54 protein-coding genes and 1 other RNA gene (2 of these 55 cut by a window edge) are annotated in these 57,671 nt (G+C 37.7%); 27 read left to right on the forward strand and 28 right to left on the reverse strand.

Annotated elements, in window-relative coordinates:
- Both mutL and H710_RS00215 read left to right on the forward strand, forming a co-directional pair.
- On the forward strand, positions 1-1,694 hold the 3' portion of the coding sequence (mutL, locus tag H710_RS00210) for a DNA mismatch repair endonuclease MutL (protein WP_041848854.1). 145 nt of this gene lie to the left of the window's left edge; only the last 1,694 of its 1,839 coding nucleotides appear in the window; its start codon lies off the left edge, out of view; its stop codon occupies positions 1,692-1,694.
- Between the two features lie 121 nt (positions 1,695-1,815).
- Positions 1,816-2,049, forward strand: coding sequence for a DUF2093 domain-containing protein (locus tag H710_RS00215; RefSeq protein ID WP_041848855.1), 234 nt, complete (start codon positions 1,816-1,818; stop codon positions 2,047-2,049).
- A 41-nt stretch (positions 2,050-2,090) separates the two neighbouring features.
- On the opposite strand, the gene lpxK is transcribed toward H710_RS00215, so the two are convergent.
- The 8 genes from lpxK to H710_RS00255 form a co-directional block, all read right to left on the reverse strand.
- Positions 2,091-3,110 carry a tetraacyldisaccharide 4'-kinase gene (lpxK, locus tag H710_RS00220; RefSeq protein WP_041848856.1) on the reverse strand — a complete coding sequence of 340 codons (1,020 nt, stop codon included), beginning with the start codon at positions 3,108-3,110 and terminating at the stop codon, positions 2,091-2,093.
- A 3-nt stretch (positions 3,111-3,113) separates the two neighbouring features.
- Positions 3,114-4,424: a lipid IV(A) 3-deoxy-D-manno-octulosonic acid transferase gene (waaA, locus tag H710_RS00225; RefSeq protein ID WP_041848857.1), complete on the reverse strand. Its 1,311-nt coding sequence runs from the start codon at positions 4,422-4,424 to the stop codon at positions 3,114-3,116.
- Between the two features lie 13 nt (positions 4,425-4,437).
- Positions 4,438-5,193 carry a lysophospholipid acyltransferase family protein gene (locus H710_RS00230; protein ID WP_041848858.1) on the reverse strand — a complete coding sequence of 252 codons (756 nt, stop codon included), beginning with the start codon at positions 5,191-5,193 and terminating at the stop codon, positions 4,438-4,440.
- Positions 5,194-5,275: 82 nt separating this feature from the next.
- Positions 5,276-5,509, reverse strand: coding sequence for a DUF4170 domain-containing protein (locus H710_RS00235; RefSeq protein ID WP_041848859.1), 234 nt, complete (start codon positions 5,507-5,509; stop codon positions 5,276-5,278).
- A gap of 46 nt (positions 5,510-5,555) precedes the next feature.
- On the reverse strand, positions 5,556-6,359 hold the full coding sequence (locus H710_RS00240) for a 3'(2'),5'-bisphosphate nucleotidase CysQ (protein ID WP_041848860.1): 804 nt from the start codon (positions 6,357-6,359) through the stop codon (positions 5,556-5,558).
- Positions 6,346-7,677 (reverse strand): TldD/PmbA family protein, encoded by a 1,332-nt coding sequence (locus H710_RS00245; protein WP_041848861.1) that lies wholly within the window; start codon positions 7,675-7,677, stop codon positions 6,346-6,348. Before H710_RS00245 ends, H710_RS00240 begins: the two co-directional genes overlap by 14 nt.
- Before the next feature lie 452 nt (positions 7,678-8,129).
- Entirely contained in the window at positions 8,130-8,687 is a 558-nt protein-coding gene (rsmD, locus tag H710_RS00250) for a 16S rRNA (guanine(966)-N(2))-methyltransferase RsmD (protein WP_041848862.1), read from the reverse strand.
- Entirely contained in the window at positions 8,668-10,167 is a 1,500-nt protein-coding gene (locus H710_RS00255; protein ID WP_041848863.1) for a pseudouridine synthase, read from the reverse strand. The genes rsmD and H710_RS00255 overlap by 20 nt, the downstream gene beginning before the upstream one ends.
- A gap of 162 nt (positions 10,168-10,329) precedes the next feature.
- On the opposite strand from H710_RS00255, the gene H710_RS00260 reads away from it, so the two are divergent.
- A complete protein-coding gene (locus H710_RS00260) occupies positions 10,330-10,779 on the forward strand; it encodes a nucleoside deaminase (protein ID WP_041848864.1) in 450 nt (149 codons plus the stop codon).
- Positions 10,780-11,110: 331 nt separating this feature from the next.
- Here H710_RS00260 and ileS read toward each other — a convergent pair whose 3' ends face one another.
- From ileS to H710_RS00285, 5 genes are all read right to left on the reverse strand, one after another.
- Positions 11,111-14,026 (reverse strand): isoleucine--tRNA ligase, encoded by a 2,916-nt coding sequence (gene ileS / locus H710_RS00265; RefSeq protein WP_041848865.1) that lies wholly within the window; start codon positions 14,024-14,026, stop codon positions 11,111-11,113.
- A 229-nt stretch (positions 14,027-14,255) separates the two neighbouring features.
- Positions 14,256-15,086 (reverse strand): outer membrane protein, encoded by an 831-nt coding sequence (locus H710_RS00270; RefSeq protein WP_041848866.1) that lies wholly within the window; start codon positions 15,084-15,086, stop codon positions 14,256-14,258.
- Positions 15,087-15,230: 144 nt separating this feature from the next.
- Positions 15,231-16,109, reverse strand: coding sequence for an outer membrane protein (locus H710_RS00275; protein ID WP_041848867.1), 879 nt, complete (start codon positions 16,107-16,109; stop codon positions 15,231-15,233).
- 138 nt (positions 16,110-16,247) lie between these two features.
- On the reverse strand, positions 16,248-17,078 hold the full coding sequence (locus H710_RS00280) for an outer membrane protein (RefSeq protein ID WP_041848868.1): 831 nt from the start codon (positions 17,076-17,078) through the stop codon (positions 16,248-16,250).
- 438 nt (positions 17,079-17,516) lie between these two features.
- The gene (locus H710_RS00285; RefSeq protein WP_041848869.1) at positions 17,517-17,834 is read right to left on the reverse strand and encodes a hypothetical protein; all 318 of its coding nucleotides are present in this window, start codon (positions 17,832-17,834) and stop codon (positions 17,517-17,519) included.
- Between the two features lie 480 nt (positions 17,835-18,314).
- On the opposite strand from H710_RS00285, the gene H710_RS06310 reads away from it, so the two are divergent.
- Complete coding sequence (locus H710_RS06310; protein ID WP_244875578.1) at positions 18,315-18,428, forward strand: DUF1561 family protein; 114 nt, start codon at positions 18,315-18,317, stop codon at positions 18,426-18,428.
- 354 nt (positions 18,429-18,782) lie between these two features.
- Entirely contained in the window at positions 18,783-19,010 is a 228-nt protein-coding gene (locus H710_RS06315; protein WP_244875579.1) for a hypothetical protein, read from the forward strand.
- A gap of 202 nt (positions 19,011-19,212) precedes the next feature.
- On the opposite strand, the gene H710_RS00295 is transcribed toward H710_RS06315, so the two are convergent.
- The 11 genes from H710_RS00295 to gshB all read right to left on the reverse strand — a co-directional run bounded on the left by H710_RS00295 (position 19,213) and on the right by gshB (position 31,130).
- Positions 19,213-19,830 carry a ribonuclease D gene (locus H710_RS00295; RefSeq protein ID WP_196295840.1) on the reverse strand — a complete coding sequence of 206 codons (618 nt, stop codon included), beginning with the start codon at positions 19,828-19,830 and terminating at the stop codon, positions 19,213-19,215.
- A complete protein-coding gene (locus tag H710_RS00300) occupies positions 19,805-21,220 on the reverse strand; it encodes a dipeptidase (protein WP_041848871.1) in 1,416 nt (471 codons plus the stop codon). The genes H710_RS00295 and H710_RS00300 overlap by 26 nt, the downstream gene beginning before the upstream one ends.
- A gap of 75 nt (positions 21,221-21,295) precedes the next feature.
- A complete protein-coding gene (mutM, locus tag H710_RS00305) occupies positions 21,296-22,174 on the reverse strand; it encodes a bifunctional DNA-formamidopyrimidine glycosylase/DNA-(apurinic or apyrimidinic site) lyase (protein ID WP_041848872.1) in 879 nt (292 codons plus the stop codon).
- A gap of 48 nt (positions 22,175-22,222) precedes the next feature.
- On the reverse strand, positions 22,223-23,473 hold the full coding sequence (locus H710_RS00310) for an aminopeptidase (RefSeq protein WP_041848873.1): 1,251 nt from the start codon (positions 23,471-23,473) through the stop codon (positions 22,223-22,225).
- Between the two features lie 24 nt (positions 23,474-23,497).
- Complete coding sequence (locus tag H710_RS00315) at positions 23,498-24,352, reverse strand: cell wall hydrolase (RefSeq protein WP_041848874.1); 855 nt, start codon at positions 24,350-24,352, stop codon at positions 23,498-23,500.
- Positions 24,353-24,641: 289 nt separating this feature from the next.
- Positions 24,642-25,364, reverse strand: coding sequence for a phosphate signaling complex protein PhoU (gene phoU, locus H710_RS00320; RefSeq protein ID WP_041848875.1), 723 nt, complete (start codon positions 25,362-25,364; stop codon positions 24,642-24,644).
- A gap of 22 nt (positions 25,365-25,386) precedes the next feature.
- A complete protein-coding gene (gene pstB / locus H710_RS00325) occupies positions 25,387-26,145 on the reverse strand; it encodes a phosphate ABC transporter ATP-binding protein PstB (protein ID WP_041848876.1) in 759 nt (252 codons plus the stop codon).
- A gap of 41 nt (positions 26,146-26,186) precedes the next feature.
- Complete coding sequence (gene pstA, locus H710_RS00330; protein ID WP_041848877.1) at positions 26,187-27,479, reverse strand: phosphate ABC transporter permease PstA; 1,293 nt, start codon at positions 27,477-27,479, stop codon at positions 26,187-26,189.
- Positions 27,476-28,936, reverse strand: a complete 1,461-nt coding sequence (gene pstC / locus H710_RS00335) for a phosphate ABC transporter permease subunit PstC (RefSeq protein ID WP_041848878.1) — start codon at positions 28,934-28,936, stop codon at positions 27,476-27,478. The genes pstA and pstC overlap by 4 nt, the downstream gene beginning before the upstream one ends.
- A gap of 62 nt (positions 28,937-28,998) precedes the next feature.
- The gene (locus H710_RS00340) at positions 28,999-30,045 is read right to left on the reverse strand and encodes a PstS family phosphate ABC transporter substrate-binding protein (RefSeq protein WP_041848879.1); all 1,047 of its coding nucleotides are present in this window, start codon (positions 30,043-30,045) and stop codon (positions 28,999-29,001) included.
- Between the two features lie 146 nt (positions 30,046-30,191).
- Positions 30,192-31,130 (reverse strand): glutathione synthase, encoded by a 939-nt coding sequence (gene gshB / locus H710_RS00345; protein WP_041848880.1) that lies wholly within the window; start codon positions 31,128-31,130, stop codon positions 30,192-30,194.
- An 89-nt stretch (positions 31,131-31,219) separates the two neighbouring features.
- On the opposite strand from gshB, the gene H710_RS00350 reads away from it, so the two are divergent.
- Positions 31,220-32,008, forward strand: coding sequence for a molybdopterin-synthase adenylyltransferase MoeB (locus tag H710_RS00350; protein WP_041848881.1), 789 nt, complete (start codon positions 31,220-31,222; stop codon positions 32,006-32,008).
- Here H710_RS00350 and H710_RS00355 read toward each other — a convergent pair.
- The 4 genes from H710_RS00355 to H710_RS00370 all read right to left on the reverse strand — a co-directional run bounded on the left by H710_RS00355 (position 31,972) and on the right by H710_RS00370 (position 36,538).
- On the reverse strand, positions 31,972-33,564 hold the full coding sequence (locus tag H710_RS00355) for an ABC transporter ATP-binding protein (RefSeq protein WP_041848882.1): 1,593 nt from the start codon (positions 33,562-33,564) through the stop codon (positions 31,972-31,974). The two genes, H710_RS00350 and H710_RS00355, sit on opposite strands and share 37 nt — an antisense overlap.
- Positions 33,561-34,712: an ABC transporter permease gene (locus H710_RS00360; RefSeq protein WP_432416213.1), complete on the reverse strand. Its 1,152-nt coding sequence runs from the start codon at positions 34,710-34,712 to the stop codon at positions 33,561-33,563. The genes H710_RS00355 and H710_RS00360 overlap by 4 nt, the downstream gene beginning before the upstream one ends.
- Positions 34,712-35,833: a microcin C ABC transporter permease YejB gene (locus tag H710_RS00365; protein WP_041848883.1), complete on the reverse strand. Its 1,122-nt coding sequence runs from the start codon at positions 35,831-35,833 to the stop codon at positions 34,712-34,714. Before H710_RS00365 ends, H710_RS00360 begins: the two co-directional genes overlap by 1 nt.
- 147 nt (positions 35,834-35,980) lie before the next feature.
- Positions 35,981-36,538 (reverse strand): c-type cytochrome, encoded by a 558-nt coding sequence (locus tag H710_RS00370; RefSeq protein WP_041848884.1) that lies wholly within the window; start codon positions 36,536-36,538, stop codon positions 35,981-35,983.
- Between the two features lie 103 nt (positions 36,539-36,641).
- Here H710_RS00370 and H710_RS00375 point away from each other — a divergent pair, with 103 nt between their 5' ends.
- The 21 genes from H710_RS00375 to truB all read left to right on the forward strand — a co-directional run.
- Positions 36,642-37,373: a 3-deoxy-manno-octulosonate cytidylyltransferase gene (locus tag H710_RS00375; RefSeq protein ID WP_041848885.1), complete on the forward strand. Its 732-nt coding sequence runs from the start codon at positions 36,642-36,644 to the stop codon at positions 37,371-37,373.
- A 389-nt stretch (positions 37,374-37,762) separates the two neighbouring features.
- An RNA gene (ffs, locus tag H710_RS06010) (signal recognition particle sRNA small type) lies at positions 37,763-37,860 on the forward strand.
- 235 nt (positions 37,861-38,095) lie between these two features.
- Positions 38,096-39,985: a DNA polymerase III subunit gamma/tau gene (locus H710_RS00380; protein ID WP_041848886.1), complete on the forward strand. Its 1,890-nt coding sequence runs from the start codon at positions 38,096-38,098 to the stop codon at positions 39,983-39,985.
- 15 nt (positions 39,986-40,000) lie between these two features.
- Positions 40,001-40,327 (forward strand): YbaB/EbfC family nucleoid-associated protein, encoded by a 327-nt coding sequence (locus tag H710_RS00385; protein ID WP_041848887.1) that lies wholly within the window; start codon positions 40,001-40,003, stop codon positions 40,325-40,327.
- A gap of 37 nt (positions 40,328-40,364) precedes the next feature.
- Positions 40,365-40,970: a recombination mediator RecR gene (gene recR, locus H710_RS00390; protein ID WP_041848888.1), complete on the forward strand. Its 606-nt coding sequence runs from the start codon at positions 40,365-40,367 to the stop codon at positions 40,968-40,970.
- Positions 40,971-41,205: 235 nt separating this feature from the next.
- A complete protein-coding gene (gene tsaB, locus H710_RS00395; RefSeq protein ID WP_041848889.1) occupies positions 41,206-41,907 on the forward strand; it encodes a tRNA (adenosine(37)-N6)-threonylcarbamoyltransferase complex dimerization subunit type 1 TsaB in 702 nt (233 codons plus the stop codon).
- A complete protein-coding gene (rimI, locus tag H710_RS00400; protein WP_041848890.1) occupies positions 41,900-42,391 on the forward strand; it encodes a ribosomal protein S18-alanine N-acetyltransferase in 492 nt (163 codons plus the stop codon). The genes tsaB and rimI overlap by 8 nt, the downstream gene beginning before the upstream one ends.
- 31 nt (positions 42,392-42,422) lie before the next feature.
- Positions 42,423-43,799 carry a tRNA (N6-isopentenyl adenosine(37)-C2)-methylthiotransferase MiaB gene (gene miaB / locus H710_RS00405; RefSeq protein ID WP_041848891.1) on the forward strand — a complete coding sequence of 459 codons (1,377 nt, stop codon included), beginning with the start codon at positions 42,423-42,425 and terminating at the stop codon, positions 43,797-43,799.
- Positions 43,800-43,956: 157 nt separating this feature from the next.
- Positions 43,957-45,069, forward strand: a complete 1,113-nt coding sequence (locus H710_RS00410; RefSeq protein ID WP_041848892.1) for a PhoH family protein — start codon at positions 43,957-43,959, stop codon at positions 45,067-45,069.
- Between the two features lie 7 nt (positions 45,070-45,076).
- Positions 45,077-45,553, forward strand: a complete 477-nt coding sequence (gene ybeY / locus H710_RS00415) for an rRNA maturation RNase YbeY (RefSeq protein ID WP_041848893.1) — start codon at positions 45,077-45,079, stop codon at positions 45,551-45,553.
- Positions 45,554-45,618: 65 nt separating this feature from the next.
- A complete protein-coding gene (locus H710_RS00420; protein ID WP_041848894.1) occupies positions 45,619-46,641 on the forward strand; it encodes a hemolysin family protein in 1,023 nt (340 codons plus the stop codon).
- The gene (gene lnt, locus H710_RS00425) at positions 46,622-48,229 is read left to right on the forward strand and encodes an apolipoprotein N-acyltransferase (RefSeq protein ID WP_080772740.1); all 1,608 of its coding nucleotides are present in this window, start codon (positions 46,622-46,624) and stop codon (positions 48,227-48,229) included. Before H710_RS00420 ends, lnt begins: the two co-directional genes overlap by 20 nt.
- 150 nt (positions 48,230-48,379) lie before the next feature.
- Positions 48,380-48,793 (forward strand): helix-turn-helix domain-containing protein, encoded by a 414-nt coding sequence (locus H710_RS00430; protein ID WP_005767971.1) that lies wholly within the window; start codon positions 48,380-48,382, stop codon positions 48,791-48,793.
- A 123-nt stretch (positions 48,794-48,916) separates the two neighbouring features.
- Entirely contained in the window at positions 48,917-50,197 is a 1,281-nt protein-coding gene (gene metK / locus H710_RS00435) for a methionine adenosyltransferase (protein ID WP_041848896.1), read from the forward strand.
- Positions 50,184-50,888, forward strand: a complete 705-nt coding sequence (gene trmB / locus H710_RS00440) for a tRNA (guanine(46)-N(7))-methyltransferase TrmB (protein WP_041848897.1) — start codon at positions 50,184-50,186, stop codon at positions 50,886-50,888. The genes metK and trmB overlap by 14 nt, the downstream gene beginning before the upstream one ends.
- Before the next feature lie 143 nt (positions 50,889-51,031).
- Entirely contained in the window at positions 51,032-51,661 is a 630-nt protein-coding gene (rimP, locus tag H710_RS00445; RefSeq protein WP_196295834.1) for a ribosome maturation factor RimP, read from the forward strand.
- A 48-nt stretch (positions 51,662-51,709) separates the two neighbouring features.
- Positions 51,710-53,323: a transcription termination factor NusA gene (gene nusA / locus H710_RS00450; protein ID WP_041848898.1), complete on the forward strand. Its 1,614-nt coding sequence runs from the start codon at positions 51,710-51,712 to the stop codon at positions 53,321-53,323.
- Position 53,324: 1 nt separating this feature from the next.
- Positions 53,325-53,960 (forward strand): RNA-binding protein, encoded by a 636-nt coding sequence (locus H710_RS00455; protein ID WP_041848899.1) that lies wholly within the window; start codon positions 53,325-53,327, stop codon positions 53,958-53,960.
- Positions 53,957-56,473 carry a translation initiation factor IF-2 gene (gene infB, locus H710_RS00460; protein WP_041848900.1) on the forward strand — a complete coding sequence of 839 codons (2,517 nt, stop codon included), beginning with the start codon at positions 53,957-53,959 and terminating at the stop codon, positions 56,471-56,473. The genes H710_RS00455 and infB overlap by 4 nt, the downstream gene beginning before the upstream one ends.
- Before the next feature lie 123 nt (positions 56,474-56,596).
- Positions 56,597-57,001: a 30S ribosome-binding factor RbfA gene (gene rbfA / locus H710_RS00465; RefSeq protein ID WP_041849187.1), complete on the forward strand. Its 405-nt coding sequence runs from the start codon at positions 56,597-56,599 to the stop codon at positions 56,999-57,001.
- A 4-nt stretch (positions 57,002-57,005) separates the two neighbouring features.
- Positions 57,006-57,671, forward strand: partial view of a tRNA pseudouridine(55) synthase TruB gene (gene truB / locus H710_RS00470; RefSeq protein WP_041848901.1) — the 5' portion only. 297 nt of this gene lie beyond the right edge of the window; 666 of the gene's 963 nt are visible here — the first part of the coding sequence; its start codon is at positions 57,006-57,008; its stop codon lies off the right edge, out of view.

Raw genomic sequence — 57,671 nt, forward strand, 5'->3', positions numbered from 1 at the left:
GTGGAAAAAATTTTATAAGAGTCAGTGATAATGGCTGTGGCATTCCAGAAGATCAATTGATTTTAGCCGTTTCTCGCCATTGTACATCTAAAATTGTCGATGACATAAGCAATATCTGCTTTCTTGGTTTTCGAGGAGAAGCTCTCCCCTCTATTGGTTCTGTTGCCAAACTTAAGCTAACCTCACGAACGCAAGATGCTGATAATGCTAGTGAAATTAGCATTATAGCAGGAAAAATTAAAAGACCAAAACCCGCTGCTGCTAATCCTGGAACTATTGTTGAAGTTCGTGATCTTTTTTTTGTTACACCAGCACGATTAAAGTTTATGAAAACAGATCGTGCTGAAACAAATGCGATCACGGATATGATTAAACGAATTGCTATCGCATTTCCACATATTCGCTTTTCTCTTTCTAGCACAGATCGAATGCTCATGGAATTTCCTGCTACAGAAAACAACACTCAAGGGCAATTGCAACGTATTACACAGATCATGGGAAAAGAATTTGCACCCAATAGTATAGCACTTAATGCTGAACGCGAATCCGTTCGTTTAACTGGTTTTACCTGCTTACCATCTTTCAATCGCAGCAATAGTCTGCACCAATTTGCTTATGTTAACGGACGCCCAGTACGTGATAAATTGCTATGGGGAGCAATTCGAGGAGCCTATGCTGATTCTATCGCCCGGGATCGTCATGCTGTCTCTATTCTTTTTATTGATTTGCCGCCTGCCGATGTAGATGTCAATGTGCACCCAACGAAAGCTGATGTGCGATTTCGTGATCCAGGTTTAATTCGCGGCTTAATTATTGGAGCAATCCATGAGGCTTTGCATCAAGCTGGTGTTCGTCATACCTCAACACACTCTGAATCAGCGCTGACAGCATTTCAAATACATCCATTAGAAAATTTAAAGAGTACTCAAAGGCCTTTTTCTTATACCTCACAACCATATCATAATAGGCTATCAACAACCACATCAATGCTTCAAAACCCCTTAAATGACTCTATTGATTTAAGAGAAGATACTGTTCCTATGATGGAATGCTTAAGCGCACCAAGTGGTGATACACGGGCAACAACCCACACTTCTCCAACAGAAGAATTACACTATCCACTAGGTGCTGCAAAAGCACAAATTCATAAAAACTACATTATTGCTCAAACCCAAGATAGCCTAATCATTGTTGATCAGCATGCAGCACATGAAAGATTGATCTATGAAGCACTTAAAAACGCGCTTTATTCCAAACCACTCTCTTCACAATTATTGCTTATTCCTGAAATTGTGGAACTTTCTGAAGAAGATGCAGCATGTCTTTTAACACACAAAGATTCTTTGCAAAAATTTGGTCTAGGAATTGAACCATTTGGGCCTGGTGCAATCCTTGTGCGTGAAACACCTGCTATATTAGGAGAAATAAACGCACAAGCTCTTATTAAAGACCTTGCTGACGAAGCAGCTGAATATGATACAATAAGTAATTTAAAGGCAATGCTTGATTATGTTGCAGCAACTATGGCTTGCCATAGCTCAATACGTTCAGGGCGCCTCCTGCGTCCTGAAGATATGAACGCACTTTTACGACAAATAGAAGCAACACCCCATTCAAGTACATGCAATCATGGCCGCCCTACTTATATTGAACTTAAACTTGCTGATATAGAGCGCCTTTTTGGTAGAACATAAAACTTGATTAACTATTGTAACTGGGAAAAAATATTTTTAAATTCACTCTCAATTATATAAAGCGCCTTACGATACCTCTTAACATGATCTCTTTATAAAAAACAGAAAGGACATATAAAGGATGTTTTCTAGTGATGAACGTGAAGCAATAATTCATTATTCAAGTGGTGGATATGAAATTGTAAAATATGGAACGTACACTCTTTGTGCTGTCAGTGGACAAAAAATCCCTATAGATGATCTAAAATACTGGAACCATGAGCGACAAGAAGCATATGCCTGTTGTGAATTTTCTTATCAGCGTGAACTGGAATGCAATTCATATCTTCGCCAATTGTTAAATATGAAAAAATAACCCTTTGATCCTCCATAACACTAAGAAGAATTTTTAACAGATTACAAAAAATGTTTTCGTTTCTTAAAACGAGCAATAACTTCTTCAAGCAACATATAACAAAAATCTGCTTGAGCAAAATCAAGTGTGACATCAAATACGATCAAATTTTCTATATCTTTTTGCAAAGCTTTTACTCGTATACGTGTGTAATCCTTCGCAGTTGTAGCTAACCATAGATTTTGAATCTTAGCCTTTTGTTTAAGATTTTTTAGATCCGTATCAGTAAAAAAATAATGGTCAGGATAAGAGCAAGCTTCTATAACATGGCCAGACATTTCTTTAATGGATTTAAAAAACTTATCTGGGTTGCCAATACCCGCAAACGCTAAAAAAGATTTTCCAGAAACCTCATCAGAGGCCAAAGGTTTAAGATAAGCATGATGCAAAGACTTGCCAGTACCCGTTATAAAAGCATCCACATGATTATAAGCCTTCAAACGGCCAATGCATAAAACACTATCCATCAAAGAAAGCTGCGTTTCTAAAGGTGCACGCAAAGGCCCTGCCGGAAAAACAGCCCCATTCCCTAAACCGCGCATGGCGTCTACAACGAGCAATGCATAGTCCATATAAAGGCGACGACTCTGAAACCCATCATCCATCAAAATAAGATCACAGCCTTCTTCTTTAAGTCGTTGTGCTGCTGCATAACGATCAGGTGATATTGCAACCAAAGCATGGCGTGCTAGTAAAAGTGGTTCATCTCCCACATGATACGCATCATCACATTCCACATCGACAAGATGTACCCCTTTAACTGTTCTGCCATAACCACGTGATACGACTCCGGGCTTTAAACCAAGCTTCTTAGCAGCTTGAGACAAAGCAATAACAACAGGCGTTTTACCTGCCCCTCCTAGTGTGAAATTACCAACACATAAAACTGGCAAGTCAATAACAGGAGGCTTCCTTTCCATACCACGACATGCAAAATAGCCATAAACTTTAGAAAATGGCGTCAGTAAAAAACGTAGAAAACTTTTATTTTTCCACCAAAAATGGGGAGCGCTAATATACATTACCTACTCTGAACACTGGCTTAGAGTTTTTTGAATGATAAGTGGCTGCAAAAACGGATATAAAACCTTTAACGTACATTCAAAAGCGCCCGCCATATTTGTTGCCACCTCATAAGCTTTATCGACCATTTTCTGCCTCAACGCTTCATTTTTTAAAAGCTCATTCACTTGAAGGGTAAGTTGTATCGTATCTTTAACCATATAAGCTGCATCATGAGACAAAAATTTCTCAAATATATCCTGGAAATTTGAGACATGCGGCCCTGTGACAATAGCTGCACCAAGAAAAGCAGACTCTAATGGATTATGACCACCACGACTACATAAAGACTTACCAATAAAAGCAACTTGTGATAAACGTAGGAAAAGTCCCATCTCTCCAATCGTATCTCCCAACAAAATATCCGTCTCAACATCTAGAACAGCATTATTGCTTCTACGAACAAAATGCATGCTTTGATCATTACACATCTTAATAATATCACCTGCACGCTCAGGATGACGTGGAACGATAATAGTCAATAAATTGGGCCAATGTTTCTTAAGAGTCTTATGAACCTCAAGAGCAATTTGTTCTTCTCCTTTATGAGTGGAAACAGCTGCCCAAACTGGACGATTTCCAACAGCATGGCGATAACGCATGAGTAATTCCTGATCTTCAACTGGAATAATATCAGCCTTGAGATTTCCAGAAAGCACAACAGATTTCACTCCAAGCGTTTGATAACAAGCTACATCTCTTTCATTCTGGCCAACAGCCACATCAATATGCCTAAAAACATATTGAGCGAGAGCTGGCCATCTTTCCCAAGCTTGAAAAGAACGTTCAGATATATGAGCATTCACCCAAATCTGCGGAATACGCATTTTAGAAAGCTCTATAATACGTAAAGGCCAAATTTCTGATTCACACGTCAATACCAAATCAGGCTTCCAATGGCCAAGAAAACGGCGCACAACCAACTCTAAATCCAATGGAGCATATTGATGAATTAACCGATTACCAAAATATTTCTGTACAAAGATAGAAGATGTTACCGTACCTGTTGTTAATAATACATTGATTTTCAAAGATAAGATATGATTAATGAGTGGTACAAGAGCCTGTGTTTCTCCAACACTAACCGCATGAAACCAAATTAACGGACCAGAGGGACGCACTCTAAAACTTTTACCTAAACGTTCTTTTTGGCGCCTTAGTTTTTCTTGATCACGTACAGAAAGAAAAAATAAATAAAAGAAAATCAGAGGATACAAACAAAAGCCAATTATTCGATAGAGAAAAAAAACCGTACATGCCTTTAATTCCATCATTTTTCATTAAACCTCATTGATCATTTCTGAGGCGGCTATAAGCTTCATCTGTCAAGCGATTCATCATATCTGTTAATTCCATACGTTTCTCCTCCAACAGAATGTCATCTGCATCATTAGGAACGAAAAGTGCTTCCCCCATAAGAAAGATTGAACGACCAAAAGGAAGCGGAATTGCAGTTTTATCCCATGTATTTTCAAGAATTTTCTCTCGTGAAAATGCGTATATGTAAGGAACAATGGGACGACCAGATATTTTAGCTAATAAAATAATTCCTTTTCCAACTTCCCGTGCTTTTCCATTTGCAATATCCGCAATCATAGCCACTGTCTTGCCGGATTTGAGGGAATTTTTAAGCGTCAACAACGCTTGTGCCCCTCCTTTATTAACATAATGTGCTTTACTGCGCCCCCCCGAACCACGTACAATCTCAAGCCCTAATTTTTTTGCTAATTGTGCGTTGATCTCTGCGTCTGCAGAGCGAGAAAACATCCCCATAATTACCTCATCCGAAGGACGAAGAAAAGGCCCCATAATGTGGCGTCCATGCCAAAAAGTAATAATAAACGGGTTATAGGTATTATGTGCCTGCCGTGCATCATCTGAACTTTTCAGCCGCGGATTTGTCCAATAAACAAAACGCAAATAGTTTGCCAATACCCAAACAAAAAAAACCTGTACAAACCAATTTTTTAACAATAAATTGCGATTTTTTCTCCAAAATCGCCCTAAAATCCCCCCTTTCTCCTTTTGAATTATTTTACTCATGTAATATTAAATCCAGCTCATTAAATATCGTTGTCCAGCTTAAGCTTAAAAAAATGATTAAATGTTTAAACTTTATTATGCATCACTTAATTTCAGAGTGAAGAGATTGATGCAAGTCAACAATATAATAACGTTGTAATGCGTTGTCTACAGTACTTTGTGCTTTCGCTCGCCATGCATCTTGCGCTGATTGATAGTCCATGAAAATACCAACAATATCCAAATCATCTGGATTTTTGAATTCATTACTATTAAGATTTTTTAGTTCCCCACCAAATACAAAATACAGCAACTGTTTTTTGTTGTCTTCAGTCATATTCACCTACGTATTCATGAAAAAATTTCAATATGCTGTTATTTGATTAAACTAACTTTGCTCGACGAACAATATCTATCATATTTTGACAGCATTTTTTTTCACCAGCAATTAAAAATCCATACTGATAAACTTCACCCCCATAAGGAATAAATGGTGCATCAAGCGACATAAAATGCCCTCCACATTCTTGAAGAATCAGATCAGCAGCAGCAATATCCCAATCATGGCAATTTGGTCGAACTACCATAATATCAATTTCACCTTGAGCAACAAGAACTATACGGTAAGCAAGAGAAGGAATATCAGAAAAAGAACTAGCTTGATTACAAAAATCATGTGGTAATTTTTGAGCAATCGATTTATCAAGAAAAACCCTATATTTTTGATTGATCTGAGATTTAATAAGAGGCAATCTTACGCCATTTAGTGTCGCTCCTTCACCAATAACAGCTGCATAAACGTCACCCTTAGCAGGACACTGCAAAACAGCTACAACAGGACGCCCATTTTCAATAATAGCAACTGAAATACACCAATAAATACTGCCAGCAAGAAAACCGCGAGTTCCATCAATGGGATCAACTACAAAACAGCGCCCATGAGTCTGTAATTTTCTCTCATCTTCCATTTCTTCTGAAATCCAACCATAATCAGGCCGTGCTCCAATAAGTCTTTCCTTTAAAAAGTGATTAATTGCAGAATCTGCTTCACTAACTGGTGAATTGCCATCTTTCATCCATACTTTCAGCTCACATCCAAAATATCTCATCGCTAAATCTCCTGCTTCCTGACAAACATCAAGCAAAAGATTGAGATCAAAGGAATAGTGCGCGTTATTTTCCTGCAAGTGTCATCCCTTCAATTAATAATGTTGGAGCAGCTGTACTATAATGCCAATCAATATCGTTTGCAGGTGTTAAATGTGCTAACATATGAAGTAAATTAGAACCTAACGTTACTTCACTCACGGGATAAGCAATCTCACCATTCTCAATCCAAAAACCGGAAGCGCCACGACTATATTGACCTGTTACAAAATCAACACCATGCCCAAATAATTCTGTAACATAAAAGCCCTTTCGCAGAGCTTTTATCATATCATGAGGCGATACTAAACCCGGCTCAATAGCAAAGTTAGTACTTGCTGGTTGAACAAACGACCCAGAACGTACACCACGCCCATTCGTTTCAAGCCCTAATTCACGCGCCGAAGATGATGCAAGAAGCCAATTTTTTAAAACACCATTTTCAATGATATTCAGTGCTTTCCCTTCTACTCCTTCACCATCAAAAGGGCGAGAAGCATTTCCACGCAATCTTAAAGGTTGATCTGTCACATTGATATTAGACTTCATCACTCTTTGCCCCTTTAAATTTTGTAAGAGGCTGGTTTTGCGCGCAACTGATGCTCCATTAACCATAGATGCAATATGCCCAGCAATGCCACGAGCTGTACGTGGATTAAAAATAACATCAATATCCCCCGTAGCCACACGAACTGCTCCTAAACGTCTAACCGCACCTATTCCTGCATTTCTACCTACAATTTCTGCTTCTTTCAAATCAGAAAAATGCAAAGCCATTGTATAATCATAATCCCGTTCCATCATCGTGCCTTCACCAGCAAGTGCACTACAAGAACGTGAAAAACTACTAGAACGATAAGAACCACAAAAACCATTGCTCGTAACAAGAATAACTCCGTTATTACCATAGGCTGTTGCAGCACCACCAGAATTGCTAACCCCTTTAACATCAAGAGCTGCAGCTTCCACTTTCAACGCATCCTCTGTCAAAAAATCACTTTGTGGAACAAAATTATCAAAAAGATCAAGATCCTGGGGATGTGTAACTAAGTATTTTTTATCAACCAGACCTTCAAAAATACTGTCAGGTGAAGCTTTAGCCATAGCAATAGCACGTTCTGCTAGTTCTCGCGAATGAGTTGCTAAATTAGCAGAAACACTTGCCACTTTCTTTCCAACAAAAACCCTCAATGTAAAATCATCACTCTCTGAAGCCTCTGTCGACTCAACTTTACCAAGGCGAACTGATACAGAAACAGAACGTGAGCGGATAACAACAGCATCAGCAGCATCAGCCCCAAAATGCTTAGCTGCTTCAACCAAAGAAACAGTTTTATCAATCTGGTCTTCAATAAGCATCATAGACTCCTATAAATATCTATCATTCAGTTTGGCAAGCAATCTGGAGAATTTATAAAATGTAATTTCTGTATACTGATAGCTTTTAAATTATACACCGTAAATGCACTCTTTTTCTTTTAATAAATCGAATGATTGTTTCCTCTAATTTTTTACAAATCTGCATCCACAATCGAATCAATAAGAGATCTCATAAATAACGCTTGAGCTTTCAACCCAAATCCCCAAGCACTCCCCCAAAAGCGGATTTTTCTAAGTTTACACTGCTTGCTTTTCCGCTATCAAGTGCTCAATCAATTTTATCTTATTCTCCCTTTATCATTCTTGAGAAAATATAAGGAAATTCCTTCTCTCCACAGCAATTAATTTGCACATGTATTGTGCTATCCCATTAATTAACAAGCAAGAATATTAAATTCGGATTAGAATAAAACTTTCCTCACATGTGCAAATTATGGCTGAAGTTTATAGATACGTATTGCTGTATCACCATAAAAACGCTCATCATCCAAACAAAATATATCAGGCAAATTAACTATCGCTTCTTTTGCTTCTTCAAGTATGAAGAGTGCGTCAGCTTTTGCCCATCCCCCTTTTAAGACTTCTATAAAAGCCAATTCACCTAAACGATACCCATAAGGAGGATCTGCAAAGATGACATCAAAGGGCAGCATTGTCCCAATATTACCCAGTTTGGTTGCATCACGGCGCAAAATCCGTCCAATGCCTTGCAACCCAAAAGATTCAATATTTTTTTGAATTAAGCTGCGCCCTTCAATTGAATTTTCAACAAAAACAGCAGTTTTTGCACCACGCGAAAGTGCTTCAATCCCTAAAGCACCCGTGCCAGAAAAAAGATCAAGAATACGCTTACCGATCCAAAATTGTTCTTTTCGACTGGAAAAAATATTAAAAATGCTTTCACGTGTACGATCACTTGTCGGGCGAATAGACTGACCTCTAGGCGAAAATAAAACACGCCCCGCAAATTTACCACTTACGACTCGCACGCTCCCCTCCAAATGACTTAGACATTTTTACATCCGTGTGATACGATTTAGATTTCCTCGTACTATCATAAGATACTTTAGATCTTCGTTTGCTATTTGAAAAATTCTGATTACTATCTCCCTTAACAATTTTTTCTTCTTTCTTAGAAAACCGAAGATTCTGACTAGAAATACGTGCTTCAGAATGCAGTATTTTTCTGTGTTTTTTATTTAAACTAGTAGACTTTTCTTTCTGGAAACGACCTTCTGGTTGCTTTTCCTTGTTTTTATATAAGAATTTTTCATCAGAAAAAACTTTCGAACGATCTTGATTATCCTCTTCACCATAATAAGGTCTTTTGTGTGTAATCTGCGGGCGTGCACCAGAAGCCATCCAAACATTAGAACAACGTGAACGCGATGAAAAAAACTCTGTTTTCCTTTGTTTTATAGGCTGCTCATTAGGCTTTGTACTTAATCGAGTACGATTATGTTCAATAAAGCTATCTTTTTTGCTACGCTGTTTATGATTACCGCTAGAAAAAATCCATTCATTATTTGCTTGAGATAATTTTTTACTGCTTTTTTGTTTCACAAAAACCGCAGAATTTGAAAATGGCTTTAAAATAGGAGCATCAAAATTTGCATTCGCCTGCATAATTAAACGCTCACCCAATTGATCACGTAATGTCCGACCTTTTAATTCACGGACTGCTCCTTCTTCCAGATCAGACAACTGAAACGGACCGTAGGACACACGTATCAAACGATTAACTGATAACCCTAAAGCACTCAAGAAATTCTTAATTTCACGATTCTTTCCTTCACGTAAAGCTACAGATAGCCATACATTCGATCCCTGCTCACGATCAATTGATGCTTCAATCGAACCATAAAAAACACCATCAATTGCAATACCGTTTTTAAGCTTATCAAGCTCACTCTGTTTAATCTTTCCGTGAGCACGAACCCGATATTTACGTACCCATCCCGTTAAAGGAAGCTCCAATACGCGTGCTAAACCACCATCATTGGTCAACAACAATAACCCTTCTGTATTAATATCAAGCCTACCTACAGAAACAACACGAGGCATTTCTTTCGGCAAATTATCAAATACTGTCGACCTTCCTTCAGGGTCACGGTTGGTAGTCACTAATCCTGAAGGCTTATGATAAAGCCATAACCGCGTGCGTTCTATAGGAGGAATAGGTCTCTCATCCACTGTAATGAGATCAGAAGGAATAACATTCAAAACAGGAGTTGTCACAACTGTACCATTTACAGCAATACGACCTGCGATAATCATCATTTCTGCATCACGACGTGATGCTATACCGGCACGCGCTAACCTTTTAGCAATCCGCTCACTGTCACAGTCGGTATATACGTCCTCTTCATTTTGGTTTTTTCCAAACTGTTCAGATAATGCATCACCTGTCCTATGTCGTTTCTTATGTTGTTTATTCTGAAAAGTAGGGGTAGCGCAATCATTTATCATTTTCTATCCTTCGGTAGCCATAATGTACCTGTTTACTTCTAAATCAGCTTTAGATCCTTTTAAAAAGGAATAAAATCCTTGTATTATAAAAAAGCTTACTTACTTCACAGCAAACCTTTATATAACTTTTGATGATTTCCTCTTCAAATAAGAAAGCAAAATATGACACTAACTCCTATGGAAATAGCCCTTTTAGAAGCGCAATTAGCAGCAGAAAAAGGTGAAGTCCCTGTAGGCGCTGTCATTACACGCGGAAAAACAATCATTGCCCGCGCTGGCAACTCTATAAAAAAACCGTATTACGATCCTACAGGACATGCAGAAATACGTGTCATTCGTATGGCTTGTAAAGCACTCAAAAGCGAAAGGCTGCCCGATTGCAATCTTTACGTAACACTTGAACCCTGTGCGATGTGTGCTGCAGCTATTTCATTCACACGCATACAGCATCTCTATTATTCAGCAAGTGATTCAAAGGGTGGAGCTATCGAACATGGTCCGCGCTTTTACCAACAACCAACCTGTCACCACAAACCTGATGTATATTCTGGTTTTAAGGAAAGAGAGGCTATTCAATTACTTAAAGATTTCTTTGCACAAAAGCGGAAATAAAAAATTTCTTCTTTCACCTGAAAAACTTACCCCTTGAACAATAAAGCCTCTCTTTTGAAAAAGATGGTTAATTCTTTTATTAAAACCCAATTACAAAACAATTTTCTTTTTGTTTTTTTATCCTACTTATTAATCAATGGATCAGTATTAACTGATTAATACTCCATCAAAAGAAAATCACTCAGACACCGACGATCTACCTCTCTTTGATTTGCCTCTTATTGATATAAATTTTCTACTATTAAACAGCCTTCTCTTATCAATAGCAGAAATTAAATGACTACAAAGCTTTTAACTCCTCTCATTGAGATCATCCTTGATCTAAGAGCTTTTAAACTTTACCAAGAGCCCGTAATTCACGCAAAGCAGCTGCATCACGAGCAGATACATCAGGATACTCTGGGTCACTTCCAATATCCTGAGTATAACGCCATGATCGAGCACATTTTTTACCATCAGCTTTTCCTGAAAACACACCAACACCTTCAACATCATTTAAAATAAAAGCATCTGATGGAGGCATTTCCTGAATAACTGTCAAAGCGCTAGTGATACAGATTTCCGCCATATCTATATTTTCTAATGCTTCCAATAAGACTGAGTTAGAAATAAACACAATAGGTGCAGCTTCCAAAGACGATCCAATACGCTTATCTGCTCGTTCAATCTCTAAAGCACCCGTAACAACTTTGCGAACTTTTCTAATTTTTTTCCAACGTTCAGCTAAAAGTTCATTTTTCCACTCCGCTAAAGCAGGATGAAACTGCTCCAAATGCACTGAACGACTCTCTGGATAACGCTCTAACCAAGCTTCTTCCATTGTAAAAGGCAACATCGGCGCAAGCCATGTTACTATCCGCTCAAAAATCTCACGAACAACTTGCAAAGAAGCCTTACGTTTTAATGACGAAGGCGCATCACAATAGAGAGAATCTTTGCGAATATCAAAATAAAATGCAGATAAATCAGTAATTGCAAAATCTAACAATGCACGCATAATTTTCTTAAAATCAAATGCATCATAAGAGCGATGAATTAATTGATCGAGTTCATAAAGCTGATGTAATATAAATTTTTCAAGATCTGGCATAGAGCTATAGGGAATTTTTTCACCTTGATCATGTGATAAAGTGCCAAGCATCCATCGAATAGCATTCCGCAATTTACGATATGAATCCACACTCGTCTGAAGAATCGTTTTACCTAAACGCTGATCTTCCCAATAATCAGTTGTCATCACCCAAAGACGAAAAATATCAGCACCAAATGTCTTCAAGAGATCTTGTGGAACAACTGTATTTCCCAAAGACTTAGACATTTTCTTGCCATGTTCATCTAAAGTAAAACCGTGTGTAACCACTGTTTTGTAAGGTGAATGCGCACGCGTACCACAACTTTCCAAAAGAGAAGACTGAAACCAACCACGATGTTGATCAGATCCCTCAAAATAAACATCAGCAGGCCATTGCAAATCAGGACGATCCTCTAACACAAAACTATGTGTTGTCCCTGAATCAAACCAAACATCTAAAATATCACGCACCTGATACCAAGATTCATGTGAACGAGAACCTAAAAAACGTTCACGTGCACCTTCTGCAAACCATGCATCTGCTCCTTCTTCTTCAAAAGCTTGCAAAATACGCTTATTTACTTCTTGATCTTTCAAAATGAGACCATCCTCATTTGCAAAAATACAAATAGGAACACCCCAAGCACGCTGACGAGACAACACCCAATCAGGACGATCTGCTATCATAGAAGCTAAACGATTTTGACCAGAAGCAGGAACAAAACGTGTTGTTGAAACAGCTTTTAAAGCTCGACTTCGTAATGTTGAACCATCACCAAGATCTTTATCCATTGCAATAAACCATTGCGGTGTATTGCGAAAAATGATTGGTTTTTTCGAACGCCAACTATGAGGATATGAATGTTTCAAACGACCACGTGCAAATAATCGATGTGCTTTAATCAAAGCGTTAATAACCTCTTTATTTGCATCACCCATTTTTCCATTTTCATCGATAACACGAGCAGCTCCCTTTTGACGATCTGGCCCAAAACCAGGAGCATCTTTTGTATAAAAACCAGCATCATCAACAGGAAAAGGAATAGACGAATCAATACCTGCCTGTTCCAAAATAAGTTTATATGCATTCCAAATTTCAAAATCCTCACGCCCATGGCTAGGTGCTGTATGGACAAAACCTGTACCAGTACTATCCGTCACATGCGAACCATCAAGCATCGCAATTTTATAGCTGTAACCTCCAGAAAAACCTTTAAGTGGATGAAAAAGAACAAGTGTTTTCAATTCCTCAGCAGAAACAGAACGTAAACGTTTCAAAACAAGCTTTGCTTTTTCTGCACAAGAATCAGCTAAAGCATCAGCAAAAAGTAATCTTTCCCCTGCTTGAGGACCAAAATCATTTTCTGCACTTTCAACTTCATAAACACTATAAGCAATCTGCGAAGAATAGCTAACTGCACGATTACCAGGAATGGTCCATGGTGTTGTTGTCCAAATAACAACAAAGGCACCGTGTAAATCATCAGAAATGGTTTCAAAAATTGGAAATTTAACCCAAATAACATCCGACTCATGATCGTGATATTCAACCTCTGCTTCAGCCAAAGCTGTACGCTCAACGACAGACCACATTACAGGTTTTGAACCACAATACAGCTGATCTGACATAGCAAATTTTATCAATTCACTAGCAATGCGCACTTCTGAGTGAAAAGCCATCGTAGTGTAAGGATTTTTAAAATCACCTATAATACCAAGACGCTTAAATTCTTCACTTTGAACAGTTACCCAATATCGCGCAAACTCCCGGCATTCTTGACGAAATTCGTTAAGGGGAACATCATCTTTATTTTTTCCCTGGGAGCGATATTTTTCTTCAATTTTCCATTCAATAGGAAGTCCGTGACAGTCCCAACCAGGAACGTAATTCGCATTAAAACCACGCATTTGAAATGAACGAATAATAACATCCTTTAAAACTTTATTTAGAGCATGCCCAATATGAATGTTACCATTTGCATAAGGTGGCCCATCATGTAGAATATAGCATGGACGTTCTTTTGCTTGCTGGCGCAGTTGAACATAAAGATCCATGTCTTCCCACCGTGCTAACAATTCAAGTTCTTTTTGTGGCAAACCAGCACGCATAGGAAAATTGGTTTGTGGCAAATAAAGCGTTTTTGAATAATCTATCGTTTCATTTTTCACAGCCATTGTGAAATTTCCCTATCCACTTTTATGATTTTATTTTTGTATAACTTCTTTGAATCTTGCCCCCTAATTATTTAAACAAATAATTCACTTAAACACTAATCAAAAGACACATCATCTGTCCTAGAGCTCTATCATGAAACTCTTCAAAAATAAAACCATAAAATAAAACTAAAAAAATAAAAGACCCTGTTAAAAACAGGGTCTCTTAATCATTTAATTATTTAACAAATTAGAACTTATACGCAATACCAACATGGAAATCATTGATCTTGTAGTTCACTTCAATTTTTTCGTTTGCAAATTTCTTTTTACCTAAATCTGAAAAACGATATTCTGTACGCAAGAAAATGTTACTGTCCACTGCAAAGTCAAGACCTGTACCAACAGCATAACCAACCATCAACTTTTCTTCTTTTTCACCATTTTTTGAAGAATCATTGGCCAAAACGTGCAGATTAACGCCTCGGAACTGCCCATAAGCAACCCCCCCAGTAACATAAGGCATAAAGCGCTCAATAGCAAAACCAACACGAGCACGTGTGGCACCAACCCACCGCTGTTTGAAAGCGTACTCACTTATCAGCGGCTTAATTGTAGCAAGACGAGCACCCCCACTTTGTCCCTGAGTGCTACGACTATCTGTTTCAAATCTTAAAACGCTTTCTTCAGCTTTCCTGAGCGGCACAGTCTTTTTATCCCCTTTATTAGACCACAATGCATCTGTTTCAATACCAAAAATAAGGCCTTCACCCAAGTTAACATTAGAACCTACATAAAAACCACCTGAAAAACCTGAGATTTCAGGCAATAATTTTTTTTCAACTGAACTCCACTTGTTTTCTTTATAATGATCTATACCAATCTTACTTGAGAAACCGCTTATCTGACCACCCAAATAGACACCTGTCCAAGAAAGATCAGAAGCAGCAGCAAAAACAGATGACGACGCTGCAGGTACTTCTTCTTTCATTTCATTCGTAACAACAATATCAGCTGCATTTACCACAGAGGATGAACCCAAACTGATACCCAATAGAACACTTAGATATCTCATTTTCATAGATTTATCTCCATAAACAAATATTCGAAATGAAATCTACATAAAACACTATTTTTAAAATATCTGTAGTAAAAATGACACAATCACAAATAAAATAAAGGCCCTGTAAAAACAGGGCCTCCAATCATTTAATTATACAAAAAATCAGAATTTGTAAGCAACACCAACACGGAAATCATTGGTTTTGTAATTTGTTTCGATCGCGTCTTTTACAAATTTCTTTTTGCCAAAATCAGAATAACGATATTCTGTACGCAGAATAACATTGTCGGTCATCGCAAAATCAACACCAGCACCAAGGGTATAACCAAGCATTGTCTTTTTCTCATCGGTTATAGTACCAGAAGCAAGTACATCAAGTGCTTCTGCACGTACTGCTTTGCTAGCACCATCACCTTCAGTACCGCCACCGCCTTCAGTACCAGTATCTTTCACACCTTTTAAGATAGCTGAACCAATAGCTTGTACCTGCGTGTAAGCAACACCCCCTGTGATATAAGGCATAATACGGTCAGCACCAAAACCGATGCGTACCCGTGTGGCACCAGCCCACTTTTCTTTAAGAGAAAAATTCTGTGTAAGTTCCTTAATTTGACCCTCAGCGACCTCAATTTTATTCTCATCAAAAATCTGCTTGAAATCATCTTCATCATTTACAGTCTCTGCCTTATGATTGGAAGATAATTTACCTTCCTTATCAGCCCAAAGAATATCTGTATCAACACCCAAAACAAGGCCACTGCCGAGATCAATATTAGAACCTGCATACAAACCACCTACAAAACCTGAAACTTTCAGATCTTTATCTGCAAAAGGCCATTCTGAATCTATACCAACAGCTTTAAAGTCATGTTTACCTGAAAGACCACCAATTTGACCACCAAGGTAAAGACCTGTCCACGAAAAAGTGGGAACAGAAATAATCGGTGATATTTCCTGGGGAATCATAACATCCGCTGCCTGCGCTGCAGAAGCTGAAATCAAAGCGCAAACAGACGCTGTCATTAAACATTTTATATTCATAATATACTCCGTAAGTTAAGAATGAAGAATGTAACCTACTTATCCCAAAATATCTGTAGTAAAAATGACACTTCCAGATAAAAAACGAAGGCCTTACCGAAAAGTAAGGCCTTTCATTCACTTAACATTAAAAAATGATTAAAATTTGTAAGCTACACCAATACGCAAATCACTAGTTTTATAGCTAATTTTTGACGTGTCTTTCAAAAAGTTCTTTTTACCAAAATCGGAATAACGATACTCTGTGCGAAGAATAACATCATCGGTCATTAAAAATTCAAAACCCGCACCAAGAGTGTAACCAACCATTGTCTTCTTATCATTCATAAAGTCTATTGAAGAAACTTCCCCTTTTGTTGGAGTCACTTCAAACCAAGGGGTGATTTGAAGCTGTGTATAAGAAACACCCCCCGCAATATAAGGCATCATACGATCCGAAGAAAAAGCAAGACGTATCCGTGTAGCGCCAGTCCAGTTTGCTTTATGAGTAACATTATAAGCAATTTTATCACCAATTTTAAGAGAATTAAAATTGTGGCCATAGTAGCTCATTAACGCCTGATGCAATTTTAATACTTCGTCATCAACACGTATTGGATCACTAAGTTGTTTATATTTTTGATGAGACCAAACCATATCTGTATCAACACCCACGACAAAACCACCACCGAGTTCAACATTGGAACCTAAATAAAGACCTCCTATGAAACCTGAAAGTTTAGGCAATTTTTCAGAACTGTCTTTATCTTCTCCACTCGCTGCTTTATGATATGAGAGATTACCTGATATCCCTCCAACTTGCACACCGAAATACAAACCTCCCCAAGAAAGATCAGAATGATCAACAATGGATATTGCCTTTTGTGCTGTTTGCGCCTTTGACATAATTACAGTGTCAGCTGCCTGCACCAAAGAAGGCAAACTTAAAGCAACCACACATAGCGACAATAAAATATTTTTTTTATTCATAGCTCCTATCTCCATTTCTATAACATTTACAAATAGACCTTACAAAAATCCATTCCAGATATTATAGCAAAAATACAACTAAAAGTTAAATATAAAAAATACACTACTTTTAGTATATAAACACCCGCTTGGAGGTGAACTTTGTTTAAACATTACCTATCTCGCAATAACTTCATTACAAGACAATAAACTTGCGAGCTCCACCTTAAAAAATTCACCAATTTTGGCTATTCCACGACCAACTCGCTTTTTACTAACCATCCTGCAGATACCGTAATAACTGATCCTTTTGCTTCATTTGCCTAATTCCGAAAGTAGTAGAACCACCCGCCTTCAACTAAACTAACATCACAACGCTTTGAATTTACATAAATATAAAGATAGACACATTTTGAGGAAAACACCCCCTCTAACGACAAAAGCCGCCCCCTATTCTAATTAAAAGCTAAACGGAGATCGACTAAACGGATTTCTCTTTTTCCGCGGGGAATTCCAGAAAGACTTATTCTTTCCTTTACTGTAACTTATCTTTTGTATTCGTTCATCAGTTAGTGACCATTCATAATCACCAGCATCAGCACTATTTTTCAAAACAAGATCTAAAGAGTTACTTTCCTGATGATCAGAGCGACAATTTTCTACAGTTATATCAGCATCTAGCATCTGCTCTTTAACACCTGCAAAATTCTCTCCCTGAGCTGCAGTAATTAAACCCAAAGAAAAAATAGATACAACAATAGGATATTTTGCATTCATAGATTTATCTCCTTAATAAATTATCCAAAACATGTTTTATTTTACACAAAACGTGTTTTTTGTAAAATATTTTATCTTAAATATCTATAAAAAAAATAACACGAAACAAAAAAATAAAACAAATTTATATGGTTAAATATTTGATTTAAAATCAAAAACAATGATATAAATAAATATTATATTCATTGATTCTATCTTCAGGATTAGTTATCCAAAACGGATTTATATAAATCACAATAACGATACAATTATAAAAATAAAGGCTCCATCAAAGATAGAACCTTCTTTTAACCATTTAACCCCATGTATAATGAGATTGATAAGCAATACCAGTTTAACTTATTTTATTATCTGATGAATAGCCAACTTCAAATCTTTGCTTTGCAAATTCCCTTTTTGTTAAAGCTAAAATACTCATATTGTGTAATTGATACATCTGCTAGCAAGAATATAACCAAACGACTTCATGCTATTGCTACCATGACAAGTGATACTACATTAAATGCTGGAATATGTGGATTTTGTCTCTTGCAAACTTATCAGATAATTGCCGAACTTCAAGAATATTACCTAGAATTTCCTCCTTCAATTTGATATAGCTCCCAACACTGATCCGATGCATTCACTAAGATAGAGATTCTTTCCAATCTATAACATTACGCTTACCGCTCCACAATTTTATAGGATCCCTCTAAATCCAACGAAAACAAATGATATGATAGCTGTCAGAATAGCATCTTCAACAACGCATTTTATTCTACTACCTTTTGATTGGAGAGTATCAGATCTAGCTACAGATCGGAATGATATCTTATTCTATTAGAACACTTTTAACTGCATCTCCTGGAACAATTTGGATAGGTTAATTACCTATAATCTCCAAGTAGTAAAAGAGCTAGACATGCAGTTCCAATTTTACGTTTTTCTACTGGGCTTAAGGTTACTTCAATAAATACCTCACTGAATCTTTTCCCGTTTACTAATGAAATCTTAGCAACACCAGATCCTAATCTTGTTTTACTGCTTTTACTGCGACTAGCTCAAAGAAGTAATTTAAAAATTAGTTCTTTTGCAACATTGAAATTAATTGGAGACGAAACAAATCCTCTAAGTGTTATGATTTCTCAAAATAATTGTACTGGAGAGAGAGAAGAGGAAGTGGGCGTTTACCGATAAGCACTTTAGTTAATCAACGCATAAGTGGGAGATGTCCACTTTGAGAAAACAAAAAGTAAAGAAACCGATTTTGAATTTCTGCGAAAATTAATGCTTTTTAGTAATTTTGTTTACGTTAATAAAAATGGACACGCATAACACCTACACATAAGAACATTGATAAGCCATTTTCTCTACGCATGTACAATAAGCTTTTTTAAGTTCAACTATGTGCAAAAATATCAATTTCTGGCCATCCTAAAAGATCAAGTTTTGCTCTTACAGGTAAAAATTGAAAACAGGCCTTTGCAACATCTTCTCTTTCTTCACGCTTTAAACGCTCTTCAAGTACACCTTTTAAACGATGCAGATATAAAACATCAGATGCCGCATATTCAATTTGTGCACGCGATAAAGTTTCTGCTGCCCAATCCGATGATTGTTGCTGTTTAGAAATATTAACATTCAATAATTCGCTACAAATTTCCTTTAAACCGTGACGATCAGTATAGGTGCGAGTGAGCTTTGATGCAATCTTCGTACAAAAAACAGCATCTGGCATAATACCAAATGTATGCTCTAAAATAGCAAGATCAAAACGCCCAAAATGAAATATTTTAGTTATTGCCTTATCTGCAAGTAATTTTACCAAATTGGGAGCACTATTTTGTCCTTTAGCAATCTGTATAATGTCCGCTGTGCCATCCCCAGAAGAAAGCTGCACAACACATAAACGGTCACGATGCGGTTGTAGTCCTAAAGTTTCAGTGTCAACTGCAACAGCATTAACACAATAATTATCTAAGTTCGGCAAATCACCTTGATGAACGCGAATGTCTATCATTTATCTTCCTATTTGCTAAAGTTGTAAGAATACGTGCCCAAGACCGCTGCCCTTTATGAAATGACTTTAGATTATATTTTTCATTAGGCGAATGAATACGATCATCAACTAATGCAAATCCAACCAAAATAGCTTCCATATCTAAAATTGACTGAAAATCACCAACAACTGGAATTGAACCACCCATAGCAATCAATAAAGCAGGATTACCCCACTCTTGTGATAACGCATCCTTTGCCGCCTCAATAAAAGGTGAATCATAAGAGAGTTGGATAGCTGGAGAAGAGCCATGCTCCTTAAATACAACTGAGCAATCAGCAGGTATAAGACCACTTACATAATTGCGAAAAGCTTGACGTATTTTTTCTGGATTTTGTCTATGTACTAAACGAAAAGAAACTTTTGCACTCGCTTGAGAAGCAATGACCGTTTTAAACCCCTCACCCTCATAGCCCCCACTAATACCATTGATTTCAGCTGTAGGACGAGCCCATACTCGTTCTAAAACACTACGCCCCTTTTCACCAGCAGGAAGAGAAAGGCCTATAGGTTTTAGAAATTTTTCTGCATTATAACCAAGCTCATTCCATGATTGTAAAATATGTGGAGGTGTTTCTTCTACACCATCATAAAATCCAGGAAGCGTTACCTTCCCATTATCATCATGAAGACCTGCTAAAATGTTGGTTAAAATATGAATAGGATTGGCTGCTGCTCCTCCAAAATAACCGGAATGCAAATCACGATTAGCTGCCGTAATAATGATTTCTTCCCCAACCAAGCCTCGAAGACCAACAGAAATAGAAGGTGTATTAGCATCCCACATTGAGGTATCACAAACTAACGCACAATCAGCCCTAAGCTCATCAACATTTGCTTTTAAAAAAGGAATCAATGAAGGGGAACCCGTTTCTTCTTCACCTTCAAATAAAATAGTAATTTTAACAGGAAGCTGACCTGTCTCTTCCTTAAATGCACGACATGCTTCAACAAAAGTCATAAGCTGGCCTTTATCATCTGAAGCACCCCGAGCACAAATAACCTTTTCTCCATCCCGCTCTTGCAAAGAAGGTTCAAACGGCTCATTTTCCCATAAATTTAATGGATCAACAGGTTGGACATCATAATGCCCATAAAATAATACATGCAAACAATCATCTGAAGGCCCTGGATGATGGGCAACAACCATCGGATGACCTGATGTTTCACGGCATGAAGCCTCAAAACCAATAGTTTTCAAATCTTCCACCAGCCAATCAGCTGTTTGACGACATGCATGTTTATAAGCTGGATCTGTAGAAATTGACTGAAAACGCAAAAGCGAAAAAAGACGTTCCAAGCTTTTGTCTATATTTTTATCAAGGTGTGTTAAAACTTTATCAAGCATAAAAAAACCTCTTAATTCTAGCAAAAACTCATAAACTACTTTAAGCCTATTATAAGATTTTGCAAGACGCTTTATTTATTTCTGACACTGTGGACAATAAAAGCTTGAACGTCCAGACTGCACAATACGCACAATATGCATACCACATCGTGAACATTCTTTTCCTTCTCGCCCATAAACCGAAAAACAGTGTTGAAAATAACCAAGTGATCCATCAATATGAACATAATCACGCAAAGAAGAACCACCAGAAAAAATCGCTTCAGAAATCACATCGCATATACTCTGTGCTAAACACTTCGCTAATTCGCGCGCATGTGCACTTTTTGACGCCAACGTCAATGCTCTACGCTCTGGAGATAAATAACTGCGCCAAAGTGCTTCACACACATAAATATTCCCAAGACCTGCAACAATAGACTGATCAAGCAAAACAGCTTTAAGAGATGTCTTCTTATTGATAAAAGCCTTTTGTAAATAAGCTCCAGAAACCGCATTGCCTATAGGTTCAAGTCCTAGATTCTTTAAAAGCGGATGTTCATAAAGTCTCATTGTATCTGCTAAAAGCATAAAACCAAAACGACGAGAATCATTATAAATAAGACGATACATTTTACCGTTTATTGCTTGAAAACTCATGATGAAGTGATCATGCGCAACCAATTTACCCATAGAAGAATAATGCTTTTCCCTTAAAAGATCATCCTCTATATGCCATGATCCTGACATTCCTAAATGACTTACAATCGTTTGATTCTGTGATAAATGAAACAATAAATATTTTGCACGCCGACTAAGTTTTATAATTATTCTACCTGTAAGACACTCAGAAAATGATTCTGGAAAAGGAAATCGTAGATTTTTACAGCCCAGTGAAACAGATATAATCCTTGAACCCGTCAAAACTGGCTCAAGACCACGACGAACCGTTTCTACCTCAGGAAGTTCAGGCATTTATCTCCTTATCTTGCAAACACAAGTGCTGTTAAAAAAATAACAATGTTAAGCCCACTCTCCTCGACGAAATACAGGAACTCTCGTACCAACCTGCGTAATACCATCTATATCGATATCACCTGATCCAATCATCCAATCAATATGAATGATACTCTTATTACCACCACGCATTGCGATCTCTTCTGCTGTCAACGATGACCCACTCAAGAAACATTTGGAATAACACTGTCCTAAAGCAATATGGCATGCAGCATTTTCATCAAATAATGTATTATAAAAAAGTAATCCACTCTTAGAAATGGGTGAAGAATGTGGAACAAGAGCAACCTCACCTAATCGACTCGCACCTTCATCGCTCTGTAAAACTTGTTGTAAGACTTGCTGACCTACCGAAGCACGTGCATCAACAATACGCCCTGCTTCAAAGCGCACTTCAATATTATCAATCAGTGCTCCTTGATAGGATAGTGGTTTCGTTGAACGAACAAAACCCTCAACCTTATAAGCATGAGGGGTAGTAAACACTTCTTCAGTTGGAATATTAGGATTACAAACAACACCGTTTTGAGCCGTAGAAGCTCCCCCTTGCCATTCATGCTCATCAGCTAGACCAACGATTAAATCCGTACCGGGCCCTGTAAAATGCAAAGCAGAAAAACGCTGCTCATTGAGCCATAATGAACGCTTTTTCAAAATTGTATTATGTGCATTCCACGCATGCACTGCATCATCCTCTGTAACGCGTGAAGAAGAAAAAATCGCATCAGCTAATTTTTTAATAGCTTCATCAACTGGCAAATCAGGAAACATCATCTTAGCCCATCCTACTGTGGGATAAGCAATAATTGACCAGTTAATAGCAAAATTGGATATTTTGTTAAGAGCAGGTTGATACGCCATAGAAGTAGCCTTATTCAACCGTGTTACTTTATCTAAATCTTGATTAGAAAGAAGTGAAGGATTATCACCAACAATCGCTAGACGCGCAGCACCATTTTCAAAAGCTTTCGCTATTCCCTCGTAAAGCCAAGAAGGCGCACTATCAAAACTCTCAGCATGTGCATTTTCGAAGCGCATCAATACCAAAGCTTCATCACCCAAAATTGGTGTAATAACACCAGCGCCAGCTTTATAAGCATGATAAGCAATACGTCGTACCAGAGGTAAAGTTTCAACTGGAGCCGTCAGAACGAGATCTTGTCCTTTTTGTAAATTGAGCCCTACTTTTACTGCAACTTCTGCAAGACGATCAAGCATTTCAGGAAAAATCGTCTTCGTATGAATGTCAAAGCACATCACAATACCCCTTTGGTTATCAAATTACCGAATTCTATAATGCTCTTCTAACATTGCAACAACTGCATTTAACTTACTTTGTGAAGGAATAGCATACACCTGAACTAATTGACTACCGTGCATCCGATCAGTACGATTAGGTGCAGGCATAGGAATGGGAATTGCACTAAATTGCGCAACAGCAGAAGAAGAAGTAGCATCTATTTCATTTTTCTGCTTCACTTCTATTGAAAAAAATGCTTTTTGAATTTCATTTTTTTCTGTTGCTCTCTTGTCCAGATCTAAATCGGCAAAGCTTGGTATATTGCCAGAATGTTCTTGGGCAAAAGCAACGGCAACATTATAAGGGCGATCATTAACAGGAACCTGGAGTGATCCATCACGTGCCCGCTTTTCATAGAAAGCATTTCCCCCTGCTATACGAACATAGTGCATATTCTTATATGGAAAAGACAATCCAGCGGTATGAAAAAACATGGCGTTTTTACTTTTTTTATCTCTTTCACCACGTAAAACAGCATCTGCTGCTTCTTTAACACGAGCAACAGACGCCCGCTCAGTCATAGGACGCGTTAACACACCAGGAGCAAATTGTTTGCGCTGACCAACAACACCACAAATTGTCTTTGGATAAGCCGTTGAATTAACACGATTCATAACAACCGTGCCAACAGCAATCATTCCCTCACGGCTTGAACGATTGGATTCAAAATACATTGCACGCATCAAACATTGGCGTTCTGTCAGTGGATATACAGTCTCCTTAGCTTCTTTATTATCATCTACCTTTTTTATACCCAAGTAATTTGCAGAGCAACCCGCTGTAATCAACGATAATAAAGAAAGTGCAACAATCATAATCCAACGATTTTTTTTCATCTTATGCAATAAATTCCTATGTTTTTAAAAACAATAAAACGAGGATAAACTCTAAATGTAGATTGAAGAAATATATATCGCTAATGATTAGCTTTTCAGAAGATTTTAATACGTAGAGTCATCAGGGAAAACTAATATATAAAAAATAATAAGAAAATCTTAATCTAAAGAATATTTCATTACCCGAATGATGCGTATTTAATTAATCATTCTATTCTTAATAGCCGAAGCAACTATTAATGTCTGAAATACTCTTTTGCCCACTTTCATTTTCTTTTAAGATTAGCACTTAATCTATTTTCTTATCTTTCACTCCAACTTCATACGTAAGATCATCACGAGGACGATCAAAAGACATATAATGACCTGTTATAATATAATGCAGTGTTTCAGCGATATTAGTAACATGATCTCCAATTCGCTCAACACTTTTTGCACAAAAAAGCAAATGCGTACAAACTGTAATATTACGCATATCCTCCATCATATAAGTCAAAAGCTCCCGAAAAAGAGATGTATATAAAGCGTCAATTTTATTATCACGGTCACGTACCGCATCAGTGCGATCCAATAATCGATGTGTATAAGCGTCTAACACTTCTTTCAGCTGATTGAGTGCTAAAGCTGTAATCGCTTCAAGCCCACGGTAAAAAGCAGCTGGTTGACGTATTTCTGAAATAGCAACCGCTCGCTTAGCGATGTTTTTTGCCATATCCCCAATCCGTTCAAGATCAGAAGAAATACGAATAGCACCAACAATTTCACGCAAATCAACAGCCATCGGTTGACGTTTACAAATAATCGTCATTGCTTTTTCATTAATATCACGTTCTGCCTCATCTAAAAATAAATCATCAGAAATCACCTTAGCAGCAAGCTGAAGATCATCAGAAACAATCGATGCCAAAGAACATCCAATCATTCTCTCTGCATAATCACCCATCTCTACAATTTTTTCTGCTAAATATTTTAACTCTACATCATAAGAACGGACGGTATGACTCATAGACATATCCTATACTCCTCAATTCGACTTACCCGAAACGCCCTGTAATATAATCTTGCGTACGCTCCTCTTTCGGTGAGGTAAACATCATTTCAGTTTCACCAACTTCTACTAGATGCCCCAAATGAAACATAGCCGTATATTGCGAAACACGTGCAGCTTGTTGCATTGAATGTGTTACAATAACGATTGTATAATTTTCCCGTAACGCATCAATAAGTTCTTCAATACGTGCTGTTGCAATTGGATCAAGAGCCGAACATGGTTCATCCATCAAGATCACTTCAGGATTCACCGCAATAGCACGCGCAATACATAAACGTTGTTGCTGCCCTCCTGACAAACTCGTCCCTGCCCCATGAAGGCGATCTTTCACTTCTTCAAATAATCCAGCCTGTATCAAACTTTTTTCAACCATATCATGCAATTCAGCACGGGATTTTACTAAACCATGAATCCTTGGCCCATAAGCAACATTTTCAAAAATAGATTTTGGAAAAGGATTGGGTTTTTGAAAGACCATCCCAACACGTGTGCGCAATTCGACAACATCAATTTGAGAATCATAGATATTCTCATCATCTAAAGTAACAAGACCCGTTACTTTAGCGCCCTCAATGATATCATTCATACGGTTAAAACAACGTAAAAAAGTTGATTTCCCGCAGCCTGAAGGGCCAATTAACGCAGTCACTTGATGTTTTAAGATATCAAGAGTAATGCCATGAAGTGCTTCTTTTCCTCCATAAAAAACTTTCACATCTTGACCGCGCATTTTGATCTTCATGACAGACCTAACCTTATTTTAATATACAAACTTTCTTTAAATTACCAACGCCGCTCAAATCGTCGCCGCAAAAGAACAACTGCAATATTCATAACAGCAAGAAAAATCATTAATACAATAATAGCACCCGATGTCTTTTCAATAAAAGCTCGTTCTGCTTCACCAGCCCACATAAAAATTTGAACAGGCAAAGCAGTTGCTGGATCCATCGGCGTGGTAGGAACATTCGCAACAAAAGCAACCATCCCAACCAAAAGTAAAGGAGCTGTTTCTCCTAACGCCTGGGCTAAACCAATAATTGTACCAGTCAGAATACCAGGCGCAGCTAAAGGAACAACATGATGAAAAACCATTTGCGTCTTTGATGCTCCCAACCCTAAAGCTGCTGCACGAATAGAAAATGGAACAGCCCGCAAAGCAGAACGGGTGGCAATAATAATTGTTGGCAATGTCATAAGAGTTAAAACAAGCCCACCTACAAAAGATGCTGAACGCGGCATCCCACACACATTAATAAAAATAGAAAGCCCTAAAAGACCAAAAATAATCGAAGGAACCGCAGCAAGATTATTGATATTAACCTCTATCAAATCTGTCAATTTATTTTTGTGCCCATATTCTTCAAGATAAATAGCTGTTGCCATACCAATAGGCAATGAACCCATTAAAACAATAATCATCATAAAAAGAGAGCCCATGATGGCGACACCTAATCCTGAGGTCTCAGGGCGACTTGATGCACCCAATGTAAAAAAACCGTAATTAAATGCCTGATAAAGTGTACCATCATCCGTTAAATGCTTCATCCACTCTATTCTTTGATTAAAAATTTTGCGATTTTTTCCTGTGACATGAAGATCAATCTGCCCTTTATAAGCTGAGTCAATGTCTGCTGCCGCTAAAACTTTAATTTTTTGTGTTGTTCCAATCAGATTTGGATTCTTTATAATCATATCACGCAACTGAACACGTATACCATGAGAAAACATGCGGCTAACATTACGCATCAATGCCTGATCATTGTGATCTACTCCAAGTTTTGTAGCTAAAGCATTGCTTACAAGAAGCGGATAATTGGCAGTCATTAATATTTTGGGATTAATCATACGTTGTCCATTTGGATCAATTATTTTCTCGTCCAAATAAACCGATAATGCCATTTCACTTTGAAAAAAAGCTGTATAACCTCGACTGATCACAGACCATAAAAGAATAGCCAAAAAGGACAAACCAATAAAAATGGCGATTAAACCATAAGCACGAAAACGACACTCAGCCCAATAGCGACGTTTTAGGCCAATATTTCGGCGATGAGAGAGAGAATACCCTTTCATTCGTAGTGCTTTCGATATTTACGCACTATGTAAAGAGCAAAAATATTCATCAAAAGAGTAAAAACAAAAAGCGTCATCCCTAGAGCAAAAGCTACCAGAGTTTGTGGTGAATTAAACTCAAGATCACCAGTCAATTGATTAACAATTTTAACTGTCATTGTTGTCATTGCTGCAAATGGATTAAGAGTCAAATTCGCTGCAACACCTGCTGCTAAAACAACAATCATTGTTTCTCCAATTGCACGTGATGCTGTCAACAAAATGGCTCCCACAATCCCAGGAAGTGCTGCTGGTATAACAACTTTTTTAATCGTTTCAGATTGCGTTGCTCCTAGGCCATAGGAACCTTCACGCAAAGAATGCGGAACAGCAGTAATAATATCATCTGATAAAGATGAAACAAATGGGATGAGCATAATTCCCATCACTAGACCAGCAGTTAGAACGCTTTGGGCCATGATAAAACCAGTTCCACCAGAAAAAGCAATAGAGAGATCACGCAAAAAAGGTCCAACAACCATCAAAGCAAAAAAGCCATAAACAATTGTTGGAATACCAGCAAGTACTTCCAATAGTGGTTTTACAATTGACCGCAATTTACTAGAAGCATATTCAGCCATATAAATAGCAGCAAATAACCCAACAGGAACAGAAAAAATCATTGCCACAAACGCAATATAAAATGTGCCCGCAAGTAACGGTATTAAACCAAATTGTCCAATCTCATCCCCAGAACCACTAGCTGAAAAACGGGGATCCCAAACCGTCCCAAAAAAGAAATTTGAAAATGGCACAAATTGAAAAAAACTAATCGTCTGAAAAAACATGGAAGCTACAATGCCGATTGTTATTAACACCGTCATCGCAGATGCACAAAACAATCCAATAATAACTAAACGCTCAACTTTATTGCGCACACGTTGATGTGGAGCAACATGCATCACTCCAAAGACAAAGCCACTAAACGCAATAATAAAAAGTAAAATACGCCCTATAAATTGCAATTTTTCAGAAGAAAAGTACCACGACTTTGCTATCCGCAACACATATTCCGGTGCATCTACGGGTAAAACAAATCCCTTCGCTAACAATTGTGTCCGCACATCTCCATAAGAAGCAATAGACAAAATCCCCTCAGAATTGGGCATAATTCTAACTAAACTACAAATAGTCGTCCAAACAATATCACGATTAACAGTTTCTGTTATAGATTCTTCTACAGCCTCAACTTCCTGCAAAGCACTATATTCTAAGTAAACTAAACTCCCACTATGCCAACATATCAAAAAAACAAGGGCTGGGATAACAATCATTACAAATGTCCACCAACCATAATAATGTGCACGAGAATGCATTTTGAGTCCTGTCGACTCAAGACGAGAAGCTCGCATATAAGAAATGCAAAAGCCTATACAACCAAAAATTAGTAGCAGTGCAATAACCAGAAACACGGGCATATTATCTTTTAATGTTTACAAAAAAGCAACACAGAAGAATCTATATATCAAAACTCAGAAAATCACTTCAAAGTCATCACTGTATTCGCAGAAAAAGAAGCTCGTTGTTCTTGCTGTTCTTTTTCAGGAGCAATAACCAAACCATATTCAGCTAATGGACCATTTGGACCAATCATTTCCTCAGAAAGAAAAAAGTCAACATATTCCCATAAACCTGGTACAATGCCTAAATGCGCTTTTTTAACATAAAAGAAAAGTGGACGCGAAACCGGATATTGACCACTGAAAATTGTTTCAGTGCTTGGTTCAACATTATTAATATGTACAACCTTAATTTTGTCAGCATTATTTTCATAAAAAGACCAACTAAAAACACCAATACCTGTTTTATGGGAGGTTAGACGAGCAAATGTTTCCGAATAATCTCCATCAATATCAATAGCCTTCCCATCCTTACGCACAGCAATACATGCAGCATTGATCTCTTTATCATTCATCCCTAAAGCCTTCATCGCCTTAACGGCTCCGCTGTCCTTACAGCCTTCAATGAGCAATTTTTCTTCAAAAACTTCACGTGTTCCATGTTTTTCACCAGGGATATAAACCGCAATCACCCAATCAGGAAGAGCATTATTAATTGCACTCCATTTTCTTACCTTATTTGGCTGCAATTTTCCATTCACCACAACCTGAGCAGCAAGAGCTTTATAAATATCTACTGGTCGTAATTTCCAATCAGGACCATTAATATCTGTTGCAAAAACAATCCCATCATACCCGATGCGAATCTCCTCAACATCTTTTACACCAGCACTAAAACAAGATCGTAACTCACTTGGTTTCATTGCACGTGAAGTATTTACAATATCAATTGTACTCTTTCCAATACCACGACAAAATTCTTTAATACCAGCACCTGAACCACCTGATTCAACAACTGGAATCTTAAAATTAGGATAAACTTCTCCAAATGTCTCAGCAACAATTTTTACATAAGGCAAAACTGTAGATGAACCTGCAATTTGAATTCGATCGCGAGCATTGCTAACATCAACCAACGATGTAACCATGAAAATCAGTCCGACTCCAACCGATGATAATTTACTCATCTATAAATTCCCCAATGTTAAAAGGCCTTTTTTAGTATCATTGAAACAACTTAAATGCTCGTTTACAATCTGCAGTATACCACACAATCAAAAAATGTTTTTTACTTTATAACCAAATCACATTTTAGCCATCTATTCAAACAAATTTAACTTGAACGTTTGGATTCAACTATATCCCAAAAAAGAGAAGCTATATGTGCACCACCAAAGCGTTTAATTTCACGAATTCCTGTAGGAGAAGTAACATTAATTTCCGTTATATAATCCCCAATCACATCAATTCCTACAAGAAAAAAACCACGTTCCCGCAAAACTGAACCAATGCGTGCACAAATTTCATGATCGCGTTCAGTCAAATCAGTATTTTCTGCTCGACCTCCAACATGCATATTAGAACGAATATCCATTTCTTCTGGAACCCGATTAATCGCCCCAACAGGCATGCCATCAAGTAAGATAATACGTTTATCACCTTTCCGAACCCCATCCAAATAACGCTGAACAATAAAAGGTTCACGATAACTTTTTTCAAAAATTTCCAAGAGCGATGTCAAATTGCGATCATCCTGTTTCAGATAAAAAACACCCGCTCCTCCATTACCATAGAGCGGTTTAATAATAATATCACCAACTGTTGCTCTAAATGCGTTCACTTCTTCAATATCTTTTGTAATTAATGTTTCTGGCATCAAATCAGAAAATTCCGTAACAAAAATCTTCTCGGGACTATTACGCACCCATACCGGATCATTCACAACCAGAGTTTTAGGATGAATGCGTTCTAGCAGATGAGTTGTCGTGATATAATGCATATCAAAAGGTGGATCTTGGCGTAAAAGAATCACATCCATTTCCATTAATTCTGTACGCACAGGCTCTCCTAATTGATAATGATCTCTCTCTTTATCACGCACAGTTAATGGCTCTAACCATGCAATAACACAGCCATTATGCATAAATAAACGATCCGGTGTATAATGAAAAAGATGGTGTCCACGTTCTTGTGCTGCCAAAGCAAGTGCAAACGTGGTATCTCCTTGAATTTGAATCGTCGAAATATGATCCATTTGAAGAGCAATTTTCATCAATAAAACCTCCTATCACTAAAAGCAGATCAGTTTAATAAGCCATAAACTTATTAAACGATAATAAAGACTATGACAGGAGAAAGCTCATGACACAAAAAATTGACGAAAAATTTAGCAAAGAAGAAATTGAGCGTTACGCACGCCATATTATTTTGCCTGAAATTGGTGGAACAGGACAACAAAAACTCAAAGCAGCCCGCGTTCTTGTTATCGGTGCAGGCGGTCTTGGTTCCTCCGTTCTAACCTATCTTGCTGCAGTAGGCGTTGGGACGCTTGGAATTGTTGATGATGACATCGTTTCACTTTCTAATTTACATCGTCAAATTATCCATACAACCAATACACTTCACCAATATAAAACTGTCAGTGCTGAAACTACTATAAAGGCAATAAACCCCCATGTTACAGTTGAAAAACATAATCTACACTTAGATGAAAGTAATGTAGATAAATTGCTTAGTGCTTATCACATAATTATCGATGGTAGCGATAATTTTTCAACACGCTATTTGCTTGCTGACTATGCTGCTCTCTTAGCTAAGCCTCTAATAAGTGGTGCTATAAACCGATTTGAAGGCTCGTTAACAGTGCTTATACCCTATAGAGACAATAATCCTCATTATCGCGATTTATTTCCTAACCCACCAGATGCCAACACAATACCCACATGTGCTGAAGCTGGAATCATTGGGACTTTACCAGGCGTTATAGGCACCCTACAAGCAATGGAAGCCATTAAACTTATTACAAATATTGGAGATCCCTTAATAGGAAAAATCCTTCTCTATAATGGACTATCAGCAAAATTTGATACAATTTTCTACAAACGGCCAACTTCTCAAGAAAATGCAGCAGCCATTAAATTGTGCGTATAGGAATTTTGAGGGCATGAAAAAATGCGATCCGCAAAATCATATTCAACTATTTTCCCATGACGCATCACAACCACTTCATGAGCAAGTGTCTTAACAACTTTCAAATCATGACTAATAAACAGATAACCCAAACAATACTTTTGTTGCAGACGACGTAAAAGATCAATAATTTGTGCTTGTGCACTCATATCTAAAGATGATGTTGGTTCATCAAACATAACAAAGCGCGGCTTAAGAATAATTGCACGTGCAAGAGCAATTCTCTGCCTTTGTCCACCAGAAAATTCATGGGGATAACGATCTCGTATAGAAGGATCTAAATCAACTTCACACAACGCTTCGACCACACGATCATTGCGCTCAAAATAGGAAAGCTTGGGTTCATGAATGGATAACCCTTCAGCAATGATTTCACTCACAGACATACGCGGTGAAAGTGAGCCAAAAGGATCTTGAAAAACAATCTGGATATGACGACGCAAAGGACACATCTTCTTAAAAGTAAACTTACTAATGTCAATACCATCAAAATTAATATGACCTTCAGAAGCCAACATCCGTATCAATGCAAGCCCCAATGTGGTTTTTCCTGAACCCGATTCACCTACAACACCAAGCGTTTGACCAGCACGAATAGTAATATCGACATCCTGAACAGCCTTTACATAATCAACTGTCCGCCGTAATAATCCCTTTTTAATTGGAAACCAAACACGTATTTTCTTACCTTGCATCAAAATGGGAGCATGCTCATCTGCTTGTAGAGAATGACCTTTAGGTTCTGCTGATAACAACTGCCTTGTATAGGGATGCTGAGGATTTTTAAACAGTTCATTTGTTGGGCCATCCTCAACAATTTTTCCTTCTTTCATTACATAGACGCGATCTGCAAAGCGACGCACAATAGCTAAATCGTGAGTAATAAAAAGCATTGACATATTACAATTTTTTTTAAGTTCCACGAGCAACTCAAGAATTTGTGCTTGAACAGTCACATCAAGCGCAGTTGTTGGCTCATCCGCAATCAACAATTGTGGACTATTTGCAAGCGCCATCGCAATCATTACACGCTGTCTTTGTCCGCCTGATAATTGATGAGGAAATGAACTTAGACGTTTTTGCGGCTCATGAATACCAACCTGTGTTAGTAAATCAACAACACGTGCACGCAATTGTTCACCAAATATGTATGAATGTATCTCCAGAACTTCACCTATTTGACGTTCCACAGTATGCAAAGGATTCAGAGAAACCATCGGCTCCTGAAAAATCATGGCAATATCTTTGCCACGAACTTTACGCAAATCCTCTTCTCTCTGACCCATTAAATTTTGATTATTAAAGAGAATTTTACCCGACTGGTGAAGCTTTTTCAAAAAAGGCAATAACTGCAAAATAGACATTGCCGTTATTGATTTTCCCGATCCTGATTCCCCAACTAACGCAACGATTTCACCTTTTTTAATATTGAAAGAAATGTCTTGAACAATATATTTTTTCTCTTCCGCGACACCAAATGCTACCGATAGATTACGAACTGAAAGCAACTCTGTCATTGTAGTGTCTTTCTTGGATCAAAAGCATCTCGCACAGCTTCACCAATAAAGGCCAATAACGATAACATAACAGCAATAACAACAAAACCTGTAATTCCAATCCAGGGCGCATTTAAATTGGTCGTAGCCTGCCGCATCAACTCACCCAAAGAGGGATAACCAGGAGGAAGACCGAACCCCAAATAATCAAGTGAAGTTAACAATGAAATACCCGATGTCAATAAAAACGGCATGTAAGTTAAAGCAGCAACCATAGCATTTGGTAACAAATGACGCGTCATAATAATGCGACTAGGAACCCCTAAAGCACGTGCAGCAGAAATATAGGTAAAATTGCGCGCACGTAAAAATTCAGCGCGAACAACACCAACCAATGCTACCCATTGGAAAAGAAGCATAACTCCTAGTAAGATCCAAAATCCCTGTGTCAAAACTGCAGCCATGATAATAACTAAATAAAGTGAAGGCACAGAAGACCATATTTCAATGAAACGCTGAAATATTAAATCCACCCAACCACCAAAATAACCTTGAACTGCTCCTGCAACAACTCCAATAAAAGTAGAAATAGCTGTCAGAAGAATACTGAAAATTATTGATAATCGAAAACCATATAAAACCCGTGCAAAAATATCACGTGTCAAGTCATCTGTTCCAAGCCAGTTCCACCGGCTTATTGTACAATCTGGATCAGAACTCCCTTGTGAATAATTGATACACCGTTTTTCTTTACTTTCTAACCAAAAAGGGAGCGCTAATGCTGTAGTTTTATTACCAACTATCGTATTATAAGAATAACGAACCAGTGGCCACACTGCCCAACCATATTTTGCAATTTCACTTTGAATTAAAGGATCACGAAAATCTGCTACAGCCAAACTTCCACCAAATTTTTCATCAGGATAATCAAACAAAACAGGAAAGAGTAATTCCCCTTTATAAGAAGCGATAATGGGACGGTCATTGGCAATAAATTCTGCTGAAAAAGAACACAAACACAAAAATAAAAAAAGCCACAGAGACCAAAAACCCCGACGATTTTGTTTGAAATTACGCCAACGACGTGCATTCAAAGGAGACAAAAAGGGCCGTTTCTCTAATTTAGAGGTATACACTTTACAAGGCTGTGTCTTTTCCATCACACCCATCATAACTCCCTTTTATCAAAGTCAATGCGTGGATCAATCAGCATATGAATGATATCAGAAATGAGACTAACAATAAGACCAATCAGCGAAAAAATATAAAGGGTAGAAAATACAACAGAGTAATCACGATTAACAATAGAAGTATAACTCAAAAACCCCATACCATTTAATGAATAAAGCATTTCAATCAATAAAGACCCACTAAAAAATGATCCCATAAAAGCTGCAGGAAAACCAGCTGCCACAATTAATATAGCGTTACGAAAAACATGACCATAAAGAATCGAGCGCTCACTCAATCCCTTTGCACGAGCTGTAATGACATATTGTTGGCGAATTTCTTCCAGAAAACAATTTTTTGTTAGTAAGGTCGTTGTTGCAAAAGAAGAAATAATCATCGCTGTCAATGGTAAAGCCAAATGATGTAGATAATCTAATATTTTTCCTCCAAAAGATAATTGATCGAAATTATCAGAAGTCAAATGGCTCAGTGGGAACCAATCAAAAAAAGACCCACCAGCAAAGAAAACTAATAAAAAAATACCAAAGAGAAAATTCGGAATCGCATAACCAATAACAATAATAGCACTTGTCCAAATATCAAAAGAAGATCCTTCTTTGAGAGCTTTACGAATTCCCAGTGGTATAGAAATAGCATAAGAAATTAACAAATGCCAAAAACCTAAAGAAAGAGAGACAGGTAAAGCATCTTTAATAAGTGCAATAACCGAGCGTCCTTGTGTATAAGACTCTCCAAAATCAAAACGCAAATAGTTACCAAGCATTGTCAAATAACGTTCTAAAGGCGGCTTATCAAAACCAAATTGCTGTTCGAGCTTGGCAATAAATTCTGGATCCAACCCTTGTGCACCACGATATTTAAACTCCCCATGAGCAGATGATTCAACATAAGAGCCATCCAACACAACTTCGGAAGAAAGACCAATATCACTACCCCCAGCTATTCGTTCCGCAGCATCACCACCCATCCCTTGCAATTGAGCAATAATATTTTCAATAGGCCCACCAGGCGTAAATTGGATAATGATAAACGTTACCGTTAAAATTCCGATAAGTGTTGGTATAATCAGCAAAAAACGCCGCAGAATATAGGCTAGCATCTTTTTGTTTTCACCTTTTGACAAAATTGCATCAAATTGACTCTCTAAAATAGTACGTTGATAAAAAACCTTTTAATAAATCTGTGCAGCCCAAATAACAAAAAAACTTTCTAGACATGCTCTTAAATTAAACATTGTTAACATAAACTAATTTTGTTCACCATTTTCATGACCTAATAAAGGAACAGGATGATCAGATAAACTGCGCAAATAAAGCAAAAGATCAGCACGATCTTGATCATTTTTGACCCCACGAAAAGACATTGTTGTTCCTGGAATTTCTTTACGAGGCGATTGAAGATAACGATCTAGAGTAACAAAATCCCATTTCTTATCAAAATTTTCCCGTAATGCCTTTGAATATGTAAAACCTTTCATAACTGCGAAAGGTCGATCGACTACCCCCCAAAGCGGTGGACCAATACGATTGGCTCCATCACGTTCAGATGCATGGCATATAGCGCATTGACGAAAAAGCTTACGCCCATTTTCAAAATTTCCTTGTTGAAGGCGATTACTCAATAATAGAGGAAAATAAGACATATGTTGTGTTTCTTGAATCGTTTTATTATTCTCAATGTTATGGGACTCTTGAATCTGTTTAGAATCACTATTAACGACATCGTAAATAAAGAAAATCCCTACCAAAATAATTGGCACTAACAAACAAACACAAATGCAACAAGCGAATATCAATCGATTCATTAAATTTAACGTTCATATTTTTACATCACTTTAAGTTTAAGCTTTTTCATTATCCTTTACAATAGTACAGGAATATCAAACTAAAGCATTTGGAACTTTTGCAATGGCTCTTAAACCACTCATTCTTATTCCTGCCCGTATGGGATCAACCCGTCTTCCAGAAAAAGTTCTTGCTGAAATCTCTGGGAAACCAATGATTGTTCATGTTGCAGAACGAGCAAAAGAAGCTGCACTAGGACCTACCATCATTGCAACAGATCATGATGCAATTGCTCAAACCGTTACAGCTTACGGCCATGAATATATTATGACGCACACTCATCATCAGTCGGGATCTGATCGTATTCATGAAGCTTTAACCCGCATTGATCCTAAACAACGTTACAATGTTATTTTAAATGTACAAGGTGACTTGCCAACGGTTACACCCGAGGCTCTTATTAATGTTTTACGGCCCTTAAAAAACAACTTAACAGATATTGCAACCTTGGGTGCTGAGATTATTGAAGATAATGAAAAAAGCAATCCTAATATTGTCAAAATTATTGGCACACCGATTGTTCAAAATCGCCTCCGCGCACTCTATTTTACCCGTGCAACAGCTCCTTATGGCAATGGCCCTCTTTATCATCATATTGGGCTATACGCCTATCGACGCGAAGCGCTTGAAAAATTCGTATCACTTAAACCATCCACCCTCGAACAACGTGAAAAACTTGAACAATTACGTGCATTAGAAAATAATATGCGTATTGATGTAGAAATTGTTGATACAGCTCTCTTAGGTGTCGATACACACCATGACCTTGAAAAAGTACGCAAGATTTTAGCATAAAAATGGAATGACCATTCCTGTTTCTTAAATTTTGTGTTTCTTATATATATTCAGTAATAATTGCACATTGAATGGATTATTCAACAAGTTGAACATTTATCATTTCTGAGCTCATAACCAGTTTCCCTCATAGAGATTGATAATATTTTCTCCTTTAGTTGAATTATTTGAAAATTACATGCTAACAAAATAATGGCCTGTTCTAAACTAAAAGTTTTTGTATTCTCTGTATCGCCCAAGCGTAACAAAAATAGCAACGAAACACTGGAAGAAGTTAGTGCCTTTTATTTCAAATAAAAAATTAAACAAAGGAAAGCTTTTCAATTATTCTTGCCATATTTTTTGTTTCTTAGCTTGATTTTTGGTCATAAATCGACAATATGAAACTGGGAGGCTGCAAGTGGACGAACCGCTCGCCAACCGGGTCAGATCTGGAAAGAAGCAGCCCCAACGAGTTCTGGTACGGGTCATTGTGTCAGCTTCCTACCTTATCAAATCAACTATATACTTATTTTTTGATTAATACAGTATCTTAAATCTTTTTATGGTTATGCTGTTTTAATAAGCTGAGAAATTTTGGATATTCTCAAATAAATACTTCCATTATCTTAGAAAAGAAATTGATTTGATAAAAAGTTTTTTTATATGAGAATATTCTCTTTAATCGGTATATTTATATTATTGAGATATACTCAAAAAAGCCTTTAAAACTGGAACCATTGATGAACAATATGCCGACAGCAACACCTTATCGCGTTCTCGCTCGTAAATATCGGCCTCAAAATTTTTCTGACCTCATTGGTCAAGAAACAATGGTTCGCACCCTTACTAACGCCTTTGAATCAGGACGTATTGCGCAAGCGTGGATATTGACAGGAATTCGTGGTGTAGGAAAAACGACAACAGCCCGCATTTTAGCACGAGCACTCAACTACGAAACAAAAGATATTAGCAAACCGACAACGGTGTTTAATACACTCGGTGAACACTGTACACAAATCATCGAAGGCCGTCACATCGATGTTATAGAAATGGATGCTGCTTCGCATACTGGCATTGATAACATTCGTGAGATTATTGAACAAATACGTTACTGCCCTGTTTCTGCACGCTATAAAGTTTATATTATTGACGAAGTGCATATGCTTTCAACACAAGCATTTAATGGCTTATTGAAAACACTGGAAGAACCACCACCACACGTAAAATTTATTTTTGCAACAACAGAAATTCGCAAAGTTCCTATTACGATTCTTTCTCGCTGTCAGCGTTTTGACTTACGACGTGTTGAATCATCTGCTCTGATAGCACATTTGCATAAAATTGCTCAACACGAAAAAGTTGAAGTTCAAGAACAAGCATTATCAATAATTGCCCGTGCTGCAGAAGGATCTGTACGTGATGCATTATCCATTTTTGATCAAGCAATCGCTCATAGCAATGGCAAAATCAATGCCACTGCTGTGCGCACAATGTTAGGATTAGCAGATCAGGCACGTATTATCGACCTCTTTGACTATGTCATGAAAGGAGATATTGTTAGTGCATTGCACGAACTACGCAGTCAATACGATGCAGGTGCTGATCCTTTTTCTGTATTAGTAGAATTGGCTAACTTTAATCATCTGGTTACACGATTGCGCGTGATACCAGAAACAACTGAAGATTTATCTTTGACAGAGGATGAACGCTTACGCAGCTTAGATTTTTCTCAAAAACTTTCTATCCGCGTTCTTTCTCGCACTTGGCAAATGTTGCTCAAAGGCCTGCAAGAAATCAACCAAGCAGCACGTCCTCTTCAAGCTGCTGAGATGTTGTTAATTCGTCTCACTCACGCTACTGATTTACCAACGCTTGATGAAACTTTAACACAACTCACACAAAATCTTTCTTATCAAGAAACGAAAAACATCAACAACACAATAGAGGCAAAAACTGCACATATGCATTCTGCTTCACAAAGCTCAAACTCACAACAAAACCAACGCAATCTCACAACACCCTTAGACAATAAACCTGACCTTTCTTCACAATCATCAAAACCATTAGAGTGTCAAACTCCTAAAAGCGCAGACTCTTTTAAGACAGAAGAAATTTCTGATATTGATTCAATAATTGAATCTTTACCAAATGCTGTGACTTCATCACGTCCGTCAACACCGGAAACAACAGAGCAACACCCTTTCGTCATCAATTCTTTGCGTGATATCGCTGCCCTAGCTGAACAGCATCATGATATCCACTTTAAATTACTGATCGCAAAATTTGTTCACCCCATTTCTTTTGAACCAGGACATATTGTATTGAGACTTGCTGAAGGCGCTCCACAATCACTTGCTCGTGATCTCAAAAAAATGCTGTATCAATGGACTGGACAACACTGGGCTGTAACTCTGGTTAATGAAGGAGGAAAACCAACATTACAAGAAGAAAATGCCGCTGCCCAAAAAGCCCTTTTTTCCGATGCACAAACAGATCCTGATATCGTAAAAATTCTCAACTATTTTCCAGGAGCAAAAATTGTTGATATTCGTCTCAATCGACAAGACAATGAGCTTGATTTAACACCTGATAGCTTTGAAAAAGAAAACAATAACCCGAATGAGGAATGAAGGAAATAAATCGTTATGCGTGATATGATGAACATAATGAAAAAAGCTAAAGAAATGCAATCAAAAATGCAGCAAATTCAAGATGAAATGGCCAATCTGCAAGTCACTGGAACAGCAGGCGGTGGACTTGTAAGCATTACTTTGAATGGCAATAATACAATATCAGCAGTTAAAATTGATCCTGCACTCATTAAGCCTGAAGAATCTGAAATTCTTGAAGATCTTATCATGGCAGCCCATAATGAAGCTAAAGCAAAAATTGAAACAGCTATAGCAGAAAAAACGCAAAGTGTAACAGCGGGTCTACCAATTCCACCAGGTTTTAATCTCCCATTTTCATGAATTAATTTTGGTTTAAATTTTCGGAATAACAGATAACATGGCTAAACATATTACAGGTCCTGAGATTGAGCGTCTTATTCATCTTTTAGCGCGAATACCAGGACTTGGTCCGCGTTCAGCACGCCGTGCTGCACTTCACCTTATCAAAAAAAAAGAAACACTTTTAGAACCATTGGGAACCGCAATACGAGATGCTGTCGATAAAGTCCGCATTTGTTCTGTTTGCGATAATATCGATACCTCTGATCCATGTTCGATTTGTATAGACCCTCGGCGTGATAATGGAACAATTATTGTTGTGGAAGATATCTCTGATCTCTGGGCTCTCGAGCGCGCAGGAACTTTACTAGCACGTTATCATGTATTAGGTGGAAAATTATCTCCATTGGATGGTATAGGCCCCGATGAACTCAACATCACCTCCTTAATCAACCGTGTTATTAAAGACCCAATTACAGAAATCATTCTCGCCGTTAATGCCACTATTGAAGGACAAACAACAGCTCATTACATTACCGATCAACTTTCCAACTTTTCAATTAAAATTACTCGACTTGCTCATGGTGTGCCAGTAGGTGGAGAATTGGACTATCTTGATGATGGAACTTTAGCTGCAGCTTTACGAGCAAGAACAAATTTTTAAAATTATATCCGCTTATCCATCATCTTATTTTATCTATCACTGCTCCTCTTGATTAAAGAATTCAACTGCGTTTTCTTCAATATAATTTGTAAACAATCTATAATAAAATGTTTCAAAAATTTTATCATTGGTACCACTTTTTTTGTAGAATTCCAAAATACATTAACAAAACAAAAATACTTAAAAAGCTATAGCTAATCTTTTGTTTATCTCTATATTCGGCTAAGAGGTATTTATGTTCATTCTTACTATAGATACTGCTTTCACCCACTGCATCGTTGCGCTTATTCATCACACATCAGTTATTACGCGCATCAGCGAACGCATGAACAAAAACCACGCTGAAAAGCTTATTGAACAAATCGCCCAAACAATTCACAATGCCAATATCACTCTTGATCAAATTAATCGCATTGCTGTCAATATTGGGCCAGGATCATTTACAGGTGTGCGTACAGGTGTTTCGACAGCAAAAGCTTTAGCACTAGCACTAGAAATACCCGCTATTGGGATAAGCTCACTTGAAGCATTAGCAACACAAGCACTTCAACAAGCCTCCAATGAAGATACCCTATCAGCAATTACTGTTGTAATTGAAGCTGGCAGGGGAATATTTTATCATCAAAATTTCAATAAAGATCTCACAGCATTGAGTGAACCTAGTCTGAGGACGCTTGAGCATATTATTGCAGATCTACCACAACAAACCATATTAATAGGCTCAGCAGTTAACACTATTGCTCTTCACATTCGAAACAATAAAATAAATACAGTAATCATATCAGATCAAATCACGTGTGAAACAGCTGATATTGCAATCTATGCTCACCTCGCTACCAACAAGCAACCACAAGCTTCACCCCGTCCACTCTATTTACGTGATGCTGATGCAAAACAACAAAGCAATTTTGCCTTGCCTCGAAAAAATAATGGCTAAATTTTCATTAACAAAAAAGAATTTTTGGATTGCATCTTTAAAAGCTGATGACAGTGCAGCTCTTCATCAAATTCATCAAAGTTGCTTTACTCCAACTTGGAAAGAACAAATTTTTGATATTTTTTTAAAAGATCCTTTCATTTTTGGTTACAAAGCTTGCCCTATTGGGCAACCTGACCAAATTTTGGGGTTTTGTTTATGCCGTCTTATTCTTGATGAAGCAGAAATCATAACAATTGCAGTTCATCCTCATCACCGTCAGCAAGGAATTGGCTATTTGCTGATTGATCATACCCTTCGTCATCTTTATCATGAGCGTGCTACAAAACTTTTTTTAGAAGTAGAAGAAACCAATCTTTCTGCCCTGGCCCTTTATAAACGTTTCAAATTTAAAAAAATTTCCAAACGTTTTGCTTACTATCCTTCAAAAGATGGTTTCATAGATGCCATCATTATGCAAAAAACTTTTAAGCAAACAGATTGAGATTTACATAAAAAATGTTTAACAATGAGCTATGAAACAATCAAACTCGAAAAATACGCCTCTTATTGCTTCCAAAAAGGTTTTTATTAAAACCTATGGATGCCAAATGAACGTTTATGATAGCCAACGAATGAGTGATAGTCTCAGCACGCAAGGGTATGTCACAACACAAACACCCAATGATGCTGATCTTATTCTTGTTAATACATGCCATATTCGTGAAAAAGCAGCAGAAAAGCTTTATTCCGACCTCGGTCGCTTGCGCATGATGCGCCAAAAACGAACATCTGAAAAACCTTTGATGATTGGTGTTACTGGTTGTGTCGCTCAAGCTGAAGGAGATGAAATCTTACGCCGTTCTCCAACGGTAGATCTGGTTGTTGGACCACAAATGTACCATCGCCTACCAGAATTATTACAACAAGCTCAACAAGGAAAAAAAATTGTTGAAACAAATTATGCTGTTGAAGATAAATTTAATCATTTACCGCCTCATAATAAACGTGCTGTCCAAAAAAGAGGCGTTAGCGCATTTTTAACAATTCAAGAAGGCTGCGACAAATTTTGCACCTTTTGTGTTGTTCCCTATACAAGAGGCGCTGAAATATCACGTTCTGTTGAACAAATTACTGATGAAGCTCGCCAACTTATCGAAGCTGATGTTAAAGAAATTACACTTCTTGGACAAAATGTTAATGGTTGGCATGGACAAAGTGCCGACGGCAAAACTTGGCATTTTGGTGACCTTCTCTATCATCTTGCTAAACTTGATGGTTTAAAGCGCTTGCGCTACACAACTAGTCATCCCCGTGATATGGATGATAGTCTCATCGCAGCACACAGAAACCTTGATATACTAATGCCTTACCTGCATCTTCCTGTTCAATCGGGATCAGATCGCATCTTAAAAGCAATGAATCGACAACATAAAGCTATTGATTATCTCAATATCATTGAAAAAATTCGTACAGCACGGCCTGATATTGCTTTTTCAGGTGATTTTATCGTGGGATTTCCGGGAGAAACTGACGACGATTTTGAAGAAACTATCAAACTCATTGAACAAGTAGGCTATAGTTCAGCTTATTCTTTCAAATATTCACCCCGTCCTGGAACGCTCAGTGCAACAATGAACAATCAGGTTGATGAAAAAGTGAAAAATGACCGTCTTCAACGTTTACAAGCACTTCTTTTCGACCAACAGAATAAATTTTTACGCTCTAAAATCGGTCAAACAATTGATATCCTTATTGAAAAAGATGGTCGCCACCCTGGACAAATTGTGGGACGCTCACCTTGGCTTTTACCTGTTGTTGTGGATGCACACGCTCCTATTGGTACTGTGATAGCAATTCAGATTACAAATGCAAGCTCAAACAGTTTCGTCGGTGAAAAAGCTAATTCATGAAAAAACTTTTTAAAGCCTTATTTACAGTATAAAAATGCTCTTATTTTTAAAGAAAGAGATTGCATTTGTGTATATGGGTTGTATAGAAAAGCAGCATACTGCTTTATGAATTTCGCTGAAATGATGCGCATAACAGTTAAAATATAGGGAGAATAGGTTGAAAATCTCAACCGAAAAACTAAAAAATACCAAAAGGAAAAGAAGTGTTTCCTTTGTAGATATGAATATTTTAAAAAAAATTAACTCAAAAAATATTAATCACATTGTTTTGGCTTTTGAAGACAATCATTACGCAAAAATAGTTTTTGGAGCCTTTGATGAAAATCTCTCTTACATTGAAAAGAGACTTGGGCTTGATATTCATTCACACGGTAACACAGTTTTAATCCGTGGGGAAGCTACAGCTGCAAAACATGCACAATGCGTACTCGACCAGCTTTGCGAACTTGCTAAAACACGTCAAGAACTTACTTTATCAGATACAGAAAATGCAATTGTTATGGCAAATTTGCTAAATGAACAGCAAAAATTTTCGCAAACAACTCAATCTACAACAAAACGTGTGCTTGCGCGATTAAGTACTCATAAAACGACAATCCATGCTCGTACCCCAACGCAGGATTATTATATGCGAGCTATGGAAAATACTGAACTTGTTTTTGCTATAGGTCCAGCAGGAACTGGCAAAACATACCTTGCTGTTGCCCATGCTGCAATGCTCCTAGAGCGTGGTATCATTGAACGGATTATTCTCTCTCGCCCTGCTGTTGAAGCTGGAGAACATCTTGGTTTTCTTCCTGGTGATCTTAAGGAAAAAGTAGACCCCTATCTACGGCCACTTTATGATGCTCTTTATGATATGATGCCTGTTGAAAAAGTGGAACGTGTTCTCACTTCTGGAATCATAGAAATTGCTCCTCTTGCCTTCATGCGCGGGCGCACAATTGCTCACTCAGCGATTATCCTTGATGAAGCGCAAAATACCACTCCCATGCAAATGAAGATGTTTCTCACACGTTTTGGAGAAGGATCACGAATGATTATAACAGGTGATGTCAGCCAAATTGATCTTCCCAGAGGGCAAAAATCAGGTTTAGTGGAAGCAACACGTGTTCTCTCAAATATAGAGAATATTGCAATTGTCCGCTTTGATGAAAAAGATATTGTACGCCATCCCCTTGTTGCTTCTATTGTTAACGCTTATGATCGAGACTCAAATGAACAAAGACAAACATATCATCCTCATGTTTCCATCAACAAAATAATTTAAATTTATCATGATTTCTATTAAGATAACTATTGAAAATGCTGAATGGGGTAATGAAAAGACATTATATACTATTACCGAAAAAGCACTAATCGCTACAATCGATCGTCTTTCATTAACTCAAGTGACAAGCGAGCTTAGTTTACTATTTACGAATAATGTGCGCATGGCACAAATTAATACACAATGGCGCAATAAAAATAAATCCACTAATGTTTTATCCTTTCCTGCTTTTTCTCTTAAAGCTGGACAAAATCCTGGACCAATGCTTGGTGATATTGTCCTTGCAAGAGAAACAATTGTGCGTGAAGCTGAGGAAGAAGGAAAATCATTCCATGATCATTTAACACATATGATTGTTCATGGTGTCCTTCATCTCCTTGGTTATGATCATGAAACAGATAATGAAGCCTATCAAATGGAAGAGCTAGAAAAAGAAATTCTACAAAAGATAGCAATAAAAAATCCCTATACTGAGCTACTTTAAAATGATACAAGAGTGACTTTTAAGAACCAATGTTGCAACTTTAAAGTTTAGAAGATTTTTAAATTATGGCGGAGAAAGTGAATACACAAAATAGCAGTCAAACATCTTCTAGTATTGAAAGGTCTCATCCTCAACAAACAAGCACAGAGAAAAATTCCTTACTAACCTATTTATTTTCATTTTTGCATGGGCGCAACCATACGTCTACATCTATGCATAATAACCTTACCAATGCACTCGCTGCTGATAATGAAAATGGCACAGTACTCTTCTCATCTGAAGAAAGCATCATGCTGCACAATATTTTACGCCTGCGTGAAACACGTGTTGATGATATTATGATTCCGCGTTCTGAAATTGAAGCATTGGATATAAATACTCCTCTTGGAGAAGCTTTTGAGTGTTTTGAAAGAATTGGTCATTCTCGTATGCCTGTTTACGCTGAAACTTTAGATGATCCACGAGGCATGATTCATATTCGAGATATTTTGAACTATATGACCCGCTTTATTACCAGAGAAGTTCAAAATGGACAAAAATCCACTGCACTTCAATTAAATCACACACATTTAAGCTGTCCAATTGGTGAGTTAAACCTTGTTCGAACTGTTTTATTTGTTCCTAGTTCTATGCTTGCAAAACAATTATTAACACGTATGCAAACGACAAGAACGCAAATGGCTTTAGTCATTGATGAACACGGTGGCACAGATGGTTTAGTTTCTATGGAAGATATTGTCGAACTTGTCGTTGGTGATATTGAAGATGAGCATGACAGTGTTGATAATGCTATTGTGCGTGAACCTGATAATAAATGGCTCGTTGATGCAAGAACTAAACTGGACGATGTAAAAAAAGCTCTTGGTCCTGATTTCATCGTAGGGGAATATGGTGATGAAGTTGATACCATTGGTGGTTTAATTGTTTCTGTTCTGGATCGCATTCCTTCAAAAGGTGAAACCATCGAAGCTGTTCCTGGTTATCGATGCCGTATTCTAGAAGCCGATAAACGTCGAATTAAACGATTACGTATCGTTCGCATTTCAGAAAATGACAACTTAAAAAAAAATTCTACACCAAAAGAATAGCGACGTACTTTTAAAAAAGTTTACATCTTTCCTGCTTTCTGTCACCGGTTGGAAACGGCAAATATGTGCTTTTCTATGCGGTGGCCTTACGGCTTTTGCACTCCCACCCTTTTTTCTGACCCCTATCTGCTTTTTAACTTTCCCTGTTTTTGTTGTTTTACTTGATGCAATAAACACCATTCAAAATAAAAAAATACGTTTTTTAACAAGTGCACTTACCTGTGGGAACTTTGGCTTCGGTTATTTTGTTTTTAGCCTTTGGTGGCTAAGCAATGCCTTGCTAATAGATCCGATTGCTTTTGCTTGGGTCATCCCATTCGCTATTTTTGGCCTTCCTGCTTGCCTTGCTCTTTATTGGTTTTTTTCTGGATTACTTGTTAGTTTATTATGGACAAAAGGAATAGCACGCTTCTTTGTATTGGCTTTTTCGGCAGGATTAGCAGAATGGTTGCGTGCTACCCTATTCACAGGATTTCCTTGGAATTCTATCGCTTATACAGCTATGCCAACCCCAATGCTTATGCAATCAAATGCTATCGTAGGGCTTTATGGAATGAATATTCTTGCCGTTCTAAGTTATAGTTTACCTACTGTTTTATTAACAAATGAAAAAAAATGCGGAGCGCTTTTTTTGTGTTTCTTTCTTATATTAATTCATAGTGGCTTTGGATTCTACCGCTTAAATACAGCACCCAATATAGCGGATTATCAAAATAGTAGCTACTGGGTACGCATCATCCAACCCTCTATTCAACAAAGCAAAAAATTAAACAGTGCTACACAAACAAATATATTTGAAACTCATCTGAACTTAAGCAGAACATCAACAAATAACAAAACACCAGAACCTGACTTTATCGTGTGGCCAGAAACATCTGTTCCTTACATTCTGAATGAGATTTCTGCTATTACAAAGCAAATTGCCTCTGTTCTCAAATCACAACAATCGGCTATTATCGGCGCCGTGCGCACTAGCTCCTCTAACGCCTCAATAAACTATTTTAATACAATTCAAGTTATCGATTCAGAAGGCAATATTTCTAATACTTCCGATAAACTTCATCTGGTTCCTTTTGGTGAATATATTCCTTATCAAAGTTTATTGAATAAAATTGGATTGCATGCCATTGCTAATAATATTGGTGGATTTAGTGCAGCCACTGTAAGAAAAACTGTTACTATGCTTAATGGATTTTCTTATCTTCCACTCATTTGCTATGAAGTTATATTTCCCAATGAAATGACTTTCAAAGGCTCTCCCCCTCAAGCTATTATTAATGTTACAAATGATGCATGGTTTGGTGTAACACCCGGCCCCTATCAACATTTTCAACAAGCACAATTGCGTGCTGTTGAACTAGGCATACCCCTCATACGAGCAGCTAATAATGGAATATCCGCTGTAATTGATCCTTATGGACGAATCATTTCCTCTCTTAAACTAAATGTTATTGGCTCTCTTGATTCGCCAATTCCATCCCCAATCATCCCAATATGGGACAATGAATTCAGAATATTCTCTACTTTCATCTTATTCATTCTTATGTTATTGTGCCGCATTAGTTTTGGTTCTGCAAAACAACTTTAATGATTGAGTTCTTATGTACAAATGTCATGTTATGCGTACCAGTAACGCCAAGGAAGAGTATTACATACCATCTTAATTTATGATAAACTGACCTCACGTGCACCTAATATTGGTTTGGAAACAAAACGCTGAAAATAAAAGAGTTGCATTATGACCGAAACTAGAAAAAAACCTGATCCAATAGATATTTATGTTGGAACCCGTATTCGTTTGCGTCGTAACATGTTGGGTCTTACCCAAGAAAAATTAGGTGAACAATTAGGGATTACTTTTCAGCAAATCCAAAAATATGAAAAAGGCACAAATCGTGTTGGTGCGAGTCGTCTTCAGGCAATTGCAGAGATTATGGATGTCCCTGTTTCTTATTTTTTTGATAAAGGCATTAATAATCAACCTGAAGAAAGTTTTGCTGAGAGTGATAGCAATTTTATGGACTTTTGCTCCAGTAATGAAGGGATCCAATTAATGCGCGCTTTCACCAATATACTAGATGCTAAAGTGCGTCGCAAAATTATTGATTTGGCCAAGGCTCTTTCTGAAGAAGATCAAACAAACAAATTATAAAAGTAAAAATTTATTTTTTCTTTCATATCACCTTACGGATCAGCGTTGACGATTTGCCATAAGATTGGCAAATAAGGGAAAGTGTTATCTGTAGAGTATCAGTTTTCTTTTAAGGGAGTTCTTATGCCGCATCAAAGTTATTTTTTTACAAGTGAATCGGTATCAGAAGGACACCCTGACAAAATTTGCGATCGTATTTCTGATGAAATCGTTGATATGATCTATAAAGAAGCTGAGAAAACAGGCACTGATCCGTGGTTTGTACGTGTTGCTTGTGAAACTTTAGTAAGTGTAAACCGCGTTGTTATTGCTGGCGAAGTGCGTGTTCCTGATACGCTTTTAAAAAAAGATAAAAATGGGGAGTTTATACTTGATAAAACCGGGACCCCTATTATTAATCCTACCCGTTTTCGAACAGTTGCACGCCACGCCATTCGTGCAATTGGCTATGAACAAATAGGCTTTCATTGGAAAACTGTTAAAATTGATGTTCTTTTGCGTCCACAATCAGCTGATATCGCACGAGGAGTCGATAACGCTACTGATGATTATCAAAGTGGAGAAGGGGCAGGAGATCAAGGCATTATGTTTGGGTACGCTTGCCGTGAAACCCCAGATCTCATGCCTGCACCAATTTATTATGCACATAAAATTTTAGAGCATCTCGCCATAGCTCGCCATAAGAAAGAAGGAGAAACTGGACAACTAGGACCAGATGCCAAAAGCCAAATAACAATACGTTATATCAATGGAAAACCCGCAGAAGTAACATCTATTGTTCTTTCGACACAACACTTGGATGAACGTTGGGATTCAAATAAAGTTCGCACAGTAGTTGAACCCTATATTCGTAAAGCCTTACAGGATATTCCTATTTCTGATCACTGCAGTTGGTACATTAATCCAACAGGAAAATTTGTTATTGGCGGTCCTCAAAGTGACGCAGGACTGACGGGACGTAAAATTATTGTTGATACCTATGGTGGTGCAGCACCTCACGGCGGTGGGGCTTTTTCAGGTAAAGATACAACAAAAGTTGATCGTTCTGCAGCTTATGCTGCAAGATATCTAGCTAAGAATATTGTAGCAGCGAACTTAGCAGAACGATGCACTATTCAGCTTTCTTATGCTATTGGTGTTGCGCAACCTTTATCCGTTTATCTTAATCTTCATGGCACAGGAAAAGTAGATGAAAAGACTGTCAAGGCTGCAATCAGTAAAATAATAGACCTTTCGCCAACAGGTATTCGAAAACATCTTGGGCTCAATAAACCCATTTACACAAAAACAGCTGCTTATGGTCATTTTGGGCGTAAACCAGAACAGGATGGTTCATTCTCATGGGAAAAAACTGATTTGATTGAAATTCTCAAAGCAACGATAAAAAATCATGATTGCTCATAAATCATGCATCAATAAAGCCTTCTTTGGTCGCCGACAAGGAAAACAGCTTCGTAGTAACCAACTTACATCCATAAAGACGCTTCTTCCCATTCTTAAAATTGATCTAAATAAGCCTGCACCCTCAGATCTAACATCCTTATTTACCGATCATCCAGTAAAGGAAATCCGACTTGAAATCGGCTTTGGAGGAGGTGAACATTTATGCCATGAAATGACACGTTTCCCACAAATTGGTTTTATCGGTGTAGAGCCCTTTATCAATGGCATGGCAAAAATGTTGATGTATCTTGAAAAATATACACAATATCAAAATCATCTTCGGCTTTATGATGATGATGCAACATACCTTCTTGATTGGCTGCCAGAAGAATCTCTGAATGGTATAGACCTTTTCTATCCAGATCCATGGCCCAAGAAAAAGCATTGGAAAAGACGTTTTATCAATGTAAAAAATCTTGATCGTTTTGCACGAGTTCTTAAAAAAGGTGGGAGATTTCGCTTTGCTAGTGATATAGATACTTATGTAAATTGGACACTATATCATTTTACAAATCACAGTAGCTTTAAATGGCAATCGGATACCCCTCAAGATTGGAAAACTCCTTATCCGCTGTGGCCAAGTACCCGCTATGAAGCAAAAGCTTTGCGTGAAAATAGAGTGCCTACTTATCTCACTTTTATCAAGAAATAAATGATGAAATGCTTTGATTATAGATGACTTGAAAAATTTTAAATTTAAGAGTACAATTAAGGAAATTCTTAATCTTATGATAAAGAGTGGATCGTTTGGATCCGCTCTTTTTTAATGTTATAAAGCCAACAAAAGAAGTTTTAATGTCGTATATAAATGCAACTGAAATAATGAACGATATTGATGAACCGCGCCTATTTGAAGAAGATGGAATTGAAGCACTTGTTGTCGTTCTCGTTGCACCATTACTTAAGCCTTTAGGCTATCGTTTAGTTCGTGTAAAACTTCTCGGTTTAAATGGTTTAACACTTCAAATTATGGCTGAACGTTCTGATGGCACCATGACAATAGAAGATTGTGAAATTATTAGTAAAACAATCTCTCCCCTTCTTGATGTGCAAAATATTATTGAACGCAAATATCACTTAGAAATATCATCTCCTGGTATTGATCGCCCGTTAGTTAGAAAATCAGATTTTTTTCATTGGCAGGGATATACTGCAAAAATCGAAACGAGAACAATAATTAATGGACATCGGAAATTTCGTGGGACGCTTGAGAATGTCACTCAAGATGGCTTTACTTTAAATATTGATACAGCCCTTGAAGAAAAAACAGTATATGTTTCTTTCTCTAATATTACTAATGCACATTTAATGCTTACTGATAAACTTATTCGCGATGCATTAAAAAAAGATAAAAATTTACGCCAGCAACTAATTCCTGAAGATGATTTCAATATTTTAGAATCCGAAATAAATTTTCGCAATTAATATCAATAAAACAATACCGATTATGTGGCACAAAAAAGGAGAAAATCGATGGCTATAAGCGCTAACAGGCTTGAAATTCTGCAAATTGCAGATGCTGTTGCACGCGAAAAGTCAATTGACCGTGAAATTGTCATTTCTGCAATGGCCGATGCTATTCAGAAAGCAGCGCGTTCGCGTTATGGTCAGGAAACCAATATCCGTGCTGAAATTAATTCGAAAACAGGTGAAATCAAATTACAACGTTTACTTCAAGTGGTTGACATTGTTGAAGATTATACAACTGAAATCTCTTTATCTGACGCGCTAAAACACCAAGCAGATGCAAAAATTGGTGATTTTATTTCTGACCTTCTGCCTTCTATAGACTTCGGGCGTATTGCAGCACAATCTGCTAAACAAGTTATCGTACAAAAAGTGCGTGATGCAGAACGCAACCATCAATTTGAAGAATTCAAAAACAAAATTGGTGAAATTATCTCTGGTACAGTCAAACGCGTAGAATATGGAAATGTTATTGTTGATCTAGGACGCGGAGAGGCTGTTATACGTCGTGATGAATTGATCCCCTGTGAATCCTTTCACTATGGAGATCGTATTCGCGCCTTTGTTAATGATGTGCATCGTGAACCGCGGGGGCCACAAATTTTCCTTTCACGTACACATCCTCAATTTATGGCAAAGCTTTTTACCATGGAAGTGCCAGAAATTTATGATGGTATTATAGAAATTAAATCCGTTGCTCGTGATCCAGGTTCCCGTGCTAAAATTGCTGTTGTCTCACGCGATGGTTCAATTGATCCTGTTGGAGCATGTGTTGGAATGCGAGGAAGTCGAGTTCAAGCTGTTGTCGCGGAATTACAAGGTGAAAAAATCGATATTATTCCTTGGTCACCAGATGCTGCAACATTCGTTGTGAATGCATTACAACCTGCTGAAGTTTCGAAAGTCATTCTTGATGAAGATGCGGAGCGTATTGAAGTTGTTGTTCCTGATGACCAGCTTAGCCTTGCTATTGGCCGGCGTGGACAAAATGTCCGTTTGGCTTCACAATTAACAGGATGGAACATCGATATTTTAACAGAACAAGAAGAATCTGAAAATCGTCAAAAAGAATTTACTGAACGTAGCAAATTATTTATGGAATCCTTAAATGTTGATAAAATAGTCGGACAAATGATGGCCTCGGAAGGATTCGCTTCTATTGAAGAAATTGCTTATGTTGGCCTTGATGAAATCGCTTCCATCGACGGTTTTGATAGTGAAACTGCCGCAGAAATTCAAAAACGTGCACGCGAATATCTAGAAAATAAAGAAAAAGAACTGGATGAAAAACGCAAAAGTCTCTGCGTTTCTGATGAATTGCAAATACTTCCTGGTATGACAAATGCCATGTTAGTTGCCATTGGTGAAGATGGTGTTAAAACAATGGATGATTTTGCAGGCTATGCAGTTGACGACCTAGTTGGTTGGCGAGAACGCAAAAAAGGTCAAACACAAAATTTTCCTGGTATCTTGACCACGTTTGATATTACACCTGCTGATGCAGAAGCTATGATTTTAGCTGCACGTGTGCACGCAGGCTGGATAACTCAAAGTGATCTTACTACAGAAGATCTTGAAGAAAATCAAGAAATCAGTAATTCGGACGTGGATACACTTTAAAATGAATGAACGGACCTGCATTGTAACAAGAAAAAGCGCTTCAGCAACAACGCTGATCCGCTTTGTTATTGGTCCGAACAATCAAATTGTCCCCGACCTTAAAGCTAATTTACCTGGGCGTGGTGTTTGGGTTTCTAGCCACTATGCTACCATTGAAGAAGCGGTCAAACGCAAAAGTTTTAGCAAAAGTTTTAAAACAGATGTTGAGGTTGCTGCAAACCTTCCTAATATTGTAGATAAACTTTTGTTAAAATCAGCTCTTAGTGCTCTTTCTATGGCACGAAAAGCAGGAGCTATAGTTACAGGCGCAACTAAAGTTGATGCAGCTATTCGTTCTGGTCAAGCCATTCTTGTACTTCATGCAAAAGAAGCGACAGATAATGGAATACAAAAAATTTCACAAGCTATTCATGCATTACAAAAACAAACAAATCATACTGTAAAAGCCATATCTTTATTTACAAATGATGAAATGAGTATGGCTTTTGGGACTAATCATGTGATACATGCAGCCTTGTTAAATACAAAGGCTGCAGACGGATTCATCAAAATAATATACAAACTGATCGCTTATCGTAAGGACAAGCGCAATAAGCTTGATGAGATGACGGCAAAAGCCGTGAAGGAAATGCAATGAGTGAAAATAATAATGACAAAATAACAGCTAAAAAGACGCTAACTCTAAAACGGTCGGGATCAGAAACAAATACGGTCAAACAAAATTTTAGTCATGGCCGTACAAAAGCTGTGGTTGTCGAAACCAAACGGCGTAAGATTGCGCGTCCTGATGAAAAAACTGAAGTGCCACAACCAATTACTAAACCGCATGTAGCAGCCCCGCGCTCCAGACCACGAATCGACAAACCAGCGCTTATTACCCCTGCGGCTCAAAGCAATCTTTCATCAACTGAAATGGATGCGAGATTTCGTGCACTAGAAGAAGCGCATATCCAAAACGAGATAATTCGTAAACAAGCCGCAGAAAAACAAGCAAAAGAGAGTGAAGAAGGCTTGTCTTTGCAAAAGACTCAGAAGGAAAAAACACAAAAAAGTAGTTCAAATACTACAAAACCAACACCTCTTTTTTCCTCTACAGTCTCTCCAATAGAATCGATAGAAGCTACTCTCACCCTTAAAAACACAGCTGCCAGCAAACGCAAGGCAGATGAAAATGAAGACGACGAGAAATATAACCGACGTGCTAATCTTGCCAAATCAGAAATACGTGCACCTAAAATTATAAAAGGTACCGATGAACGCCGCCGTGGAAAACTCACCCTTAATAGTGCACTGGATGAAGAAGGCAACCCACGTGGCCGCTCAATGGCTGCAATGCGTCGCCGACAGGAAAAATTTAAACGCGCACAAAACCAAGAACCACGAGAAAAAATTTCTCGAGAAGTTACTCTTCCTGAAACTATCACTATACAAGAACTCGCACAGCGTATGGCTGAACGCTCTGTTGATGTTATTAAATTTCTCATGAAACAAGAACAAATGATGAAGCCTGGTGATGTTATTGATGCAGACATTGCTGAGCTTATCGCTATCGAATTTGGCCATACAGTCAAGCGTGTTTCAGAATCGGATATAGAAGAAGGTATCTTTAATGTAGATGATGATCTTCAAAAGATGCAAAAACGCCCACCAATTGTAACAATTATGGGCCATGTTGACCATGGAAAAACCTCTCTTCTTGATGCTATTCGTAAAGCCAATGTTGTCTCTAGTGAAGCAGGTAGTATTACACAGCATATTGGCGCTTATCAAGTTGAACAAAATGGACAAAAGATTACCTTTATTGACACACCTGGACACGCCGCTTTTACAGCTATGCGTGCTCGTGGTGCTCAAATCACCGATATTGCCGTTTTGGTCGTCGCTGCTGATGACAGTGTCATGCCACAAACAATTGAATCAATTAATCATGCAAAAGCTGCTAATGTACCTATTATTGTCGCTATCAATAAAATTGATAAACCAACTGCTGATGCACAAAAAGTGCGTACAGAACTTTTGCAACACGAAGTTTTTGTCGAAACCATGGGTGGGGAAACTTTAGAAGTTGAAGTTTCTGCAAAAACTGGTCAAAACCTTGATAAACTTCTTGAAGCTATCCTCCTGCAAGCTGAAATTCTTGACCTGAAAGCGGAGTCAGAACGAACCGCAGATGGTATAGTTATCGAAGCAAAACTCGATCGAGGACGTGGATCGGTTGCAACTGTTCTTGTTCAAAAAGGTACATTGCATCTTTCTGACATTATCGTCGCTGGCAATGAATGGGGACGTATTCGTGCTTTGATTGATGATCATGGCAATCACATCAAAACAGCAAGTCCTTCTACACCAGTTGAAATTTTGGGTATGCAAGGTACACCGCAAGCCGGTGACCGCTTTGCTGTTGTAGCTCATGAAGCAAAAGCGCGTGAAATTTCTGAATATCGTCAAAGATTAGCACGTGATAAAGCTGCAGCCCGCAAAACTGGCTCTCGTAGTTCCCTTGAACAGATGATGACCAAATTACAAACTGTTGGCGTTAAAGAATTCTCACTCATTATAAAAGGAGATGTTCAAGGATCCATAGAAGCGATTACTACAGCATTAGAAAAATTAGGAAATGAGGAAGTGCAGACACGCATCGTTCATTCTGGTGCTGGAGGTATTACTGAAAGTGATATTTCTCTCGCTGAAACCTCTAATTCTGTTGTTATTGGCTTTAATGTTCGAGCCAATAAACAAGTACGTAATTTAGCTGAAACACAAGGAATTGAGATTCGCTATTATAATATCATTTATGACCTTGTTGATGATGTCAAAGCAGCTATGTCAGGGTTGCTTTCACCAGAAAAACGCGAAACTTTCCTTGGTAATGCTGAAATTCTAGAAGTCTTTAACATTACAAAAATTGGAAAAGTTGCAGGCTGTCAAGTTACAGAAGGTAAAATAGAACGAGGAGCTGGTGTTCGTCTTATCCGGGATAATATCGTTATTCATGAAGGAAAACTTAAAACTCTCAAGCGTTTCAAGGATGAAGTCAATGAAGTGCAAATTGGTCAAGAATGTGGAATAGCATTTGAAAAATATGAAGATATGCGTGCAGGCGATATCCTTGAAATCTTCCGAGTTGAGCATGTTAATCGCACATTATAAAATTACCCAATAGCTTTCTTTTCTATAAAATAAGGAAAGCTATTGGATCTAACTTAATGTCTTTATGCTTCTTTTTTTACAATGGAAAAGGGAACAGAAATTTCAGCAAAGGTAACAATTTTAATGAAAAATGCAGATTTATCTCAACGGCAATTAAGAGTAGGAGAACAAGTTCGCCATGCGCTGGCTCATATGCTACAACGAGGTATTTTGTTTGATGAGGTTTTGACAGATGTTGTTTTTTCTGTCTCTGAAGTACGCATGTCACCAGACTTAAAAATTGCTACTTGCTTTGTTTCATCCCTGAACACTGTTGATGACATTTCTCGTGCTACTCTCATTAAAGTTTTGAATAAACACAGTCGCTTTATCCGTGGAGAAATCAGTTCTTCATTGCGACAAATGAAATATATACCTGAATTACGTTTTCGGCTTGATAATAGTTTCGATAATTTTTCAAAAATTGATGCTTTACTTCGCTTACCTGAAGTAGCGCGCGATCTTCATCATCATAAGCCTGAAGATTAAAAATATGTCACGGCAATTAAAAAAGAAAGGTCGTTCTATTTCTGGCTGGGTTATTCTTGATAAACCAAAAGGAATGAAATCAACAGAAGCCGTCTCAAAAATCAAACGGCTCTTTAATGCACAAAAAGCAGGACATGCAGGAACACTTGATCCACTTGCTTCCGGTTTACTCCCTATTGCATTGGGAGAAGCAACCAAAACTGTTCCTTATGTTATGGAAGGAACAAAAACTTACCACTTTCATGTAGCTTGGGGAGAAGAACGCTCTACAGATGATCTAGAAGGAGTGGTGACTAAAACGTCCTCTAAACGACCAACACAGGAGGAAATTTTTGCTCTTTTACCTAAATATACGGGTGTTATTTTGCAAACCCCACCACAATTCTCTGCGATAAAAATTGCCGGCAATCGTGCCTATGATCTAGCACGTGAAGGTGAAATTTTCAAAATTTCACCCCGCCAAGTAAAAATTGATGCCCTTAAATTTATTGGAACAACAGATCAAGGATATTCTATCTTTGAAATGACATGCGGAAAAGGAACCTACGTGCGCTCCTTAGCACGCGATATGGGACATGATCTTGGTTGTTATGGACATATTGCTGATTTACGTCGTACTGCAGTCGCGCCTTTTTGTGAAAATGATCTCATTACATGGGATATACTAAAA

This window comes from Bartonella bacilliformis Ver097 (assembly GCF_000709795.1).
Lineage (GTDB): Bacteria > Pseudomonadota > Alphaproteobacteria > Rhizobiales > Rhizobiaceae > Bartonella > Bartonella bacilliformis_A.

Coding starts and splice junctions, on each gene's coding strand:
- H710_RS00350 (WP_041848881.1), top strand. CDS start 31,220: ATGACACAAAAAATTGACGAAAAATTTAGCAAAGAAGAAATTGAGCGT.
- trmB (WP_041848897.1), top strand. CDS start 50,184: ATGATTGCTCATAAATCATGCATCAATAAAGCCTTCTTTGGTCGCCGA.
- tsaB (WP_041848889.1), top strand. CDS start 41,206: ATGTTCATTCTTACTATAGATACTGCTTTCACCCACTGCATCGTTGCG.
- metK (WP_041848896.1), top strand. CDS start 48,917: ATGCCGCATCAAAGTTATTTTTTTACAAGTGAATCGGTATCAGAAGGA.
- H710_RS00375 (WP_041848885.1), top strand. CDS start 36,642: ATGGCTCTTAAACCACTCATTCTTATTCCTGCCCGTATGGGATCAACC.
- H710_RS00310 (WP_041848873.1), bottom strand. CDS start 23,473: ATGTGCTTTGACATTCATACGAAGACGATTTTTCCTGAAATGCTTGAT.
- pstA (WP_041848877.1), bottom strand. CDS start 27,479: ATGAAAGGGTATTCTCTCTCTCATCGCCGAAATATTGGCCTAAAACGT.
- ybeY (WP_041848893.1), top strand. CDS start 45,077: ATGATTTCTATTAAGATAACTATTGAAAATGCTGAATGGGGTAATGAA.
- H710_RS00385 (WP_041848887.1), top strand. CDS start 40,001: ATGCGTGATATGATGAACATAATGAAAAAAGCTAAAGAAATGCAATCA.
- infB (WP_041848900.1), top strand. CDS start 53,957: ATGAGTGAAAATAATAATGACAAAATAACAGCTAAAAAGACGCTAACT.
- waaA (WP_041848857.1), bottom strand. CDS start 4,424: ATGATGGAATTAAAGGCATGTACGGTTTTTTTTCTCTATCGAATAATT.
- lpxK (WP_041848856.1), bottom strand. CDS start 3,110: ATGTATATTAGCGCTCCCCATTTTTGGTGGAAAAATAAAAGTTTTCTA.
- H710_RS00370 (WP_041848884.1), bottom strand. CDS start 36,538: ATGAATCGATTGATATTCGCTTGTTGCATTTGTGTTTGTTTGTTAGTG.
- H710_RS00270 (WP_041848866.1), bottom strand. CDS start 15,086: ATGAAAATGAGATATCTAAGTGTTCTATTGGGTATCAGTTTGGGTTCA.
- rimP (WP_196295834.1), top strand. CDS start 51,032: ATGTCGTATATAAATGCAACTGAAATAATGAACGATATTGATGAACCG.
- H710_RS00380 (WP_041848886.1), top strand. CDS start 38,096: ATGAACAATATGCCGACAGCAACACCTTATCGCGTTCTCGCTCGTAAA.
- H710_RS00315 (WP_041848874.1), bottom strand. CDS start 24,352: ATGAAAAAAAATCGTTGGATTATGATTGTTGCACTTTCTTTATTATCG.
- H710_RS00275 (WP_041848867.1), bottom strand. CDS start 16,109: ATGAATATAAAATGTTTAATGACAGCGTCTGTTTGCGCTTTGATTTCA.
- H710_RS00280 (WP_041848868.1), bottom strand. CDS start 17,078: ATGAATAAAAAAAATATTTTATTGTCGCTATGTGTGGTTGCTTTAAGT.
- pstC (WP_041848878.1), bottom strand. CDS start 28,936: ATGCCCGTGTTTCTGGTTATTGCACTGCTACTAATTTTTGGTTGTATA.
- recR (WP_041848888.1), top strand. CDS start 40,365: ATGGCTAAACATATTACAGGTCCTGAGATTGAGCGTCTTATTCATCTT.
- H710_RS00420 (WP_041848894.1), top strand. CDS start 45,619: ATGGCGGAGAAAGTGAATACACAAAATAGCAGTCAAACATCTTCTAGT.
- H710_RS00285 (WP_041848869.1), bottom strand. CDS start 17,834: ATGAATGCAAAATATCCTATTGTTGTATCTATTTTTTCTTTGGGTTTA.
- gshB (WP_041848880.1), bottom strand. CDS start 31,130: ATGAAAATTGCTCTTCAAATGGATCATATTTCGACGATTCAAATTCAA.
- H710_RS00340 (WP_041848879.1), bottom strand. CDS start 30,045: ATGAGTAAATTATCATCGGTTGGAGTCGGACTGATTTTCATGGTTACA.
- H710_RS00245 (WP_041848861.1), bottom strand. CDS start 7,677: ATGCTTATTGAAGACCAGATTGATAAAACTGTTTCTTTGGTTGAAGCA.
- H710_RS00430 (WP_005767971.1), top strand. CDS start 48,380: ATGACCGAAACTAGAAAAAAACCTGATCCAATAGATATTTATGTTGGA.
- H710_RS00260 (WP_041848864.1), top strand. CDS start 10,330: ATGACACTAACTCCTATGGAAATAGCCCTTTTAGAAGCGCAATTAGCA.
- miaB (WP_041848891.1), top strand. CDS start 42,423: ATGAAACAATCAAACTCGAAAAATACGCCTCTTATTGCTTCCAAAAAG.
- H710_RS00300 (WP_041848871.1), bottom strand. CDS start 21,220: ATGCTTGATAAAGTTTTAACACACCTTGATAAAAATATAGACAAAAGC.
- H710_RS00215 (WP_041848855.1), top strand. CDS start 1,816: ATGTTTTCTAGTGATGAACGTGAAGCAATAATTCATTATTCAAGTGGT.
- H710_RS00255 (WP_041848863.1), bottom strand. CDS start 10,167: ATGATAAATGATTGCGCTACCCCTACTTTTCAGAATAAACAACATAAG.
- rbfA (WP_041849187.1), top strand. CDS start 56,597: ATGAAAAATGCAGATTTATCTCAACGGCAATTAAGAGTAGGAGAACAA.
- ileS (WP_041848865.1), bottom strand. CDS start 14,026: ATGGCTGTGAAAAATGAAACGATAGATTATTCAAAAACGCTTTATTTG.
- H710_RS00360 (WP_432416213.1), bottom strand. CDS start 34,712: ATGGGTGTGATGGAAAAGACACAGCCTTGTAAAGTGTATACCTCTAAA.
- rimI (WP_041848890.1), top strand. CDS start 41,900: ATGGCTAAATTTTCATTAACAAAAAAGAATTTTTGGATTGCATCTTTA.
- H710_RS00365 (WP_041848883.1), bottom strand. CDS start 35,833: ATGCTAGCCTATATTCTGCGGCGTTTTTTGCTGATTATACCAACACTT.
- phoU (WP_041848875.1), bottom strand. CDS start 25,364: ATGTCTATGAGTCATACCGTCCGTTCTTATGATGTAGAGTTAAAATAT.
- nusA (WP_041848898.1), top strand. CDS start 51,710: ATGGCTATAAGCGCTAACAGGCTTGAAATTCTGCAAATTGCAGATGCT.
- pstB (WP_041848876.1), bottom strand. CDS start 26,145: ATGAAGATCAAAATGCGCGGTCAAGATGTGAAAGTTTTTTATGGAGGA.
- H710_RS06310 (WP_244875578.1), top strand. CDS start 18,315: ATGACAAGTGATACTACATTAAATGCTGGAATATGTGGATTTTGTCTC.
- H710_RS00355 (WP_041848882.1), bottom strand. CDS start 33,564: ATGACAGAGTTGCTTTCAGTTCGTAATCTATCGGTAGCATTTGGTGTC.
- H710_RS00235 (WP_041848859.1), bottom strand. CDS start 5,509: ATGACTGAAGACAACAAAAAACAGTTGCTGTATTTTGTATTTGGTGGG.
- H710_RS00455 (WP_041848899.1), top strand. CDS start 53,325: ATGAATGAACGGACCTGCATTGTAACAAGAAAAAGCGCTTCAGCAACA.
- H710_RS00230 (WP_041848858.1), bottom strand. CDS start 5,193: ATGAGTAAAATAATTCAAAAGGAGAAAGGGGGGATTTTAGGGCGATTT.
- mutM (WP_041848872.1), bottom strand. CDS start 22,174: ATGCCTGAACTTCCTGAGGTAGAAACGGTTCGTCGTGGTCTTGAGCCA.